At 34.4% G+C, this 57,671-nt stretch carries 65 protein-coding genes (1 of these 65 running past the window's edge); 58 read left to right on the forward strand and 7 right to left on the reverse strand.

From position 1 onward, the window contains the following. Positions 1 to 926 precede the first annotated feature (926 nt). The 7 genes from GH741_RS11055 to uidA all read left to right on the forward strand — a co-directional run bounded on the left by GH741_RS11055 (position 927) and on the right by uidA (position 11,319). Positions 927 to 2,399 (forward strand): MFS transporter, encoded by a 1,473-nt coding sequence (locus tag GH741_RS11055; protein ID WP_153736856.1) that lies wholly within the window; start codon positions 927 to 929, stop codon positions 2,397 to 2,399. A 302-nt stretch (positions 2,400 to 2,701) separates the two neighbouring features. Further along, a complete protein-coding gene (gene larB / locus GH741_RS11060; RefSeq protein ID WP_338079391.1) occupies positions 2,702 to 3,454 on the forward strand; it encodes a nickel pincer cofactor biosynthesis protein LarB in 753 nt (250 codons plus the stop codon). Between the two features lie 36 nt (positions 3,455 to 3,490). Then, positions 3,491 to 3,973, forward strand: coding sequence for a nickel pincer cofactor biosynthesis protein LarC2 (larC2, locus tag GH741_RS11065; protein WP_153736858.1), 483 nt, complete (start codon positions 3,491 to 3,493; stop codon positions 3,971 to 3,973). A 333-nt stretch (positions 3,974 to 4,306) separates the two neighbouring features. After that, a complete protein-coding gene (locus GH741_RS11070; RefSeq protein ID WP_153736978.1) occupies positions 4,307 to 5,809 on the forward strand; it encodes an MFS transporter in 1,503 nt (500 codons plus the stop codon). A 197-nt stretch (positions 5,810 to 6,006) separates the two neighbouring features. After that, the gene (locus tag GH741_RS11075; protein WP_153736859.1) at positions 6,007 to 8,304 is read left to right on the forward strand and encodes a glycoside hydrolase family 2 protein; all 2,298 of its coding nucleotides are present in this window, start codon (positions 6,007 to 6,009) and stop codon (positions 8,302 to 8,304) included. A 134-nt stretch (positions 8,305 to 8,438) separates the two neighbouring features. After that, positions 8,439 to 9,272: an ATP-dependent sacrificial sulfur transferase LarE gene (gene larE / locus GH741_RS11080; protein ID WP_153736860.1), complete on the forward strand. Its 834-nt coding sequence runs from the start codon at positions 8,439 to 8,441 to the stop codon at positions 9,270 to 9,272. Between the two features lie 244 nt (positions 9,273 to 9,516). Beyond that, a complete protein-coding gene (gene uidA, locus GH741_RS11085) occupies positions 9,517 to 11,319 on the forward strand; it encodes a beta-glucuronidase (RefSeq protein ID WP_153736861.1) in 1,803 nt (600 codons plus the stop codon). A 51-nt stretch (positions 11,320 to 11,370) separates the two neighbouring features. On the opposite strand, the gene GH741_RS11090 is transcribed toward uidA, so the two are convergent. Next, complete coding sequence (locus GH741_RS11090) at positions 11,371 to 12,000, reverse strand: YesL family protein (RefSeq protein ID WP_153736862.1); 630 nt, start codon at positions 11,998 to 12,000, stop codon at positions 11,371 to 11,373. A 218-nt stretch (positions 12,001 to 12,218) separates the two neighbouring features. Here GH741_RS11090 and GH741_RS11095 point away from each other — a divergent pair, with 218 nt between their 5' ends. From GH741_RS11095 to GH741_RS11115, 5 genes are all read left to right on the forward strand, one after another. Beyond that, on the forward strand, positions 12,219 to 13,166 hold the full coding sequence (locus GH741_RS11095) for a carbohydrate ABC transporter permease (protein WP_153736863.1): 948 nt from the start codon (positions 12,219 to 12,221) through the stop codon (positions 13,164 to 13,166). Between the two features lie 52 nt (positions 13,167 to 13,218). Continuing rightward, positions 13,219 to 14,019, forward strand: a complete 801-nt coding sequence (locus GH741_RS11100; RefSeq protein WP_153736979.1) for a carbohydrate ABC transporter permease — start codon at positions 13,219 to 13,221, stop codon at positions 14,017 to 14,019. Between the two features lie 115 nt (positions 14,020 to 14,134). Further along, positions 14,135 to 15,487: an ABC transporter substrate-binding protein gene (locus tag GH741_RS11105; RefSeq protein WP_153736864.1), complete on the forward strand. Its 1,353-nt coding sequence runs from the start codon at positions 14,135 to 14,137 to the stop codon at positions 15,485 to 15,487. Positions 15,488 to 15,710: 223 nt separating this feature from the next. Beyond that, complete coding sequence (locus tag GH741_RS11110; protein ID WP_153736865.1) at positions 15,711 to 17,510, forward strand: cache domain-containing sensor histidine kinase; 1,800 nt, start codon at positions 15,711 to 15,713, stop codon at positions 17,508 to 17,510. A gap of 4 nt (positions 17,511 to 17,514) precedes the next feature. Then, positions 17,515 to 19,155, forward strand: a complete 1,641-nt coding sequence (locus tag GH741_RS11115; RefSeq protein WP_153736866.1) for a helix-turn-helix domain-containing protein — start codon at positions 17,515 to 17,517, stop codon at positions 19,153 to 19,155. A gap of 185 nt (positions 19,156 to 19,340) precedes the next feature. On the opposite strand, the gene GH741_RS11120 is transcribed toward GH741_RS11115, so the two are convergent. Continuing rightward, a complete protein-coding gene (locus GH741_RS11120) occupies positions 19,341 to 20,543 on the reverse strand; it encodes an AraC family transcriptional regulator (protein WP_153736867.1) in 1,203 nt (400 codons plus the stop codon). A gap of 147 nt (positions 20,544 to 20,690) precedes the next feature. On the opposite strand from GH741_RS11120, the gene GH741_RS11125 reads away from it, so the two are divergent. Beyond that, positions 20,691 to 22,061, forward strand: a complete 1,371-nt coding sequence (locus tag GH741_RS11125) for a glycoside-pentoside-hexuronide (GPH):cation symporter (RefSeq protein ID WP_153736868.1) — start codon at positions 20,691 to 20,693, stop codon at positions 22,059 to 22,061. Between the two features lie 578 nt (positions 22,062 to 22,639). On the opposite strand, the gene GH741_RS11130 is transcribed toward GH741_RS11125, so the two are convergent. Then, the gene (locus GH741_RS11130; RefSeq protein ID WP_153736869.1) at positions 22,640 to 23,473 is read right to left on the reverse strand and encodes an alpha/beta fold hydrolase; all 834 of its coding nucleotides are present in this window, start codon (positions 23,471 to 23,473) and stop codon (positions 22,640 to 22,642) included. 246 nt (positions 23,474 to 23,719) lie between these two features. On the opposite strand from GH741_RS11130, the gene GH741_RS11135 reads away from it, so the two are divergent. The 8 genes from GH741_RS11135 to GH741_RS11170 all read left to right on the forward strand — a co-directional run bounded on the left by GH741_RS11135 (position 23,720) and on the right by GH741_RS11170 (position 31,404). Next, positions 23,720 to 24,340 (forward strand): LysE/ArgO family amino acid transporter, encoded by a 621-nt coding sequence (locus tag GH741_RS11135; RefSeq protein WP_338079379.1) that lies wholly within the window; start codon positions 23,720 to 23,722, stop codon positions 24,338 to 24,340. A gap of 334 nt (positions 24,341 to 24,674) precedes the next feature. Then, positions 24,675 to 25,379 carry a response regulator transcription factor gene (locus GH741_RS11140; RefSeq protein WP_153736870.1) on the forward strand — a complete coding sequence of 235 codons (705 nt, stop codon included), beginning with the start codon at positions 24,675 to 24,677 and terminating at the stop codon, positions 25,377 to 25,379. Further along, complete coding sequence (locus tag GH741_RS11145) at positions 25,376 to 26,377, forward strand: sensor histidine kinase (protein ID WP_153736871.1); 1,002 nt, start codon at positions 25,376 to 25,378, stop codon at positions 26,375 to 26,377. Before GH741_RS11140 ends, GH741_RS11145 begins: the two co-directional genes overlap by 4 nt. Positions 26,378 to 26,462: 85 nt before the next feature. Further along, positions 26,463 to 27,227 (forward strand): ABC transporter ATP-binding protein, encoded by a 765-nt coding sequence (locus GH741_RS11150; protein WP_153736872.1) that lies wholly within the window; start codon positions 26,463 to 26,465, stop codon positions 27,225 to 27,227. Beyond that, positions 27,202 to 29,091: an ABC transporter permease gene (locus GH741_RS11155; protein WP_153736873.1), complete on the forward strand. Its 1,890-nt coding sequence runs from the start codon at positions 27,202 to 27,204 to the stop codon at positions 29,089 to 29,091. Before GH741_RS11150 ends, GH741_RS11155 begins: the two co-directional genes overlap by 26 nt. A 229-nt stretch (positions 29,092 to 29,320) precedes the next feature. Then, complete coding sequence (locus GH741_RS11160; protein WP_153736874.1) at positions 29,321 to 29,977, forward strand: spore coat protein; 657 nt, start codon at positions 29,321 to 29,323, stop codon at positions 29,975 to 29,977. 224 nt (positions 29,978 to 30,201) lie between these two features. Beyond that, complete coding sequence (gene uvsE, locus GH741_RS11165; protein ID WP_153736875.1) at positions 30,202 to 31,155, forward strand: UV DNA damage repair endonuclease UvsE; 954 nt, start codon at positions 30,202 to 30,204, stop codon at positions 31,153 to 31,155. Between the two features lie 57 nt (positions 31,156 to 31,212). Then, positions 31,213 to 31,404 (forward strand): YbxH family protein, encoded by a 192-nt coding sequence (locus tag GH741_RS11170; RefSeq protein WP_338079381.1) that lies wholly within the window; start codon positions 31,213 to 31,215, stop codon positions 31,402 to 31,404. A 126-nt stretch (positions 31,405 to 31,530) separates the two neighbouring features. Here the strand turns inward: GH741_RS11170 and GH741_RS11175 are convergent, their stop codons facing one another. Beyond that, on the reverse strand, positions 31,531 to 32,085 hold the full coding sequence (locus GH741_RS11175) for a CBO0543 family protein (RefSeq protein WP_153736876.1): 555 nt from the start codon (positions 32,083 to 32,085) through the stop codon (positions 31,531 to 31,533). Between the two features lie 254 nt (positions 32,086 to 32,339). On the opposite strand from GH741_RS11175, the gene GH741_RS11180 reads away from it, so the two are divergent. The 36 genes from GH741_RS11180 (at position 32,340) to GH741_RS11350 (ending at position 54,898) form a co-directional block, all read left to right on the forward strand. Next, on the forward strand, positions 32,340 to 33,263 hold the full coding sequence (locus GH741_RS11180) for a hypothetical protein (protein WP_153736877.1): 924 nt from the start codon (positions 32,340 to 32,342) through the stop codon (positions 33,261 to 33,263). A gap of 141 nt (positions 33,264 to 33,404) precedes the next feature. After that, positions 33,405 to 33,617 carry a hypothetical protein gene (locus GH741_RS11185; RefSeq protein ID WP_240795482.1) on the forward strand — a complete coding sequence of 71 codons (213 nt, stop codon included), beginning with the start codon at positions 33,405 to 33,407 and terminating at the stop codon, positions 33,615 to 33,617. A gap of 352 nt (positions 33,618 to 33,969) precedes the next feature. Continuing rightward, a complete protein-coding gene (locus GH741_RS11190) occupies positions 33,970 to 34,200 on the forward strand; it encodes a hypothetical protein (RefSeq protein WP_153736879.1) in 231 nt (76 codons plus the stop codon). 105 nt (positions 34,201 to 34,305) lie between these two features. Then, the gene (locus tag GH741_RS11195; protein WP_153736880.1) at positions 34,306 to 34,845 is read left to right on the forward strand and encodes a GNAT family N-acetyltransferase; all 540 of its coding nucleotides are present in this window, start codon (positions 34,306 to 34,308) and stop codon (positions 34,843 to 34,845) included. A 108-nt stretch (positions 34,846 to 34,953) separates the two neighbouring features. Then, a complete protein-coding gene (locus GH741_RS11200) occupies positions 34,954 to 35,352 on the forward strand; it encodes a hypothetical protein (protein ID WP_153736881.1) in 399 nt (132 codons plus the stop codon). Between the two features lie 97 nt (positions 35,353 to 35,449). Then, positions 35,450 to 35,611 carry a DUF2711 family protein gene (locus GH741_RS11205; protein ID WP_153736882.1) on the forward strand — a complete coding sequence of 54 codons (162 nt, stop codon included), beginning with the start codon at positions 35,450 to 35,452 and terminating at the stop codon, positions 35,609 to 35,611. Between the two features lie 17 nt (positions 35,612 to 35,628). After that, a complete protein-coding gene (locus GH741_RS11210) occupies positions 35,629 to 35,826 on the forward strand; it encodes a hypothetical protein (RefSeq protein WP_153736883.1) in 198 nt (65 codons plus the stop codon). Positions 35,827 to 36,147: 321 nt separating this feature from the next. Beyond that, the gene (locus GH741_RS11215; protein WP_153736884.1) at positions 36,148 to 37,176 is read left to right on the forward strand and encodes a 3-deoxy-7-phosphoheptulonate synthase; all 1,029 of its coding nucleotides are present in this window, start codon (positions 36,148 to 36,150) and stop codon (positions 37,174 to 37,176) included. A 293-nt stretch (positions 37,177 to 37,469) separates the two neighbouring features. Next, entirely contained in the window at positions 37,470 to 38,006 is a 537-nt protein-coding gene (locus tag GH741_RS11220) for a hypothetical protein (protein WP_153736885.1), read from the forward strand. 112 nt (positions 38,007 to 38,118) lie between these two features. Beyond that, complete coding sequence (locus tag GH741_RS11225) at positions 38,119 to 38,922, forward strand: pepsin/retropepsin-like aspartic protease family protein (RefSeq protein WP_153736886.1); 804 nt, start codon at positions 38,119 to 38,121, stop codon at positions 38,920 to 38,922. Between the two features lie 368 nt (positions 38,923 to 39,290). Next, entirely contained in the window at positions 39,291 to 39,983 is a 693-nt protein-coding gene (locus GH741_RS11230; RefSeq protein ID WP_153736887.1) for a hypothetical protein, read from the forward strand. A 407-nt stretch (positions 39,984 to 40,390) separates the two neighbouring features. Continuing rightward, entirely contained in the window at positions 40,391 to 40,858 is a 468-nt protein-coding gene (locus tag GH741_RS11235) for a hypothetical protein (protein ID WP_153736888.1), read from the forward strand. 312 nt (positions 40,859 to 41,170) lie between these two features. Continuing rightward, positions 41,171 to 41,743, forward strand: a complete 573-nt coding sequence (locus tag GH741_RS11240; protein WP_153736889.1) for a hypothetical protein — start codon at positions 41,171 to 41,173, stop codon at positions 41,741 to 41,743. A gap of 272 nt (positions 41,744 to 42,015) precedes the next feature. Then, positions 42,016 to 42,576 carry a hypothetical protein gene (locus GH741_RS11245; RefSeq protein WP_153736890.1) on the forward strand — a complete coding sequence of 187 codons (561 nt, stop codon included), beginning with the start codon at positions 42,016 to 42,018 and terminating at the stop codon, positions 42,574 to 42,576. 153 nt (positions 42,577 to 42,729) lie between these two features. Then, entirely contained in the window at positions 42,730 to 42,921 is a 192-nt protein-coding gene (locus GH741_RS11250; protein WP_153736891.1) for a hypothetical protein, read from the forward strand. Positions 42,922 to 43,101: 180 nt separating this feature from the next. Continuing rightward, positions 43,102 to 43,272, forward strand: coding sequence for a hypothetical protein (locus GH741_RS11255; protein WP_153736892.1), 171 nt, complete (start codon positions 43,102 to 43,104; stop codon positions 43,270 to 43,272). Positions 43,273 to 43,490: 218 nt separating this feature from the next. Then, positions 43,491 to 43,613 (forward strand): hypothetical protein, encoded by a 123-nt coding sequence (locus GH741_RS22120; protein ID WP_276608227.1) that lies wholly within the window; start codon positions 43,491 to 43,493, stop codon positions 43,611 to 43,613. Positions 43,614 to 43,840: 227 nt separating this feature from the next. After that, positions 43,841 to 44,026: a hypothetical protein gene (locus tag GH741_RS11260; protein WP_153736893.1), complete on the forward strand. Its 186-nt coding sequence runs from the start codon at positions 43,841 to 43,843 to the stop codon at positions 44,024 to 44,026. Between the two features lie 70 nt (positions 44,027 to 44,096). Next, positions 44,097 to 44,297: a DUF4083 family protein gene (locus tag GH741_RS11265; RefSeq protein WP_153736894.1), complete on the forward strand. Its 201-nt coding sequence runs from the start codon at positions 44,097 to 44,099 to the stop codon at positions 44,295 to 44,297. A 207-nt stretch (positions 44,298 to 44,504) separates the two neighbouring features. Continuing rightward, positions 44,505 to 45,221 carry a dihydropteridine reductase gene (locus GH741_RS11270; protein WP_153736895.1) on the forward strand — a complete coding sequence of 239 codons (717 nt, stop codon included), beginning with the start codon at positions 44,505 to 44,507 and terminating at the stop codon, positions 45,219 to 45,221. A 215-nt stretch (positions 45,222 to 45,436) separates the two neighbouring features. Next, entirely contained in the window at positions 45,437 to 45,940 is a 504-nt protein-coding gene (locus tag GH741_RS11275; RefSeq protein ID WP_153736896.1) for an arsenate reductase/protein-tyrosine-phosphatase family protein, read from the forward strand. A 15-nt stretch (positions 45,941 to 45,955) separates the two neighbouring features. After that, complete coding sequence (locus GH741_RS11280) at positions 45,956 to 46,147, forward strand: PspC domain-containing protein (protein WP_153736897.1); 192 nt, start codon at positions 45,956 to 45,958, stop codon at positions 46,145 to 46,147. Positions 46,148 to 46,380: 233 nt separating this feature from the next. After that, positions 46,381 to 46,878 (forward strand): P-loop nucleotide/nucleoside kinase family protein, encoded by a 498-nt coding sequence (locus GH741_RS11285; RefSeq protein ID WP_153736898.1) that lies wholly within the window; start codon positions 46,381 to 46,383, stop codon positions 46,876 to 46,878. Positions 46,879 to 47,251: 373 nt separating this feature from the next. Then, positions 47,252 to 47,539 carry a hypothetical protein gene (locus tag GH741_RS11290; protein WP_153736899.1) on the forward strand — a complete coding sequence of 96 codons (288 nt, stop codon included), beginning with the start codon at positions 47,252 to 47,254 and terminating at the stop codon, positions 47,537 to 47,539. Positions 47,540 to 47,620: 81 nt separating this feature from the next. Then, the gene (locus GH741_RS11295; RefSeq protein WP_153736900.1) at positions 47,621 to 48,034 is read left to right on the forward strand and encodes a hypothetical protein; all 414 of its coding nucleotides are present in this window, start codon (positions 47,621 to 47,623) and stop codon (positions 48,032 to 48,034) included. 11 nt (positions 48,035 to 48,045) lie between these two features. Further along, positions 48,046 to 48,432, forward strand: a complete 387-nt coding sequence (locus tag GH741_RS11300; protein ID WP_240795476.1) for a hypothetical protein — start codon at positions 48,046 to 48,048, stop codon at positions 48,430 to 48,432. A gap of 275 nt (positions 48,433 to 48,707) precedes the next feature. Beyond that, complete coding sequence (locus GH741_RS11305) at positions 48,708 to 49,286, forward strand: hypothetical protein (protein WP_153736901.1); 579 nt, start codon at positions 48,708 to 48,710, stop codon at positions 49,284 to 49,286. A 259-nt stretch (positions 49,287 to 49,545) separates the two neighbouring features. Further along, the gene (locus GH741_RS11310; protein ID WP_153736902.1) at positions 49,546 to 49,740 is read left to right on the forward strand and encodes a hypothetical protein; all 195 of its coding nucleotides are present in this window, start codon (positions 49,546 to 49,548) and stop codon (positions 49,738 to 49,740) included. Positions 49,741 to 49,856: 116 nt separating this feature from the next. Next, positions 49,857 to 50,126: a hypothetical protein gene (locus tag GH741_RS11315; protein WP_153736903.1), complete on the forward strand. Its 270-nt coding sequence runs from the start codon at positions 49,857 to 49,859 to the stop codon at positions 50,124 to 50,126. A 94-nt stretch (positions 50,127 to 50,220) separates the two neighbouring features. Next, the gene (locus GH741_RS11320) at positions 50,221 to 50,988 is read left to right on the forward strand and encodes an alpha/beta fold hydrolase (RefSeq protein WP_153736904.1); all 768 of its coding nucleotides are present in this window, start codon (positions 50,221 to 50,223) and stop codon (positions 50,986 to 50,988) included. Positions 50,989 to 51,068: 80 nt separating this feature from the next. Next, positions 51,069 to 51,497: a hypothetical protein gene (locus GH741_RS11325; RefSeq protein WP_153736905.1), complete on the forward strand. Its 429-nt coding sequence runs from the start codon at positions 51,069 to 51,071 to the stop codon at positions 51,495 to 51,497. A 127-nt stretch (positions 51,498 to 51,624) separates the two neighbouring features. Beyond that, positions 51,625 to 52,098, forward strand: coding sequence for a hypothetical protein (locus tag GH741_RS11330; protein ID WP_153736906.1), 474 nt, complete (start codon positions 51,625 to 51,627; stop codon positions 52,096 to 52,098). 319 nt (positions 52,099 to 52,417) lie between these two features. Further along, positions 52,418 to 52,831 carry a hypothetical protein gene (locus GH741_RS11335; RefSeq protein WP_153736907.1) on the forward strand — a complete coding sequence of 138 codons (414 nt, stop codon included), beginning with the start codon at positions 52,418 to 52,420 and terminating at the stop codon, positions 52,829 to 52,831. Between the two features lie 163 nt (positions 52,832 to 52,994). Continuing rightward, positions 52,995 to 53,492 (forward strand): GNAT family N-acetyltransferase, encoded by a 498-nt coding sequence (locus tag GH741_RS11340; protein ID WP_153736908.1) that lies wholly within the window; start codon positions 52,995 to 52,997, stop codon positions 53,490 to 53,492. Positions 53,493 to 53,685: 193 nt separating this feature from the next. Further along, positions 53,686 to 53,973, forward strand: coding sequence for a hypothetical protein (locus GH741_RS11345; protein WP_153736909.1), 288 nt, complete (start codon positions 53,686 to 53,688; stop codon positions 53,971 to 53,973). A gap of 529 nt (positions 53,974 to 54,502) precedes the next feature. Beyond that, entirely contained in the window at positions 54,503 to 54,898 is a 396-nt protein-coding gene (locus GH741_RS11350) for a hypothetical protein (RefSeq protein ID WP_153736910.1), read from the forward strand. Positions 54,899 to 54,972: 74 nt separating this feature from the next. Here GH741_RS11350 and GH741_RS11355 read toward each other — a convergent pair whose 3' ends face one another. The 3 genes from GH741_RS11355 to GH741_RS11365 form a co-directional block, all read right to left on the reverse strand. Next, positions 54,973 to 55,227 (reverse strand): hypothetical protein, encoded by a 255-nt coding sequence (locus GH741_RS11355; protein WP_205677326.1) that lies wholly within the window; start codon positions 55,225 to 55,227, stop codon positions 54,973 to 54,975. A 196-nt stretch (positions 55,228 to 55,423) separates the two neighbouring features. Further along, entirely contained in the window at positions 55,424 to 55,876 is a 453-nt protein-coding gene (locus GH741_RS11360) for an NUDIX hydrolase (RefSeq protein ID WP_338079386.1), read from the reverse strand. Between the two features lie 170 nt (positions 55,877 to 56,046). Beyond that, positions 56,047 to 56,820 (reverse strand): Cof-type HAD-IIB family hydrolase, encoded by a 774-nt coding sequence (locus tag GH741_RS11365; protein ID WP_153736911.1) that lies wholly within the window; start codon positions 56,818 to 56,820, stop codon positions 56,047 to 56,049. Positions 56,821 to 57,407: 587 nt separating this feature from the next. Between GH741_RS11365 and GH741_RS11370 the strand changes: the two genes are divergently transcribed. Next, positions 57,408 to 57,671, forward strand: the 5' portion of a protein-coding gene (locus GH741_RS11370; RefSeq protein ID WP_153736912.1) for a hypothetical protein. Its footprint extends 144 nt past the window's final position; 264 of the gene's 408 nt are visible here — the first part of the coding sequence; its start codon is at positions 57,408 to 57,410; its stop codon lies beyond the right edge, outside the window.

A 57,671-nucleotide genomic window follows, 5' to 3' on the forward strand; every position in this document is an offset into this window, starting at 1 on the left:
AGAAGACTATAACTCAAGGACCGGGCATCCTATTGCCTTTTTTAAAACACTTTCTAGCAGGTGGTGATAATATTTATGACATCTTTGATCAAACAAAATAAAATGGTATTTATTGGCTATATACCTTGATGACATTGGGCCTCAGCCTCCTCAGAATCAAGAAGCGATTCTTCCGGGGTCTTCGGACACGCGCTGTTCCCATAGGACAAGGAGTGCTTCATAGCAATACATCGCACGAAGAAAATCGAACTGTATTTTCGAGGAGTCTACGTATTCTGACTACACTGGTAGTGATGTTCTGATTAACGAGGGAAAAGTCCGTGATTGTATGTTGAGGTAATTTCCCACTCTTCAAATCACAGCTATTTAAAATTTGTTGAACTAAACTACGCTAATTTTAATCTTATCTATCTCCCTTTACTTATTTTTGCAAAAAGATGGTGATTGGAGCGCAGGGCAGTCGACTCCTCGAAAATAAAAACCAATTTTCATCGTGCGATGTAACGCTGCCGAAGCCTTCCTTGTCCTGCGGGAAAAGCGACGGCTGAAAATCCCGCAGGAAGTGGTTTTCTTCCGAGGAAGTTGAAGCGTTGCCCGCGGAAAGCGACTGCCCGGAGCGGAAATTCACATAGCAGTTACTTCGTATTTTACATCAACTGCGAAGGTTAGAAAGCAACAAGACTTACGAAAAGAGCGCAAGAAATTATTTAAAATCTAGCTCATCAGTTATCTGATGTGTTAGATTTTTTTAGTTTATTTATTTTTTCACTAAAAAAATGCTAGTAATGCAAAAACAGTGCTAGTTGAAATAAAACGCTTACAATATACTGGATTTAATAGTTAATTTACCCGCCAAACAAATGGGTAATAAAGGAATAAATGATAACTATTAAGATGGAAGCGTTTAATTATTAGGGGGTAATAAAATGTCAAGCACAACAATGAAAAGCGGTCATGAGTACAACACAGCAAAGTTATGGCAAATTGGTTTTTTTGCATTAAATAATACTGCAACAAATTTTTATATGTTTCTCCTAATGTTTGTGACTTACTATGCAACAGGTGTAGCTGGACTTTCAGTTGTGGTAGTCAGTACGATTCTGACAGCAATGCGCGTATTTGATGGTTTAACCGATCCGATTATTGGCTTTATCATTGATAAAACAGAATCAAAATTTGGTAAGTTTAGACCGTTGATGATCATAGGGAATGTTATCTTAGCAACCTCAGTGTTGCTAATGTACAATGTAACGCATCAACTACCGCAATCCTTTCAATTTATTTTCTTTATTTTAATGTATGCGCTTTATATTATTGGCTATACATTTCAAACAGCCTGTACAAAAGCTGCGCAAACAGTCTTAACAAATAGTCCAAAACAACGACCATTGTTCGCAGTATTTGATGGTGTTTACAACACGTTACTTTTTTCGTTGGGTCAGGTATTCGTAGCTTCCTATCTAGTTGTAAAACACGGTGGCTTTACAATGCCTTTATTTACTGAATTAAATATGTATGGAATTATTATTGCCGGTATTTTTACAGCTTTAGCTGTTACGGGTATTTGGGCAAAGGATCGGAAACAATTTTTCGGATTAGCCAATTTGAATGTAAAAACAAGATTTCGTGATTATTGGCCAATTCTAAAAGGAAATAGACCAATGCAAATGCTAGTTATTGCTGCTGCTACAGATAAGTTAACACTATCTGTTCTTAGACACTCTGTTGTAATGGTAATGCTCTTTGGAATTTTGCTAGCGGATTACGAGTTAAGTGGTACTGTTTCACTAATAATTATTGCTCCAACACTGCTTATAACTTTCTTAGGTGTTGCGTATGCTAGAAAAACCGGTCTGAAGAAATCTTTTGTAGCATCAACATGGCTGGGCATGATATCTTTCGCTGTTCTAATAGTATTTTTATTCACGATTGATCCTACTACAATATCTTTAAGTAATATGGGCATTGCTACAATCGGATTTTTAATACTATATACGTTGGGTATGGGCTTCGGTAGTCTCCCATCGGCTATTGTTATTCCGATGATCGCAGACGTATCCGATTATGAAACATACAAATCTGGACGCTATATACCTGGTATGATGGGAACAATTTTCTCATTTGTTGATAAGTTAATCTCATCTTTAGCGCCAGCGTTAGTTGGATTTGCTGTCGCTTTGATTGGTTATAAAGATGAGTTCCCGCAAATAGGGGAAGCACTAACACCGGCTTTATATGGTATGACGATATTCCTTGCATTTGGAATTCCGATACTGGGCTGGATTGCATCATTAATTGCAATGAAATTTTACACATTGGATGGCAAAATAATGATAGAAATTCAAGATTCTATTGCCGAAGTTAAAGAAAAAGCAAAAATGGATCCACCTGCAGTGTAAGAATTAATTATCTAAATAAGTTAGAATGGAGGGAAGTCCCAATACTAATTGGGGTTTCCTTTCTTATTTGTATATATAAGCTTTTAATTTATAATGCTATTAGAGGTTGCTTTAAAGATAAAAAGTCACCAAGTGATAAGTGGCATTCTTGTCGTTCTAGACTCACCGGTCCTTATGGAGGAGAAACCTACATAATTTATTCACAATATAGTGTTCTTGTAAATTAGGAATCGTGAATCTACAACATAAGATTCTAAAGTAATTTAGATGGCTTTAAATATAATAGAAATTAAGGTGAGGTAATCATGGAAGATATTTTAAAGCAAGTTCAAGCAGGGACATTAAGTGTTTCAGAAGCAAAAGAAATGTTAGCAACATATGAGAACTTAGGATTTGCTAAAGTTGACCACCACCGAAAAAAACGTCAAGGGTTTCCGGAAATAATTTATGGAGAGGGGAAATCTACCGATCAAATTATATCCATTATTCAGGCATTGAAAGCAAAAAAAAGTGATGTATTGGTAACACGGATTTCAAAAGATAAAGCGGAAGTAGCCTTAGAGCAATTTCCAGAGTTTACTTATAATGAAATAGCAGAAATTCTATTCTGGAAGCAGGAAGCAATAGATCAGGAAATCTCTACAAAATATATCGCTATTGTTTGTGCAGGAACATCTGACATGAGAGTAGCAGAAGAAGCGGCTGTAACAGCAGAAGCTTTAGGTTGTGAAGTGAGAAGATTTTACGATGTCGGTGTTGCTGGGATCCATCGTTTATTCGATAATATCGAAGAAATACAGAATGCCACCGTTTCTGTTGTCGTTGCCGGAATGGAAGGTGCGCTACCGAGTGTTATAGGTGGACTTGTTGCCCATCCAGTGATTGCTGTACCAACTAGTATTGGGTATGGTGCCAATTTCCATGGTTTATCTGCTTTATTAACAATGTTAAATTCATGTGCGTCTGGAATTAGCGTAGTAAATATTGATAATGGTTTTGGTGGAGCTTATAATGCTGCATTGATTCATCGGATAGCGCAGAAAAATGACAAATAGTACGAAAAATACTACGGTATGGAAGGGGTTTTGTCTTTGAATTCATATCCGCCTCCAAATCATGAACATATTGATGAACAGATGGTTAAAATGGAAGTAAACCTTGATGATATTCCGGGCGAGTGGTTGGGGTACGTAATGGAAATTTTGTTCGAAGCAGGGGCAAATGATGTTTTTTATACACCTATCTATATGAAAAAGAATAGGCCTGGAGTTCTGCTGCAGTTACTATGTTCAAAAAATGATATCGATCAAATGAAAGAAATCTTACTTAAAGAAACGACAACACTAGGTATTCGCTATTACCCTTTAACTGTACATCGTATGGAGCGGAAGTTTATAAAAGTACAAACAGAATGGGGTGCAGTTACAGTTAAGCAAGGGTTAAATAATGAAGAAGTCTTCCAAAGCTCACCGGAATATGAAGAGTGTAAAGCAATAGCCAAGCGCCAGAATGTTCCATTGAAAAAGGTATATGGGCAAGTTTGGCAAGCATTAGCCAAGGAAAAACGACTTTGATTTAATTAAAGATTAACTGGTCAAAATTATAGTATAAATAAAAAGAAACAGAATTATAATATTGCTAAAGAAGGGGAGTTCCGATTAGGGACTCCCTATTTGCTTTTAACTCAAAAAATAACATCACACGAGATTGATGATTATATCCTGTAATTGCAATATTTATCCTTATTATTTTTAAGTTTACCGCTTACAATATACTTATGTAAACACTTTCAATAAGTATTAAACCCTGTTAGGGTTTGGTTTAATTAAAATCTTCTTTCTAAAGTGAAAAAAGAAATTTTCACAAATAGTAGAGGAGACAAGGCAATTTACGGAAGAGGTCTAATTATGGAGACAGTGAATAACGCAACGAATGAATTTAAGAATAGGGCTAAGCTTTGGCAAATAGGATTTTTTGCATTAAATAATACTGCAACTAATTTATACATGTTTATCATTGGGTTTGTGTCTTATTATGCAACTGGTGTCGCTGGATTAACTGTTGTCATTGTTAGCACGGTTTTAATGGCGATGAGGGTATTTGACGGAATCACTGACCCACTTATCGGATATATCATTGACAAGACCAACTCGAAGATAGGAAAGTTCAGGCCATATATGATTGTTGGAAATATTATTCTAGCAGGATCAGTGCTGATTATGTTTAATGTAACTCACCGCCTTCCAGAGGAATTTCAACTGCTGTTTTTTATTTTGATTTATGGTGTACACATCATTGGTTATACGTGCCAAACAGCCTGTACTAGAGCGGCGCAAACGGTTTTAACCAATGATCCGAAACAAAGACCACTCTTTTCTGCCTTCGATGCATCATACAATCTTGTAGTATTTATTGGCGGACAGGTGTTGGTTGCTTCTTATCTTGTCCCAAAGTATGGCGGTTTCAACAATGGGCTTTTCGTGGAGTTGAACACCTATGCAGTAATTCTATCCGCTATTTTCACCGTTTTAGCAGTAATTGCTATTTGGTCAAAGGATCAAACAAAATTCTTTGGCTTTGCTGAAAAAACAGTTAAAACAAAATTTAGCGATTATTGGCCAGTTATAAAAAGAAATAGACCTTTGCAAATGTTAGTTATTGCAGCAAGTACAGATAAATTTGCATTCCAGATTCTAAGGCAACCAGCAGTTCCAATTATGTTTTTTGGTATTTTACTTGGTGATTATGCCTTAAGTGGTACCATGTCTCTTGTTACAGTGGTTCCAACGCTAATCATTACCTATGTAGGAATTGCTTTTGCTAGAAAAACAGGTTTAAAAAAGGTTTTTGTACTTGGAACTTGGGGCGCATTAGTATTCTTTGCCCTGACATTAGGTTATTTGTTAATGATTGACACAACAACAATCTCATTCTCTAACCTAACCTTTACAACGATACTATTCTTCACCCTTTATACCGTGGGCTATTCTTTTTCTGGATTCACAGGAAATGCTGTTATTCCGATGATTGCGGATACATCGGATTTTGAAACTCACGTGACTGGAAGGTATGTACCAGGAATGATTTCAACCATTTTTTCATTCATAGATAAGGCAGTATCGTCTCTAGCAATTGCAGCTGTGGGTTTTCTTCTGGCGCTAATCGGTTTCCGGGATGAATTTCCGCAAATAGATGAACCATTAACAGACTCACTTTTTACGATGACACTATTCCTTTACTTTGGTATCCCAATACTTGGTTGGATAATTTCATTAATTGCAATGAAGTTCTATGTACTTGATGGAGAAAAAATGAAGCAAATTCAACAGGAAATTGCTGAAGTTAAACAACATTATGTTGAAAAGGATGCCATACCTTCCCTATCAGATGAAGGCGATAAGAAGGAATAACCTAAGCTATGATTCTAGATTGGTTTTGACGCAAGACTAATAGATTGTGACGTAACCTTTTTCCCGTAGGACAAGAAACAGCTTCGTCAGTGTTTCATCGCACGAGGAAGCTCAGCAGCCACCCGCGGAAAGCGTTATATTGCGTCTGCAACTTTATATCAACTGAGAAAGTTAACAAAAACTAAGGGGGAATACCGATGAGAAAATTAATTAACTTTAACGAAGACTGGAAATTCATAAAGCAAGATGAAGAAAAAGCCATGGAAAAAACGTATAACGACGAACAATGGCTAGAAGTTAATGTACCACACACATGGAATGCAATTGATGGAGCGAATGGGTTTGATTTTTATAAAGGTGCATGTTGGTACCGCAAAGAATTTGCAGTTGATACTTTAGAGCAAGATAATCGAGTATTTATTGAATTCAACGGTTCAAATAGCATTACAGATGTGTATGTGAATGGACATCATATGGGACAGCACAAAGGTGGATATTCCATCTTTAGATTTGATATTACAGATGTAATCGAGTTTGGGCAGAAGAATACGATGGCTGTAAAAGTGGACAACACAGTTGTTGATGATGTGTACCCGCAAATGGCAGATTTTACTTTCTACGGTGGAATCTATCGTGATGTAAATCTAGTAATTACCAACCAAGTGCACTTTGATTTATTGGATTACGGCTCTAAAGGTATTTACGTCGTTCAAGATGATGTTTCAAGTGAAAAAGCTAAATTAATAATCAAATCAAGATTAGTAAATAACAAGGAACAAGAGGAAAAAGTTAGACTTTGGGCAGATCTTTTAGACGCGGAAGGTAACAAGGTAGCATATGGTGTACAAGAAGTGGTTTTAGCAGCAGGGGAAACAAAAGTGGTAGAGGTTCCGGCGGTCATTGAAGAGCCAACGTTATGGAATGGTACAAAGAACGCTTATATGTATCAAGCAAACGTGACGATGCAAAGTTTTAACGATACGATCGATGAACTTAAGATACCGTTTGGTGTCAGATACTTTGAAGTTGATCCAGCTAAAGGATTTATCTTAAATGGAGAGCCTGTTAATTTGAATGGTGTTTCCAGGCACCAAGATAGAAAAGATATGGGCTGGGCTATCACGAAAAAAGAACATAAACAAGATATGGAGCTAATTAAAGAAGTAGGCGCAACGTCAATTAGACTAGCACACTATCAGCACGATCAATATTTTTATGATCTTTGTGATCAAGAAGGAATGGTTGTCTGGGCTGAGATCCCATTTATTACGATTATGTCAAAAACAGAACTAGAAGGAATTAACGCAAAACAACAGATGATTGAATTGGTTCGTCAAAACTTTAACCATCCATCCATTATGTTCTGGGGAATTCAAAATGAAATTCAAATTAGTGGGGAAAGACCAGAACTAAGAAAACTTGTTAAAGAATTAGATAGCTTAACAAAACAAGAAGATCCTACACGTTTAACAACAATGGCAAACGTAATGTTTGTGAAGGATAAAGATGAATATAACTATATGACTGACACGATTGGGTATAACAAATATTATGGTTGGTACAACGGAGAAGCGGAAGATTTCGCTGGATGGATCGATGGATTCCATGAAACAAACCCTAATGTAAGCATGGGAATCTCTGAATATGGTGCTGAGGGAATTTTGCAGTTCCATACTAATGATCCAAAAGTAAAAGACTACACAGAAGAATATCATGCACTATATCATGAAAAGGTTTGGAAAATATTCTCGGAACGTCCTTTCCTATGGTCAACATACGTATGGAATATGTTTGACTTCGGTGCCAACATTAGAGACGAAGGTGGCGTGAAGGGAAGAAATAATAAAGGATTAATCACGTACGATAGAAAGGTTAAAAAAGATGCTTTCTATATGTACAAAGCACATTGGTCGGATGAGAAATTTGTTCACATTACAAGCAAACGGTTTGTTGATCGTGCAGATAATACCATCACCGTGAAAGTTTATTCCAACTGTGAAGAAGTAACACTTTATGCTAATGGTGCGAAGTTAGCTACCAAAACAGGTCCGGAACGTATCTTCATCTTTGATGATGTTTCGATTAAGGATGGCCTCAACGAAGTTAAAGCAGTAGCTAAACAGGATAATAAAGTATTTCAGGATATGGCTAGCTTTAATAAAGTGAAGGAGCCAAATCCAAGTTACGTATCTCCAGATGAAGGTGGCGGACCAGTAGCTAACTGGTTCGAGATGCCAGACCTAGATGATGTTGAAATTAAAGAACTAACTATAACCGATGATGTGTACTCAACAAGTAACACATTTAGAGAATTATTAGACAATACTGAAACGAAAGCTGTTGTTGATAAATACCTGCCTGGGATTGAAGACCATTCTATGTTTGGAATGCTAGAAGGCTTTGTGGTCGAAGATTTAGCCCAAGTAGCACCAGAACAATTTAGTGATAAGATGTTGTACACACTTAATAAAGAATTAACCAAAGTTAAAAAATAATCAAAGAGTGAGGTTGTGTAATTCGCAGCCTCTTTTAGTTTTGATTGACAGTACTTGAAAGTCCCTTTAGTCTTAAATTAGATTTGGTTTAGGAGAATGCAATTAACAAAAATATACAAAGTGAGGCGATTGACATGAATGAAGCAATCATTACGAAGAATCAACGTCTTGGAGAAATATTATCAGATATGGATCGTGTGATAGTGGCTTTTTCTGGAGGAGTTGATAGTACGTTGCTACTTAAGAGAGCGCAACAAGAGTTAGGTGAGAATGTCTTAGCTGTGGTCGTATCTTCTGAGTTGTTTAGAAATGAAGAGTTTGAAGCTGCTGTTCAATTAGCAGAGCGTATCGGTGTTAAAGTCCATCAAACTAAAATAAAGGAATTAGAAAATCCAGATATTACGGCCAACAATCCAGATAGCTGGTATCATAGCAAGAAAATGCTTTATAATCATTTAACACAACTTGCTCAAGAACTTGGCTATCAATATGTGTTGGATGGAATGATCATGGATGATATCGATGATTTCAGGCCTGGTCTAAAAGCAAGAACAGAAGCGGGAGTTCGTAGTGTGCTGCAAGAAGCGAGCCTATTCAAGGATGAAGTTCGAGCGCTTTCTAAACAGCTTGACTTACCTGTATGGAATAAGCCTGCATCATGTAGTCTAGCATCTAGAATTCCATATGGTACAACGATTGATAAATACAAAATTAATCAAGTTAACCAAGCAGAATTGTTTTTAGGCAGGTTGGGATTTGACTTGGTCCGTGTCCGTTATCACGGTAAGGTTGCACGGATTGAAGTTCCGTCCAAGGACATTACCGAATTATCAAAATACCAAGATGAAATATACAACAAATTTCAATCACTCGGATTCTCTTACGTATCGGTAGATATACAAGGTTACCGTACTGGAAGTATGAATGAAGTATTACCAGAGGATTCAGAAAAAACAGAAGCAAGTTAGAGGGATTATCTTAATATGTTTTAGCCAAAAGACGTAACTAACTAAATGTTGGTTGCGTCTTTTTTAGTTTAGCTAATGTTTATGATTCGAATTGTCCACCTGCCCAAATATCTCGTCAATCGTATAAAACCAACAGGTGAAATTAATCCTGTTTTTGCATTTTAAATCCTAACAACTTTAAACTAACTCCATTATAATTAGTAATGTAAACACTTTCATAAAATTTAATTGAAGGAGTGCTACTATGTTATATCCGATAAATACAGAAACCCGTGGGGTCATAGATTTAAGTGGAATTTGGAGTTTTAAATTAGACAAAGGTAATGGACTTAATGAAAAATGGTATGAATCTAAACTAACAGATACAATGAATATGGCTGTACCATCATCCTATAATGATATTGGTGTAATTGGAGAAATAAAAAACCATGTTGGTTGGGTTTGGTATGAGCGTAATTTTACTGTTCCGGCCTATTTGAAAAGTGAACGAGTTGTACTTCGTTTTGGGTCTGCAACACATACAGCAAAAGTATATGTGAATGGAAAATTAGTTGTTGAACATAAAGGTGGTTTCTTACCATTTGAAGCGGAAATTAACGACTTCTTAACAGAAGGAAAAAATAGAGTAACTGTTGCCGTTAACAACATAGTAGATGAAACCACATTACCGGTTGGTAACTATAGTGAAGAAATGGTAGAGGGGATTGGTAAAGTTGTTCGAAACTCTCCAAACTTTGACTTTTTCAATTATGCTGGTTTACATCGCCCGGTAAAAATATACACAACCCCTTCAACTTATGTGAACGACGTTACGGTTGTAACAGATTTTAAAGATACAACTGGGATAGTCAATTACAAAGTGGACGTTGTTGGGAAAGGAATGACGGTTAAGGCAAGTGTAGTCGATGAATCAGATGTTGTTATAGCGACGACAGAAGGTGCGAATGAGACAATCAGTATTCCTAATGTGAAATTATGGGAACCGTTAAATGCCTATTTGTACACATTGAAAGTTGAATTGGTTGAAAATGGCCAAACCGTTGATGCTTATGAACAGCCGTTTGGAGTTAGAACAGTAGAAGTCAAGGATAGTAAATTTCTAATCAATAATAACCCCTTTTATTTCAAAGGCTTTGGTAAGCATGAGGATTCATCGATTAATGGTAGAGGTATGAATGAGGCTGTCAACGTAATGGACTTTAATCTTATGAAGTGGATCGGTGCCAACTCATTCCGTACTGCTCATTATCCATATTCTGAAGACTTAATGCGCCTTGCTGACCGCGAAGGATTAGTAGTTATCGATGAAACACCAGCTGTTGGTGTTCATTTGAACTTCGCTGCGACATTAATGGGTGGCGGTAAAAAACGAAATACATGGCAAGAAATCAAAACATATGATCATCACCGAGATGTGATTAAGGAACTAGTAGCTCGTGATAAGAATCACCCATCTGTTGTAATGTGGTCTGTCGCAAATGAACCAGCTTCAGAAGAAGAGGGAGCATATGAATATTTCAAACCGTTAGTTGAGTTAACGAGAGAATGTGACCCACAAAAACGTCCAGTAACCATTGTTACTCATTTAATGTCAACGCCAGAAACCGATAAAATAGCTGAATTGCTCGATGTTCTAGCATTAAATCGTTACTACGGTTGGTATGTACAAGGCGGAGATTTGGAAGTTGCAAAAGTGAAATTGCGCCAAGAATTTGAAGGTTGGAGCAAACGCTGTCCAGGCAAGCCGATTATGATGACCGAATATGGTGCAGATACCGTAGCTGGTTTACATGATGTCGATCCAGTGATGTTTACCGAGGAATACCAAGTAGAATATCTACGAGCTAACCATCAAGTATTTGATGAGTTTGAAAACTTTATTGGTGAACAAGTTTGGAACTTCGCAGATTTTGGTACAAGCCAAGGTATTTTACGTGTACAGGGTAATAAAAAGGGGATCTTTACACGAGATCGCAAACCAAAAATGGCTGCCCACGAATTCCGTAGCCGTTGGACTAAGATTCCAGACTTTGGTTACAAAGGTTAATACTAATAAAAATGCTAGCTTCGATGTTGAAGCTAGCATTTTGTGTAGTATTTATATTTCGATATGTTTTTGTTTGCGTTCAACTTTGTTAAATGCAAATGTCGCTGACGATAGGATGACAAGTGCGATTAGACTACCACTATAAAAGAAACTGATACCAGGGATAAAAACCATTGCATAATAAACAGCTGCAGAACCAAAAATTATAAACAGGTTTGGTAACGGATTATAAAACATAATTAATACAGCATTTTTAAATAAAATACCTATGTTTTGGTTGAAATGTACGTAGCAAGCAAATAAATAACAGACTGACAGTACAAATAGCAAGCTAAGCATGATCATTGGATAATAAAGCAGTTGTAATACCCTTATGTCAACGGTTTGAAGGAAAGTAATATTAAGATAGAAAAGGAAAGATATTATCACAAGAACAAGCCCTAGTTTATTTGAAAATACAAATTCTTTCTTATAATAGTCCCAAAAAGTTTTGCAGACTGGTGAATTACTTTTATTTAGAAATTGTCGTAATGTTGCAAACATGGCAATCGTTGCTGGAAAGAAACCAAATATAAACAATCCAACAATTGTAAAAAATATCCAAAGTAGGTTAATGTAAGCAAGTCTAGCAAACCAAGTGCAAAATTGATAAATTATTCCAGAAAAGGCATCTAACTGCATGTTCTAATCCTCCCTAATAAATTATCCTCTGAAAAAGAAAAAACGACTCCTTGATTCTTTAATAGCTTGTCAGATTTAATATACCATGATTTTTTCATGCAGTTTAAGTTCTTGAGTAAGTAGTAAAAATATTCTCGATTTAGTAAAGATAGTACATTGTTGAAAGCGTTTTCCTTTTCTATAATGGGAACAACAATTAAGAAAAAGAGGTGAACAACATGCAGACAGGGATAAAAACGCAACCAATTTCCACTCGAAAGAAAAGAAAAAAAAGAAATGGTGATCCATTTAGTGGGTGGAAAGAAAATTTGGCTGGTTATATTTTTATAGCACCTATGTTTCTCGGAACTTCCTTATTAGTCCTGTTTCCAATTATATCCTCACTTGTATTAAGTTTTACAGATTGGAATTTTGTTTCGGGGTATCGCAATGCAAGTTTCGTTGGCTTTGACAACTTTCAAAAGTTGTTTACAAATCCACTTTTCCTGAAATCCTTAACAAATAATTTTATTATTTTACTAGCGATACCTGTCACACTATTTATTTCTTTATCACTGGCAGTAATTATTAATAAGTATGTTTACTTCAAAGACCTTTTTAAAGTCATTTATTTTATGCCATTTATTTCTAGTATCGTTGCAGTAGCAGTCGTATTTCAAGTGTTGTTTCATCCAACAAATGGTCCTATTAATCAATTTTTAAGGGCAATTGGAGTCGAAAATCCTCCAGGTTGGATTGCTAGTGTTGCTTTTTCATTGCCCTCCGTTATGCTCATAATGATTTGGACAAGTATTGGTTTTAACTTAATTATTTACCTTGCAGGTTTACAAAGTATTCCAAAGGAACTTTATGAAGCAGCGCAGATCGACGGTGCTTCGGCTTGGTATCAATTCTTAAAGATTACAATTCCGTTAGTATCGCCAACGACTTTTCTACTATTAGTAACTGGAACAATTTCTAGTTTTAAAATTTTCGACTTAATTATTGTACTAACCAATGGTGGTCCAGCCAATTCGACTATTACACCAGTTGTGTATCTGTATCAGCAGGCATTTTTAGAATTGAAAACGGGCTATGCCTCGTCAGTTGCGCTTGTACTGTTTATTATTGTGTTAATTATTACGTATTTTCAGTTTCTTGGTCAGAAAAAATGGGTGAATTACTAAGTTGAGAGGAGGAATTACTGTGATTGATCGATTAGACACTAGAAAACTTATTATGACAATAATCATGTTATTTCTTGGCTTAGTCTTTTTAATGCCGTTTATTTGGATGATTTCCGCATCACTAAAAATTGAAGAAGAAGTACTAACCTTTCCAATTCAATGGATACCTGAATCATGGAATGCTGTAGCAAACTACAAAGAAGTTTGGACAGGATCGATGCCTTTTTTACTATTGTACTGGAATTCGATAAAAGTAACTTTGTTAACAACACTTACATCAGTGACAATATCTGGTTTAGCTGCATATGGTTTTGCAAAAATTAATTTTAAAGGTAGAGAGTTACTATTCATAATTGTACTTGCAACATTCATGATTCCACCACAAACTTTGTTAGTCACGCAGTTTTTACTTTATAGATGGATTGGTCTATATGATACACATACCGGACTAATTTTGCTAAATAGCTTTAGTGTGTTTGGAACCTTTATGCTACGTCAGTTTTATTTAGGTATTAGTAATGAGATCATTGAGTCCGCTCGAATGGATGGGGCAGGACATTTTACAATTTTCTTCCGAATTGCATTACCACTAGTTCGTCCTGCAATTGCAACATATGCAATATTACGGTTCATTTGGACGTGGAACGACTTTCAGTATCCATTAATCTTCTTAAGAACTGAGTCATTATATACGATACAGTTAGGTGTACAAAGCTTTGCCGATGAACATGGTAGCATTTACTCACTAATGATGGCAGCATCTGTGTCTGCAATCATACCATTACTCATTATCTTTATTATTGGCCAAAAGCACGTGATTGAAGGGATTCAACTTGGTGGAGTAAAAGGTTAATAACTAATGAATAGTGTTTAGATTTAGGCTGAGAATTAAGGGGATAACTTGGCTTTACTTAAAAGGGTGAAGTTGAATTTACCATAAAATTAATTTTTATAAGGAGGAATAAGTAATGGTGAAAAAATGGAGCTTAGTATGGTTACTTGTATTGATAACTGCCTTTAGTCTAGTGGCCTGTTCTGGTAGCGATGAAACATCTAGTGATTCAGATAGTACATCAACGGATGATTCTTCAAGTGATAGTAGTGGTGATGAAGTAGTTACATTAAATTTTGTTCATTGGATCAATGAAGATAATGGTAAATGGGAACCTGTTATTGAAAAGTATGAAGCAGAAAATCCAGGAGTGAAAATTGAATCTATGCCATTAGTGGACAACATGAATTCACTGGATTATTTTAAGCAACTTGACTTGCTTGCATCAGCTGGGGAAGATATGGATGTTATTATGTTTAGTAATGTAAATGATCTAGTAAAACGGATTGATGCCGGATTATTGTCCCCTATCGACTCATTTATGGAAGAAGAAGGAATCAATATAAATGAGGTTTATAATAACTCTTATGGACCAGTGGATGGGAAATACTATGGTTTACCAATGAAAAACGTTAGTAACTTAGTCATGCTAAATAAAGCCCATTTAGATGAAGCTGGATTAGAAATTCCAACAGATTGGACTTGGGCAGACTATCGTGAATACGCTGAAAAGATGACAACAGATGAACATTACGGCTCTTATTTTCACATATGGCATAACTTTCAGTCATCTGTAAAATTGTTAGGGAATGCAGAGGGTAGTACCGTTATTTTAAATGAAGACGGAACGTCTAATGCTGATAATCCTTTACTAAGAGAATCGTTAGAATTACGTTATCAGTTAGAACAAGAGGATCAATCATCCGTTCCATATGCTGAAATATTATCCCAAAAATTAGATTATCGTCAGCAATTTTTTACCGGGGAAGCGAGTATGATTCCTATTGCAAGTTTTATGATTACAGAGTGGGGAAGCTTTTCACCTGATTTTGAAATCGCATGGGCTCCATGGCCGAAAAATGAACCAGACAATGAAGTTTACACAGTAATGGGTGGCGATTTAATTGGCATTGCAGAGTCTTCTGAGCACAAGCAAGAAGCTTATGACTTCATGCGTTGGTTGACAACAGAAGGGATATCTGAACAAGGAATATGGGTGCCATCCTGGAAGGAGGCTGAGCTTTCAAGTATTTTGGAAACTTTGGCTAGTGGCACGACAAATCCTGAGGCAATTCATATGGAATCACTGCAGCACACATTAGAGGTTTCGAATCCGACTAAAACGTTTGCACCAGAAAGTTATATTACAGAAGTTTTAACGGAATTTGATGCCGAAGTAGAGATGTATTTATTAGATGAACAAGACATTGATACAACAATGGAAAATATTGAAAACAGAGCGCAAGCAGTGATTGATGCGAATCAATAATATCTAACAAAAGTTAAGGGTGATATAATGTAGGGAGAAGTAGTCATTCTCCTTACATTATTTTCTATTAGTATACTAGGCTGTGAATCTCTTCGCTGGCTTAGCTATGTATGCTACTTATCTATTAAAAGGATACGTAGTTAAGCCGCCCGAGGACCTGCTTTCTTCTAATCCGACACCTTTTTGAACACGCACTATAAAAAAATAGTAGGTGACTAATAATATGATTAACTACATTAAACGGTTAAATGGTATCTCGTTACGTTATCGTTTAATAATTGCTGTTGTTTTATGTATTTTATTACCTTGGGCAATGACGTATGTTGTATCGAATTATTTCACTAAAGATGTATTGGAAAAAAGAGCAGTAAAGCAATCAGAAGATTCTTTACGAATGATAGAAATGAGTTTAAAAAAGTCGTTGGATGAATTAATGTATATATCGAATTTTGTTCAATTTGATACAGAATTTAATAAATTATTAAAATCATATCGATTAATTGATCAAGGTTCCCCAAACGTAAGCCAAAAGATAGCTTTGCATAATATTAAGATTACCAACTATTTAGAAGGTATTACAGATTTGCTTGGCCCCTCCTATATTACTATTCTACTAAATGACGAATTATATTATATGAACTATCCTGCATCAGAATATGACCCATTATCCTTTTATAATGAACCATGGTTCGATGAACTAAATGAATTGACCTTTTATGAGACATATTGGATAGGTACACATCCCACATACATTGAATCAGATGTAAACAACGAGCCTTATCTATCTAGTATTGGACGTTTAATTAAACAATCAAATCAAGTACAAGCAAATGTGATTGTTAGTTTTCATGAATCAGATATTAGTAATATTTTTCGTAATTTTTCAAGCGAAAGGGAGCAAAAATTTTACTTAACAGATAAAGAAGGTGTCATTTTTTCAAGTGTTGTTACCGATGAAATAGGAGAAGTACTCACTTATGATTTATCAAAAGATAGCGCATATCAAATTGTGCAATATAACGATAAAGATCATTTATTGGTAACGTATCCTGTAGCTTATAATGATTGGAAGTTAGTTAGTCTCGTACCATATAAAAAAACAATTGGAAATATCAATCTAGTAACTAGAACGACAATCATTATCCAGGGTATATTCCTACTTTTGTTCTTAATAGCTTTGATTGTATTAATAAGAGAAACAACAAAGCCACTAACGAGATTAAGCCATGTAACGAAAGAAGTGGAAGAAGGGAATTTGGAGGTTAGAGCAGGTGTAATTGGTAATAACGATGTCGCAAAGCTCGGCCAGTCATTTGATACTATGTTAGATACAATAGAAAATAAAATTGAACAGATTAAAGTACAAGAAGAGGCTAAACGTTCTGCAGAACTAGAAATGTTACAAGCGCAAATAAATCCACATTTCTTATTTAATGTGTTAAACGCAATTCGATTGAATATTTCAATGAATGGCGACAAAGATAGCGCAAAATTAATTCAGTCTCTATCCTCCTTACTACGCATGACGATAAACAGAAATAATGCGTTTATTTCATTACAAGAAGAAATAGATATTATTCAACACTATGTAAGGTTGATGAACTTTAGACACGGTCATTATGTGGTACTGGAATTAGAAATTGAACCGGATGCAGGCAAAGAAGAAGTGCCAAGATTCTTCTTACAACCAGTTATTGAAAACGCTATTACTCATGGATATAATGAAATAAAGGGGAAGGTAACAATCTCAGCTGTTTTGGACAAAGTTAACAATTTAACGATAAAAGTAAGCGATAACGGGCCTGGTATGGATCAAGAAATAATGCAGGAAATGGAAACAAGTTTCTTTGAATCTACACCGGATAGATTAAAAAGTCATCACTCTTTTAATGGGATTGGCTTGAAAAATGTTTATCAGCGTATGCGAATCATTTATGGAGAAGCATTTCAAATGAAGCTCTCTAGTCAGATAGGAAAAGGAACAGTATATACTTTTCATATCCCTAGGAAGTGGGAGGAATGATATAGTGTACAAGGTGGCATTGGTAGATGATGATGTACTCGTACTTGAGTTTATGGAGAAAATGATACCATGGAATCAATATGGTTTTGATGTTTTAGGGGTATTTAAAGATAGTGTTGTGGCATATGAACACTTGAAGCAACATCCTTACGATGTATTGATAACAGATATCGGGATGCCACGTTTAAATGGCATTGAATTAATTTCGTTATTAAGAAAAAAAGATGTGGATATGTTTAAAATAGTTTTGTCATGTCATGACGAATTTTATTATGCTCAGCAAGCGCTGAAATTGGAAGTATTCGATTACATTTTAAAAGAATCAATGGAACAAGAAAATATTATTGATCTACTCAAACGACTAAAAGTGACTATTGATAAAAAGCGACAAACTGTAAATAAAACGAACAAAATTGAATACTTTTTAAAACAAAATAATATGAAGCTAAAAACTCAATTTATCGAAAAATTAATGGAAGACAGATATGCAAATGACGATGTATGGTTGCAAGAACAAGGGGAACTACTTGGTATGAACTTTTCCAGTGAGCACTATACACCCATTTTATGTTTCATTGACAAACATGCAGATGCAATAACTAAATTTGAGAAAGAACCATTACTCCAATTTAGTATCGATAATATTATTAGTGAAACATTAATGAAAATCCAGAAAGATGTACAGATATTTTATTTAAAGCAAAAGTTTTTCGTTATTTTTCCACAGGATAACCAGAAGATTAATGAGTTGGATCCGATGATTGAACGGGCTCTGCGTGAAATCCATCTCAAGTTAGAGAATTACTTAAAAATAACTATTACTTCCGTTATTGGTAAAAGAAGTCCATTGCGCAAAGAACTACCTGAATCAATGCGAGAGTTACTGCACAATGAAGTACAGCGTTTTTATTACCCTCATTGCTCCATTCAGTACTTGAAAACAGCGAAGTTTTCTGATCAAACAGCATGTCAAAACCATATGGAAATTGTCCAAGAAACTACTAAATTAATGATCCAAGAAGATGAACAACAAGTTGAAGACTATCTAAAAGAGCAATTAACAAAATTAAAGCAAAGAGGGCATCAGCCACCAATTGTACAAGACTTGGCTATAAAATTTATTTTAGATATAAAACTTAACATACAAACACTCGCAAACTTTGAAGAAAAAAACTTTCTTACAATAACAGATAAAATAGTCGATCAATTGGATACCTTTGAGCAACTAGAAGAGATGATCTTAAATACTTGTAAACTTTTAATGTCACATCTAGAAAGTATTCATAAACTCCCCCACAATAGTGAGGTGGTAAAAGCTCAAAAGTTCGTCTTAACTCGTATTAATCAAAAAATATCATTAAGTGATGTTGCTATTTTCTTACACTTAAATCCTAGCTATTTTAGCCGGCTCTTTAAAAAGGAAACTGGAGAGAGTTTTGTTGAATATGTAACAAGAGTTAAAATGGAACGCGCTAAAGAAATGTTAGATATCACATCGAAAACCATAGAACAGATTTCATTAGACTTAGGTTTTGATAGCAAAAGCTATTTTTTGAAGGTTTTTAAGAAGTTTTATGGTATTCCACCTAAAGCTTATAAATATAAGGAGGAAGTAAAGGTCAAAAATAGTATTACTCAACCATAATTTTATTTGTTTGCCAAACAAATAAAAGTGTAGTGGGAAGGACACTAAGATTTTTAATCGTACTTTATCATGATAGAACTAATAAATGGCTGCGTAGCCGTTGGACTAAGATTCCAGACTTTGGTTACAAAGGTTAATACTAATAAAAATGCTAGCTTCGATGTTGAAGCTAGCATTTTTATTGGTTAATTGTTTTCTATATATTGTGATGGCGTACAACCAGTTTCTTTTTTAAATACTCTTGCAAAGTAGGATGAATCTTCATAGCCAATTAACCAAGCAATTTCTTCAACAGAAACATTTTCGTTCTTAAGTAAATATTTAGCTTCTTCGATTCGAAGCATTTGTTGATAGGCTGTAATCGTCATACTTGTTTCCTGTTTGAATTTTCGAGAAAGATGACTTGGGTGCGTGAAGCAGAGTTCAGCAAGCTCATTTTTGTCGATTTTTTTATCATAAAAGATCATTAGATATTCGATTACTTTTTGGGTGAGTTTAGAATACTTGTTCAGTGAATTTGAAATGATCAGATCACTATATTCCTCAATCATCGCATCCTGTATACTCTGCAATTTTGATACCTGATTTGCATTTTCAATTTGGTGTGCATATTTTTCAGATGTTCGGTGTATTAGGATGGTGGGTACGTTTCTTCGACCAGCTGCAGATCTTAGTAGAGTACCTAAGACAATACTTATATTTTTCAAGCGACGTAATGGTTGGTTCGGTAAACGTTCAGAAAAGGAAAAGATAGCTTCATGAGCATATAACGTATTTAGAGCCTTTGATTTATTTCCTTGTTCAACGGCATGAATAAAATCAGCTTCAACCTTATATCTAATCTTAATTAGTTCCCCGTCTTCAACCAGAGAAGGGCTTGTCCGATTATCTTGAGCAGTTTCACCTTCTTTGACTGTTTCTATCCTTATCGGCTTGTTGTCAACTTCGATAATCTGTTCGAAAGCTTGAAGGATACTAGAGATACTATTTATTTTGTCAGGGTTTAACACTTGTATTTGATTACAGAACCTTCTCAATTCATTGCTTTGATTGTTACTTAAATTATATTTTCTACTCAGCTGGTATAAATCAGGTGTTAGTTCCATGTAAGGCCCGATAATAACAAAATATTTTTCATAATCGTTAAAAGTACAAGCCAAATAATGCAACCCCCACTCATTTGTGTAAGCATATAATTGTTTGTCTAAGAAAGAGATCTGTTGGTAGAAATAAAGGATGTCCTTCTCATTAGCACCGGGCATGAACTCTGGTATAGATTCTTTTTCATTATGAAAAACGAAGTCATCTTCATTTTTTATGATATACGTGTTTAAGTTCGTAATATGGTGTAGTTTCAGAGCGCCAGATACGATGTTGGATTGTTCCATTATAAAGTTACCCCCATACCTAATTTATATAAAGCGCTTAAAGGAAACGCTATATTTATCCTTTAAATATCAAAAAAATCCTTATGATATTGATTCTTTTCTATTATAATTTCATCTGAAACCGATTGCAACCAGAGGAGGTCAATAATGGAACAATTAAATGAAAAGTTAAGAAGTGAAGAAATAAATAGTAGGTTAAACTTTAAAGAAAAAATATCATACGGACTGGGCGATGCCGCAAATAATTTAACATTTTCCATGGTAACCACCTATCTATTAGTATTTTATACAGATGTTTTTGGCATAACAGCAGCTGCTGTAGGTATCTTGTTTTTAGTTGCTAGAATTTGGGATGCAATCAATGATCCAATAATGGGCACTCTAGTTGACCGTGTTAACACGGGTAACCCTAAAGGGAAATTCAGACCATATCTAAAGTGGGCGGGGATTCCGTTAGTGGTAATAGCAGTAGTTATGTTTATAACGCCTGATTTATCAGAGTCTGGTAAGCTAGTCTATGCTTATGTTACCTATATATTATTTGGTATGGCATACACCTTTATAAATATTCCTTATGGTTCATTGGCATCTGTAATGACGAGAGATCCAGTAGAGAGGTCATCACTAGCATCTTTTCGTGGCTTAGGATCGATGATTGGGATATTTGTAGTAGGATCGTTAGTCATTCCGGCTGTTAATCTTTTCCCGACACAGAAAATTGGATTTCCGGCAGTGATGGCAATCATTGGTGTCCTTGCGATTGTTTTTTACTATATAGCATATAGAAATACAAGGGAAAGAATTAGACCAACTCGACATAAAAATCCAGAAAAAATCTCATTTAATATGGTTACTAGAACCTTGAAAAATGGCCCATTTTTAGCATTATCATTCATGTCTTTTTTTACATTATTGTCAATGCTCCTTAACCAGTCTGTCGGCTTATACTTCTTTAAATATAATTTAGACAACGAAGGAATGTTTGCTGTATATAATTTAGTAAACATGTCCTTAATGATTATTTTAATTTTATTTATTCCAAAATTGACAGCAAAGATTGGTAAAAAGGCCCTAACATTAATTGGCTTTACAATCAGTGTCATTTTCTATGCCATACTGTTCTTCATACCATTAACTACCTTTACGTTTATACTGTTTGCTTGTTTGGGGATGCTAGGAATCGTTATCCCTAACACGCTGGTATGGGCATTTGTTTCTGATGTTATCGATTATGGAGAATGGAAAACAGGTGTTAGACAAGAAGGTACGACTTATTCTATGTACAGTTTTATGCGTAAATTATCTCAAGCTGTAGCGGGTTGGGGAGCTGGAATGGGGTTAACCTTAATTGGCTATGTTCCAAATGTCATGCAAACACCTGATACTCTCATCGGGATAAAAGCGATGATGGTACTTATACCAGCTATCTCGGGGATTATATGTTTTGTCATATTTAAATTCGGTTACAAATTAGATGATAATACGTTTAAGCAAATTTCAGAAGACCTTGCAAAATAATCACTAGAACGGTTTACTTTTTTGAAAGCGGTGTAAGGTGTCGGATCCTATTACGTGATAAAATCCTGCAGAATATACTGAAGGGGTAGAAATATATTGATCATTTCCTTGGTTACAATAAAGTTCTTGAATTAAAGAAGGGGAAAAAGTTTCGTGGTCAGACCCTCTGCATTAGTCCGTGTAGAGGGACTGACACGTTTCGTTATATTAAAACAGGTTAAGGTAAGACCCAGGAATACGCAGAAATAATAATAGTTTTTCATGGAATTAACTTGACTATAAGGATCGAGATGATCATTAGGATAAAGAGCACCTATGAAGCTACTAGGTCTTTTTTTACTTCTTCAACAAACGACCTCCGTCTAGTTTAATAAGTAACTAGCTTCCTTACAACTGAAAATAGTAAAAGAATGATTTCTGTGACACCTCACACTGAAAGTGTAAAAAAACTAATTAAAAAATTCCTTAAGATAGAGTTATGACCTATGGTTAGATTGTAGGATTAAAGAAAAGTTCATGTTCTTCTCACCAAGTTGTTCGTATTTTAAATTCAATGTGTAGTAACATAATTAACGTAATCACCCATTATCACTGGCATTTAAAAATTTAATGATATGACCTAATACGACAGCGGGAGCTTCCTCCTGTATCAAATGACCTGCAGATGGAATAGACTTAAACTGGGATCCAATTATCTTTTCGTGCAAGGCATATCCCTTTTCTATTGGTACCCACTCATCATTTTCTCCCCATAAGATCAAAGTTGGGGTACTGATTTTACTGTAAAGATTTTCAACTTCATCTGTGTAGGTTTGATTTGCTTGGGCAATTTGTCTATAAAATGCATGTTGACCATATTCTCCTAACCAGTATTGTATGATCCCCTCTTTTGTCTCCTCACTCATTTTACTATATTGTGCTCCTTCAATATAAGCAGATATTATCGATTTATGTATAAAAGAAGGAACTCCTTTAAATGCCTCTTCGTGTTTATTAACATGCGAAAAGAAGGAAGAACCCCATGGTCCAAGAGCAACCGGATCCATCAATATCATTTTGTTAAAATCAACTTTATTTAATAAATGTGTTCTCAGAGCAGTCGTCCCACCAAAGTCATGTCCGATAATAATTGGTGAATCTAGCTCCCAATATTGAAGTAGTTCCGTTAGAATTTCATTTTGAATACCTAACGAAACATTCTGATTCTCTTTTTTTTCTGATTGACCATATCCTAAAAGGTCATAATAATAAACCGTGTACCACTCACTCAATGCAGGAACAATATGTCTCCAGTTGAATGATGACCATGGTGTTCCATGTACTAATACCAATGGGGGTCCTTGCCCAAGCACTTCAAAACGAACTGCACCATAAGAAGAATCAAACTGTTTTGTTAGTTCCCATTTTTTCATATTGTTACCTCCTAAGATAAATTAATATCCTTAAATTATTTACTAGGTGTTAATCGTTTATTCAAGGTTTATCCTTCTTTCATATAGTAATATATTTGCTGAAGTAAAGGAACCGTTGAGTTTGTTTGTGGTTTCCACTCCATTTCAGATAGGCTATCTCCACTTAATTTTTCTTACTTATATCCAATTGGTTGGAGACAAATAGCTAATCCTTCGTTATTCTAATAAGAATAGGGGGAAATCACAGTGGAACCATTGATTCATGGAATGATACTAGCATTTGGTTTAATCTTACCTTTGGGAGTTCAAAATGTATTTGTCTTTAATCAAGGTGCGATACATAAAAAATTCACCAATGCTTTACCTGCAATTATCACAGCCGGTGTATGTGATACAATACTGATTTATTTGGCCGTTGCCGGAGTATCGATTATTGTTTTTAGTTTTGAATGGTTAAAGATCTTGTTATTTTCAGTAGGCTTCTTATTCTTAGCATATATGGGATGGGTTATGTGGAAAAATACACCAGAAGCAAGTGCTAATCAGGTGAAAAACCGATTCTCAGCGCGACGCCAGGTTGCATTCGCTGCTTCTGTGTCATTACTTAATCCTCATGCTATTATGGATACTATTGGAGTTATTGGAACAAGTTCATTGGCTTATACAGGATATGAAAAATGGGTGTTCACTTTGGCTTGTATAGTGGTATCTTGGATTTGGTTCTTTGCCTTAGCGATCTCAGGCAGGAAGATTGGTCAAATTGATGAAAATGGTAAGCTATTAAAACGTATGAACCAAGTTTCAGCAATTATTATATGGTTGATGGCTATTTATATGGGATATCACCTGTACTCATTTTTAAACTAACTGAACTTTGGATTGATTTTCCATAGAAAATAAGAAGAATCGTATCGAGGTAGAGCAAAAAGAATCACTCTACCTATTTGACCTGAAGCTACTTCTCTTAATTTTGAAGTAGCTTTTTTGTGTGTTTTCTAACTTTACGTTCAAACTCCACGACCACCTTCATCAGTGCATGTGTAAAACCGAAGTCAGATCCCCCATTATAATACAAAGATTGATTTGGAAATCTGGTGTAAATCACTATTTTTACGGATTTACCTTCACTCAAAGTAGGATTTGCAGGTATTCTTATGTAGAATTAAACTTAACTAAACTAGTAAGCTAGGAGGAACTAACCATGGAAAAAATTATGATCATTGAAGATGACATAAAAATAGCGGAATACTTATGTTCCTATATAGAAAAATACGATTATGAAGCGGTCATTGCAACCGATTTTGAAGACATAATGACTACGTTTCGTGAAGTTCAACCTAAGCTTTTATTACTAGATATAAATCTTCCTAGTTATGATGGGTATTATTGGTGTAGGCAAATTCGAAAAGAATCTACTTGTCCGGTAATTTTTATTTCCGCTCGAATCGGTGAGATGGATCAAGTAATGGCTCTAGAAAATGGTGGCGATGATTTTATTATGAAGCCATTTCATCCAGATATCGTCATGGCAAAAATCCGCAGTCAGCTGCGCCGTGCATATGGGGAATATGCAACTAAGCATGAGGAAAGAGTACTTAGCCAAGGGGACCTCAGCTTATATCCAGAACGATTTGAACTACGATTTAAAAATGAAGCGATGCAACTAACAAAAAAAGAAAGCGATATTATCGAAAGTTTGCTGGAGCGTTATCCTCGTGTTGCTGGAAGGCAGGATTTGTTGGCGAAGCTTTGGGATGATCAAGTTTATGTCGATGAAAATACGTTAAATGTTAATATAGCTCGTGTTCGGAACAAGTTTCAAGAGTTAGGGATAGAAAATGCTGTGGAGACGATTCGAGGGGCAGGATATCGTTTACGCATTACATGGAAAGAGGGGGAAACATGAGATTATTCCTTCGTGAGCATTTGTTACTCATTGTGCTCCAACTCAGCCAATGTGTAATGGTTCCTATCCTATTTTGGTTAGATGGCTATCGAGGTGTAGGTGTAAGTATTTACGCAATCTTTTTATCTATGGTATTACTAACAGCATTTCTTATCTATCGATACAATAGTAGAAAAAAATTTTATCAACGATTGCAAAGTCCAATGGAAACACTGGACGGATCACTTGAGATTACCGAACAGACACCAATATCAGAAGCGCTCAATCATTTACTTTTATCACAGTATAGGTTATATCAAGAGGAACTTCTAAAAGCAGAAGACAGACAGGATGAGCACTTATTATTTATGGACCGCTGGGTACATCAAATGAAGACACCACTCTCTGTTATTGAATTAACTGCACAAACACTTGACGAGCCAGAATCTTCTAGTATTCGTGAGGAAACCGACAGGATGCAAAAAGGACTAAATACTGTCCTCTATATGGCAAGACTCCGTACCATTACAGAAGATTTTCAAATTAAGCCAATCACACTTTCCAAGCTGATACGTGATGTGAACCAGGATAACAAGCGCTTTTACATACGTAATGAAGTGTATCCACAATTGAAGGAAGAGAAGTCAGGAATAATAGTAGAGACCGATGAGAAATGGCTTTTCTTCCTAGTAACACAACTCGTACATAATGCTGTTAACTATTCTACTGGAAGAACAAAGCGGCTTGAGATATCTATTTATGAAAAGGCAGGAGAAGCGGTACTCGAAATTAAGGACTTTGGAATTGGCATCCCGGTTGTCGACCAAAAGCGAGTATTTAACAAATTTTATACTGGAGAAAATGGACGGAGATACCGGGAATCGACAGGTATGGGACTTTATTTGGTAAAAGAGGTCGCTGAAAGGCTGGAGCACCGCCTTGAACTGGAATCAATAGTCGGGGAAGGTACAACTATCCGGATCATTTTTTCCAACACACAAAACCTTACATCAATGTAAGATTCGTGAAAGCATAATCGATAGTTTGCCATTAGAGCTTAGGCTATACTTCTGCTATAAGTTATAAGAAAAAGGAGAACTAATTATGCTAAAACTTACAAAAGTTAGTAAAGTGTATGAAGGAAAAGTAGCTTTCCGCGCCCTTACTGATATCGATTTAGAAATAGAAAAAGGCGAATTTGTCACCATTATGGGACCCTCTGGAAGTGGGAAAACGACCCTGCTAAATATAATTTCCACGAATGATGCACCTACTACAGGTAAGGTAGAAATCGAAGGGGAAAATCCACATAAATTGAAGAAAAATGATCTAGCTAAATTTCGTAGAAACGAACTAGGATTCATCTTTCAGGATTTCAATTTAATGCATACATTGACTGTCGAAGAAAATATTGTATTACCACTTACATTAGATGGTGCGCGTGTCAAAGAAATGAAGGAAAAGGCGCATACTATTGCAGAGAGTCTTGGCATCTTGTCCATTATGAATAACCGCACGTATGAAATATCCGGAGGTCAGGCACAGCGGGTAGCAATTGCTAGAGCTATGATTCATGATCCAAAATTGTTGTTGGCCGATGAGCCAACTGGCAACTTAGATTCGAAAGCGTCAAAGGATGTCATGAAAATGCTTGTGTCCATCAATGAGAAGGAAAAAACAAGCTTGTTAATGGTAACACATGACCCACAGGCAGCGAGCTATTCAGACCGAGTCGTTTTTATCCGGGATGGTAAGCTTCACTCGGAAATTCACCGCGGGGAGAGTAGACAAGCATTTTTTCAAAAAATAATTGATATGCTTTCGTTGATGGGAGGCGATGGCAATGACTTTTCGTCAATTCGCGTTTAATAACGTCCTGCGCAATAAACGACTGTACATTGCCTACTTCTTTAGCAGCATGTTCACGGTAATGGTTTTCTTCACCTTCGCAATCTTTGCATTCCATCCAGCGTTTTCAGATGGTGCTATTAATCAGAACGTACTATTTGGTATGGCAGTTGCTGGCGGAATTATCTATGTGTTTTCCTTCTTTTTTGTCTTATATTCGATGAGTTCTTTCTTACAGTCGAGAAAGAAAGAGTTTGGCTTGTTAATGATGTTCGGTGCCTCCAACAGGCAAATTCGCATGATGGTATTTTTGGAAAATATCTTGATTGGCTTTTTCGCTACAATCGGCGGAATCCTGATTGGGTTGGTGTTCGCAAAAGGCATTCTCTTAGTTGCGGAGAATGTATTAATTATTAGTGAATCACTGGATTTTTACTTTCCTCTACTGGCTATTGCTGTGACATTTATTAGCTTTATCGTTCTATTTTTCTGTATATCGGTTTTTGTTTCGTTTATTCTTCGTACAAAAAAACTGATTGATTTAATTAAAGGGGATAAAAAGTCAAAAGGAGAGCCAAAAGCTTCTGTTATTCTATCCATTCTAGCAACAATACTAATCATCGCAGGATACGGCACTGCTCTCTATGTTAAGGGCATGCAGGTTGTTTTTGCAATGGTGCCGGTTATTGTCGTTGTGACACTTGGAACCTACCTAATATTCACTCAATTGAGCGTGTATATCATACGCCGTTTGAAAAGTAATAAATCGTTTTTCTGGATGAAAACAAATATGCTTTTGCTATCTGACCTATCGTTTCGAATGAAGGATAATGCGAGGACATTTTTCATGGTGGCAATCATTTCAACGGTTGCTTTTACTGCAATTGGAGCATTATATGGGTTTCAATCTTACCTAACAAAGGGTATAAAGGAGTCTGAACCATATACCTATCAATATATTCCCTGGCTGAATGATAGTGAAGAAGTAATGAAGGAAGATGTTAGTAAAATTAACTCCATCTTGCAGGAGGAAAATGTAGAAGCGAAAATGGAAGCGATGGAGCTTAATTATTTTGAGACATCTACTAGTGAGGAGTTAATTGTGAGAGCCTCTGATTACAATCGCTTTGTGGCTTTTACAAAAGATAGGGAACTTCATCCGGGCGAAAATGAAGCAATTGTAGTACAACCGGTTGAAGATGCACTATCGGGGGTATCCAGATCCGGAGAATTTTTGATGGAGTCTAGCTTCAACCTAGAGAATGGAACAGAAATTCAACCTAGTTATATAGTGGAATCCTCAGTATTAGCGTCTAATGGTTATTATGTTGTGAATGACAAGACTTATGAGCAACTTGGCTCACCGGTAAGAAATGATTGGAGTGTCGTATGGAAAGCAAAAGAAGGACAAACGGATCAGCAGCTAATAGAAGCGGGAAGAAAATTAACTGAGCAAGTAGAGCATAAAGCGTATTCCGTTGACTACCAACTTTTTGAAATCAATAAAGCGTTTGGACCAATATTATTTATCGGCTTGTTTATCGGAATTGTGTTTTTTGTTTCTGCTGGTAGCTTCCTTTATTTCCGATTATTTACGGATTTAGATGAAGAAAAGCGCAAGTTCCGATCCATTGCAAAAATTGGATTGACACAGTCTGAATTGAATAAAGTAGTGAATCAACAAATTGCCATTTTATTTTTCTCGCCGATTGTGGTCGCGCTAATTCATGGATCTGTTGCGCTTACTGCTTTATCTCACATGTTTAATTATGATTTAACGATTGAGTCTGCCTTTGTATTAGGAAGTTTCGCTCTGATTCAAATTATTTACTTCTTAATTGTACGATTTTTCTATGTGAAACAGGTAAAAAGAATGGTCTTTTAGTGGCCCACCGTTATTTTTTAACGTTGACAAAAGTGATGACTTCTCTTAATTGAGAGGTCGCATTTTTGTGTGTTTTCGTACTTCTTTATTGACTGAATCCCACGTTCACCCTTATCAACGCATGCGAGGATATTCGATTCCGAAAATACTAAAAATCTTACTACGTAACAGAAAAACAAATTTTCTACATAAATGACACCTCCGAGGAAAGTATAAAAGTGATTCTAAAATGAAGGAGGTCTTCAATTTGCCTAATCAGAACCAAAACCAAAACCAAATGCAAGGTGGTACGCAAATGCCACAAAATATGGCTAACCAAGCAATCAATTATAATCATGGTGCTCACGAGATTCTTGACTCACATGAATTAATTGGTGGCTTAATCGGTGTATTGGAGCACTATCAGTTGTACGATCAACAGATCCAGGATCAGGAACTAAAGGGTATTCTACAACGTCAATCTTCATTTATGACGCAAATGTATAATACTATCGTAGAAAGCTTCAGTACTGGTCAAGATCCAACGGTGCCAACACAGCAATATGAGATGAACCAAAGCAACGAGGTTATATTTGGAGTGAAAGCCGGACAACCGAAAAAACCGAAACAGTCTGTCAGCGAGTTTACCGATGAATGTTATTCTTCATTCATGTTAGGTCAAACTAAAGCGACCTGTTCCACGTTTACAATGGCAGCAGCCGAGATGAACAATCCAGTCTTACGTCGTGTCCTATCAGATAGTGTACCGAACCTAATTGAAATGAGCTATGAGCTATTCTTGTATCAAAACAAAAAAGGTTATTATCAAGTTCCACAACTAAAAGAGCAGGATATGAACATAATGCTACAGGCTTATACAAAAGCCCCACAACAAGGAATGCATTAAGTAACGCAGATAGGTATAGGGGGTTTTCCCTTATACCTATCTTTTTTTTGGTAGGAAAATGCCACTACTAAGGGATGAATGAGTTAACCAAGTACACAAAAATTTTCTAATATTACCTTTCATATCCCATAATCAAGTGCTCTATCGATTGTTATAGAAGTGTATGAAGTCCCCATAAATCACAAACACTACATCCATCTACAATTAAAAGCTGGAGTGAAACGATGATACTCAGATTCGGTTACGTCTCAACTGCGCTTTCTTTATGGGAAGCATCTCCTTCTCGAACATTAACGTTTACCAATTGGAAGAAGCAAGATGAAGATACTAGACTAGAGAAGCTACACCATCTTACAGAGCAAAATCTAAAAGCTACGATTCGAATGCTTCACTACAATATTGCACATGGGATTGACGTGTACCGAATGTCATCTTCACTTGTACCGCTTGCCACACATCCAGAAGTGAGGTGGGATTATCTAACCTCTTTTAAATATCTCTTTGAAGAGATTGGAGTATTAGTAAAAAAATATAACCTACGTGTCAGCTTCCACCCGAATCAATTCACACTGTTCACGAGTTCACGGGATCATGTAACCGATAATGCGATTATTGATATGACTTATCATTATCAAATGTTGGAAGCGATGGGATTAGAAAAAAGGGCAACTATCAACATTCATGTTGGTGGGGCTTATGGCAATAAACAAGAAGCACTTGCTAGATTTAACACAAATTTTGTGAAATTAGACGAGATTATTCGCATGCAAACTACACTTGAGAATGATGATAAGACCTACACAGCAGAAGAAACGCTACAAGTTTGTGAGGAACAAAGGATCCCATTTGTTTTTGATTATCATCATCACTGGGTAAATCCTGGGGATCAAGCATTCGAGGATTTACTACCTAGAATTTTTGCCACTTGGGAAGCTAATGGAAAGCCACCTAAGTTTCACTTATCCTCCCCTAAGTCAGAAAAGTTAAAACGAGCACATGCCGATTATGTGGACATCGAATTTGCGACTGTCTTTATAAAAGCACTAAAGGACTATGGCAAATCAGCAGATATCATGATCGAAGCAAAAGCGAAAGATAAAGCAGCATTAAACCTTGTGGAAGAGGTAGCTAAATTACGAGGGTTTAAGCGGATTAATGGTGGAGCAATAGAGATATAGGATTAGAATTTAATTTTGTTGTTTGAATAAATATAAACGAAAAAGAGGGTGATCGTAGTGGGGGCAATTGAAAGAAATGAATTCAGATTCGAACCGGAATATAGTGTGATTAATCAAAATGGTGCTGTTCATGTTTACCATCAAGGTGATTTTAAAGAAGAACTTAAGTTTAACTTTTCTGGTAAGTACCCGGAAGCTAGTCAAATAGATGAAATAGTTGAAGCATATTGTCAACAACACAATATATAGTTGGAATGACTCCTCCTGCTGTCAGGTCCATATGTTGCATAGGCCTTGCCAGTTATCATCAGAAACATAATAAGCATAAAGTGCCAGGTATGACGTATGGAGCTCGTCCTGGCACTCTATCCTAAGCTATTCCCTTCGAAGTTTTAGGAAAAAAGCTGTGAACCAATAAGCTAAAATAGCCATAACCACATCAAGTAGGAAAATATGAAAGAAGTTCATACCTTTATAAAGTTCCAATAAATCTAACATCTTCCAGATCCAGGCTACCAAAGAGATAAAGAGTGATGAAACAAGAGTGACCAAATAAAAATTTTTATGATGGTTTAGTGAATATTGGTATGTGAGCATAAATAATACTGGAACAAGAGTAGCATCAACAGGTATACTAACCGGTATATACGGAATCATGTGGTACGGATGGGACCAGTAGTTGAATCTGGTAAAGAAGACATCTAAGTAGACAATCATAACGTGAAAGGTATAACCGTAGAATGCAATTTGAAAAATTCTTTTTTTATCAATATAAATAAGCACGATAATCAATGGAATTATAAAAAAGGCTATATTAGTCCAGAATTGCCAGGTACCAAGATTTCCAAATCTAATCCAGTGTTCTAGAATTAGATCCATTAATGAATCATCTAATTTCTCAATTTCTTTTAAAAGTTGTTCACGTGACATTCCTATAATTCACCTCAATACAATTCCAGATATTTTAGGATGAACTATTTCTTGATAAACTATTCGCCATTATCGTTTGCATATTAATACCTTGCCCTATATTAAATTGATTTAATAATGCCTTTTAATAGTACTTTAAAATTCTATGTTAATATCTATATAAGAAATATATGGTATAAGAACTTCGACATTTTATATAGATAGGATTGATAGTTAATTTTAGTAGAATTGATATAGAAATGGGGAGTAATAGGATGCGTACACGATACACAGTATTGGCAGCGTTGTTATTTATCTTATTTTTATTGGTTTATTTCACAATAAATCAAATGGAAGCCCCAGATAAAAAGCAAAGTTATAGTTCAAACAGCCCTACTATTATAAGTCTAAGCCATGTTGAAGCAGCTATAACGGTACAAGGGTTTAATTTAGAAAAAGCAGATCTGCCAAGAGAAAATGTTTTTATTCAAAAATTAAACGGTGTGTCACCAAAAGCGTATTTTATAGATGGAAGGACATTATCTATCTATGAATTTCCAACAGAAGATGCACGGAAAAAGGGAATGGATGATTTTGAAGAACAAACTACAACAATAGATTTAGAAGCTTATAAAACCTATCCGATTAAAAATCTATTAGTCTTTTATGTAGAGGGAACTATGGCAATAAACGATAAATTAAATACTACATTAACAAGTTTAGCAACGGAAAGAACACTCATCCCCTTAGAAGAAAAAAATGGTGTGGATTTTTTAGCTAGCGAGAAGAAGACATTACCAAACAATTTTCATGAGAGGGCTTTAACAAGAGAATATCCACCTCACTTTAGCTATTTGGTATATAAAGTTGAAAAACAACAAGATTATGAAGAAGTTTCAAGGCTGTATCAGCTTGAAACTTCACTTCAGGAAGTAAATTTTGCTGAGAATGATGTGTTTTTCATAGGGCTAAATGAATCAGGGAGTTGTCCATATGATTTAAAATGGGTAGAAAACAAGGCGGCATTATCTTCTATATCTTTTGAACTAACACTACCCCCAGAAACAGAAGAGTGTACAAGTGATGCAACTCCCAGAACATTTGTAGTTCAAGTTTCCAATGAAATTTCAAATCACCAGGAAAATTTACTTATGATAGAAAGTGATTCCAATACAGTAGTTCCTATTTTGGCTAGGTAGTACCAAACAAACCCATATATAATATCTAGTGATTGTCAGCATTTATCATGGAAATTACCGGAAAAGGGGATAATCACCCAAGAACATTCACCCAATCGCTCATATGCTTTAGTGTAGATCACTTTAGCAAGGAGGATGAAAGTGAATAATAATGAACTAGGTTATAGAGTCTATGATCATAATGATGAAAGAATATTCCCACGTCCTGGATTCGGCTTTGGAGCTCCATTTTTGACAGGTCTAGCGGCAGGTGCGTTATTACCCCCTCCATACGGATATCCATACCCGCCGTATCCGCCGCCATATCCACCTTATCCACCGTACCCTTACCCACCATATCCTTATTATAAATAGTAAAAATAAAAGAACTTTACCTTTTGAGGTTTAGTTCTTTTTGGTGTGAAGTGGAACAAGTCCAATTTGGAAGTCCCTATTGAACGTGACAGTCTAGTTGATTAATCACATTTAGATACATAGAATTCAAGAGTAATCATACATGTATAAATCAAGCATGTTTTGAATGAATTTTTCAATATGCTCATCCTAATCTGAGGATCTAAATTCAATTGTTATTTAAGTTTTTGGCTATTTGAGGTTAATTCAAGGACAATGTTATTTTCCATTTTATGCTAAAATAAAGTTGGAGATTTTGAATATTAAGTACTTAAAATAACATAGCAGAATGTGTCAAAGAGGTGGTTGATTCGTGGGGGAAACTTTATGGTTTCCACTATTATCATCAGTCGGGACAATGGCTTTACTATATATTGTTGGAAATATATTTGATTTATCATTACTAAGGTTTTCATTTGTTCTAAACGAGCCGTTAAACAAAGGTTTGATTTTTAGTGCAAATATTTCACTTCTTCCTTTTGTCTTCGGCTTAATAGTTGGATTTATAGTAGAAAGATCTATAAAGGTGAAAATGAAAAGTTAGATTATTATTTTTGAACATATATTTTCTGAAAGAAGTGAAGAAGGTATTGCTGCATGTTTGAAAGTAAATTAAGGTAATTAGAAATATTTTTTAGGAGATAGAGAGATGAAAGCAAACAAAATACCGATAGTTCGATTGAGAGAATTAACTCTTGAAGACGTGGAGGACCGTTATCAATGGTGTTTAGATAAAGGATTAACAAAACATTTAAATATGCCGGAGAAATATCCACCTTTTAGCAGGGAAGAAACTCAAAATTGGATTAAGATGTGCATAAACAAGACAAACGGATATGAACAAAAAGCTATTCTAACAGAAGAGGGAAAACATATTGGGTGGGTTGATTTAAAGAACATAGATAAATTAAATAAACATGCTGAATTAGGTATTGCAATTGGCGATAAAAGCTATTGGGGCAAAGGTTTTGGACTTGCAGCAATGGAAGAAATGCTATTATGGGGATTTAATGAATTAGAACTAAATAAGATTTGGCTAAGAGTTGAAGTGGATAATGAAAAAGCCATTAAATCTTATAAACGTGCTGGCTATGTAGAAGAAGGGATTTTAAGACAAGACCGACTAAGAAATGGTGAGTTTATTGACCGTTTAAGAATGAGTATTCTAAAAAGAGATTTCTTTAAGTAACGGATGCTAGAGTAAACAAAGAGGCGTCGATAACGACGGTCCTCTCTTAATATAAAGAATTATTGGAATCAAATGTTAAAACTTTAGGTGAACAACTGGGGGGATTTCATGAGAGTAACACTCTTTTCTTTATTGCTTTGTATATCTATTTTAATTGTTGGATGCAACAGTAAAACATTTGAAAACTCAGATGGGAGTGACAAAGGAAATCCTGTTGCTAAAGAGATATTGTCAGAAAATAAGGATGCCGATATTTTTGCGACAATAAATGTGGTGTATAGAAAGGCAGAGAGTGTTAGCTGGGTTGAAGATTTAGAATTAAGTTTAGGCGACGAATATTTTGAGATTACGAAACAAAGCACAAACCCAAAAGAGTTCGAGAGTGGAACTGCATCAAAGCTACCCATAGGAACAAAAGTATATAGCCCTGTTGAAAAACATGGACGGATTTTAATCGCTGTGGTTGACGGAGAGCAAATACGGTATTTAGGTTTAGTAGAAGGCTAGACAAATACTCATTTCACTAAAGGGTGCGATAGTCTGTCATTGTTGAACTAACGCAGCAGTAATGTTGAATTACAGTGAATCGTAAGGAGGAAAAGCCTTGGATTTTTTTTATCCTATTGGAAATGATCCTGAAAATGAACCATTGTTAGAACTGTTACCTGCTGGGTATAAGTTTGCTGCAAAGATTTTCTATCCCTTTATTAAAATGCCAAAGCTTTGGAACTCCAACAATATGGTGGTTTTTTATAAAGAAATATAAAATGGAGGTTGTTCTTAATGGAAAAAAAGAAAGTTATAAATGTTCCTGAATCTATTTTATTAGTTAGCTCCTTGTTTATGTTTATGTTTATTTCTGAATATTTGGTATTTATACCTGAGTTCAAATACTTTTTTGAAAGAGATTCCTTATGGTTTGCTTTCCCCCTTATTACACTTATAATAGGAATTTATTCTTTTCTGAATAGAAAGATTTAAGGAGAATTTAGAATAGCTTCAAAAATCATAAAACCAAAAAACGGTGAATATTTAGAAAGTACTAAAGAAAATAAATAACATCTTATTAAACTACCATGAAATAACGAGAAAAAGGCAAAACTAAAGAGGACGCAGAACAAAGTGGATCGTCATATTTTATTGGTGGTCTACTTCTTTTTGAATAATTTCAAAAATTATTAGAATTATATGATAAAATAAATTCTGAACATTGTTCGTAAAGTATTTTTCAGGTGTCTATTATCAAGTTAAATATAAAATGAACTTTTTGAGGCGTATTAATAAGAAGGAGGTATTAACATTATGACATTTAAAGAAATAAGCCCTAAAATCAATATTAAAGAAATTAAAGAGCTTGGCAAATTATCAGAAAAAGTGTTAAAACATAAAGAAAAACGTGATCATGAATTAAATGCAATTATTAAAGGTGAAGATGATCGCTTGCTTTTGATAATCGGCCCTTGTTCGTCTGATAATGAAGAAGCTGTTCTTGAATATGCTCGTCGCTTAGCAAAATTACAAGAGGAAGTTAAGGATAAGATTTTTATTGTAATGAGGGTATATACGGCTAAACCTCGTACCAATGGTGATGGATATAAAGGCTTAATTCATCAGCCAGATTCAAAAGGTAATCCTAGCTTGATTAACGGTATTAAGGCTGTTCGTGAATTACATTATAAAGTAATTACGGAGACCGGTTTGACAACAGCAGATGAAATGCTTTATCCCGAAAATCTTCCTTTGATTGATGACCTTGTTAGCTACCACGCGATTGGGGCTCGAAGTGTGGAAGATCAACAACATCGATTTGTTGCAAGTGGTATTGATGTCCCAACAGGAATGAAAAATCCAACTTCTGGTAACTTGAACGTAATGTTTAATGGTATTTACGCTGCTCAAAATGCACAAAATTTTCTATTTAATTACGCTGAAGTAGAAACTGAAGGTAATCCACTTGCTCATGCAGTTTTACGTGGAGGGCTAAATGAATACGGAAAAAATATACCAAATTACCATACAGAAAATATACTAGACGCAATCAAATTTTATGAAAAAATGCAGCTTAAAAATCCATTTATCATAATTGATACGAATCATGATAACTCTGGTAAACAATATTTAGAACAAATTCGTATCGTTCGTCAAATATTGATTAATCGTTTATGGAATGAAAAAATTAAGAAATATGTTCGCGGATTTATGATTGAATCTTATCTTGAAGATGGGCGGCAAGACGAACCAACAGTATTTGGTAAATCAATTACAGATCCTTGTCTTGGATGGGAAAGGACAAAAGAACTTATTTATGAAATTTATAAAACAGAGGTTTAATAAAGAATAATTTCATATAAATTTCACAATAACAAATGGGCATAAAAATAGGACGAAGTAAGTAATTTGATAAAACAATGTTAATTTTTTGGGATTCCTAATTAAATTAACGGGTGTAATAGTTAAAGAAGGGTCATCGGTTACGATGACCCTTTGTTTGTGTTTGAAAAATTATTGGAATATTATGTTAATATTAAATGTGAACAGTTGTGCTTAAATAAACGTGGCAGGATAGTCAAAGAAGAGTATCTGTTAATTCTTAAAATAAATCAACTTTTATTAGGATTTATTGAGTGGGTGGTGGGAGAATTATCGTAACTTTAATAAATTTTACTATCTGGATATTGTTCTTATTGGCTACGATTTTCTTAGTCTATTTAATCTATTTTTTAGTAAATAAAAGAAAAAGAAAGCTATTTCGAACTGGAATGTTACTTTTAATAGTAGTTATTTTCTTGGGTATCTTTTATGCCCCAACCCAGACTCATATTGATACATCTAAAAATTATTCGATAACTTTTTATACTGGTAATACATCTTTTGCGATTACAGATAAGAAACAAGTAAGTAGAGTTATAAGCTTAGTTAATAGTCAGACTCTAATAAGGAATACGGAGAAAACCATTTTTGGAGTGACTAGACTTCCTTCAGATGACACGATAACAATACGAATCGTAGGGATTAATGTTCCATATCATGATCTCTTTGTTGTAAGAAAAGATGATTATAAACAATCTTTTGCAAATATAAATGAACAATATTACTCAATACTTTCAGCAAAATCATTTGTTAAAGAAGTGGTTAATCTTGTTTCTGATTATGCTCAATAGATACCGAAAAATCTGTGTACTTAATTACCGAAACAGAAGTGTTGAATAAGGGATACAAATGGTAATTGTAATTAGCCATATTTTAAAGCAGAAGGTATAGGGAGGTTAGTGTGTGGAGGAGCTACTATTTAATTTAGAGATAGATGAAGAGGACGGAAGTGCGGAAATTCTTGTGGAAGGAATCATAGGTGAGAAAAATTATTGTTTTCTTTTAGATACTGGTGCAGCTAAAACATCTGTTAAAACAGATGATTATATAGCAAAATATCATAGTATAGGAGAAAGTCATAGTAACGGTGTCTTTTCATCTCTTAGTGAGCAAAAGATAGTTATTCCGAATATTGAAGTCGGTCCTCTAATAAAAGAAAATTTCACAATATGTCGTACTAACGAAAATCTAGATCATAAAAAAAATCTTATCGGAATGGACTTTTTAAAAGAATATTCTTACTGTTTTTATTTTGATGAAAACAAAATCATGGTAAATCAAAATACCGAATTACTAAAAATGACACTTGAAGATTTAGTTCTTGATCGCAAGGGTTACCAGCCTTATATAAATGTTCATTACGGGGAAACAATGGCTAGTGCTGTTTGGGACACAGGAGCAGGAATAACAGTAGTTGATGTAAATTTCATTAAGAATAACCCTAGCTACTTTGAAGAGATTGGAACTTCAATGGGGACCGACTCGACAGGAACTTCCATTAATACTCCAGAGTTTTTGATGAGTTCAACAATCATAGGTAAACATAGATTCCCTTTTCATAGAGTTGTAGGTGTTGATTTATCACGTGTTAATTCGACAGCTAAAATAAGAATGGATTTAATATTGGGTTATAGCACTCTTAGTAAAGCAAATTGGTTTTTTGATTTTCCTCGTGAAAAGTGGGCCATTTTAAGTATGTTAGAATAACTATTTATTTTCATGAACGGGTCATTTGAAACAGTGTACCATAGGCTTGCTAGTCTTCGAAATGAATGCCGCACATTATATTGTTGTTTTTCTTATCGAAGTAATCTTTGCATAAATCTACATACATTTCGTGGTTAATATAAAGTGCGCTACAGATCAGGGGAGGGAGATAGATGATAAAAAGAAAAGTGATAACAACATTATTGGCAACGCCTTTATCCTTGTTAGTGGTCTTTGGATTATTCTTTGGAGAATGGGAACGACCTTTGAAGAAAGGTTAGACTTCTTTATTTGGATGTGAAATAGTTTTATGGATTTTAGTCAAATTTATTTTTATTAGTTTTGACTAAAATATGAGGAGGGATTTAGTGAAACCTTATGCTGGAACCATTATGGTTATAGGCTTACTGCTAACGGGTTGTACAAATAATGAGACAGTTTCTATTGAAGGGGAAATATTCGCGATAAATCCTGAAGACAAAACATTTGTTGTTTACGTAGGGGATACATTGACAGAACATCAAAGAGAAGCACAGGATTTTGACGAAAACGAAAAAAACATTGAAGCGTTTCTGTCGCAAACAGAGGAAGATACAGTGGTGAAAGGTGAAGTAGATTCGTTTAATGATTTAAAAATAGAACAAAAGGTATCCATCGAGATTAACGGGAATTATGATAAAGAACTGGTTACGATTGGAACGATTTTTGAAAACCACGAAAAACTACCCGCCTATGATATAGAAAAGGTGGAGGTTATTCCTTATTCAAAAGAAGAAATTGTTGCGGAAATGACAGTGGACAAAGGAAAATATGGGCTTTATATTTACAATCCGAAGCCTGACGAAAACGGGGGATTCAGTCCTCCAGATTTGACTAACACTATTCAACTTCAAACATTGGTAATGAGACAAGTTAATAATGATAAAAATACGCAAGAATTGTTAGGGTTATATGACGATTCTCCAACGTATATCATTACAGATGATAAAGGTATTATATTTAAATCGAACAAGGAAAAGGAACTAGATGCATTTGTAAAAAAGTTAGGGGAAAAAAAATAAACTAAAAAACTTGACTGTGCAAACACGAAAATGCTTGTTCAATGAACGGGTACGTTAGTGAAACAAACTGTCGCTGCCATTGTTGAACGAACGACGCAGAAGAGTTTAACAAGAACTTTAAAAATGGGGTAGGGAATATAATGAGTAAAGAAAATAAAGCAGACAAAGTAGTAAAACGATTTGTATTATATGCGGTAGCAGTAGGTATTGTAGTTTTTGTTGGGTTGATGATTATGGGGATTGTAGGCGTAGTCTTCTAACTAATTATTCTTCAACAAACGGTTCCAATAGTTTAACAAAGGATCATCAATTATGATGATCTTTTTTTGTGTTTGAAGAATTATTGGAATATTATGTTAAAATTAATATGTGGGGACAGTTGTACTTAAATTAACGGAGCAGTTTAATTGAGGAAGAAAAAGAGTGAAATTAGAAGGGAATTTGTTAATGTGAAATTTGAGGAACTTCTTGAGAAAAAGGATTTGTTTGTTTCATTGGAGCGTATTACAGTTCCGAGAAGAATATTAGGAGAAGGTACATTATCAATAGTAATAAATATTAGTGATGATTTTGGTGCTTTATTTTTACAAGAGAATAAACATCTAATAACTACATTGCAAATAGATTTTGCTCACAATGTAATGTTTTCGATTATTCCTGATGATTTTACTGAATATGACCACTCTGAAAGATTTAGTGGAAATACATTTAAAGTGTACACGAAGTCCCGACAATTAGAATTTGCCGAAAAAATGACACCTCATTCGAGAGATGTCTTTTCAAACAAAAAGTTACTACATTATTCAATAGTTTGTTTTGAGGATAATGTTGATGTATTTTCTTATGTGGAACCAACCATTATAGTAGTCAGGTAAATAATAATAACTTTTAAAGTTAGTTCCATATCAGTTTAATAGTAGCTTGTTTGTTATTGTAGCTAAAGTGGATGTTGAATAAAGCAGACTGGATGTGTTCTTTCGCTCTTCAATTAAAGTACAAATTTTGTCGGTTTAATCAACAAGGAAACCTTTTGCCTGTAAGTAAGAAATCCTTCATAAAATGGAAAAAAATGTTTAAATAGTAATATAAATTGGAAATGTCAACACACCATTTAATGATGTTTTATATTTAAACACAAATAGGAGTGGTTCATTATTAAACAACTTATCGTTTTTGTTGTAGGTGCTTTGCTTTTAGTAGCTGGGTGTTCTTCAACAACAGATGAAGAGAGTGCTGACGCAAGGGAGAAGTATAACGATACGGAACAAGAGCTAAGCGAAAAACTAGGAGCTGGTATTAGGATTTTGGAACCAAATGGGTATTCTCTGCTCAGCGCCTCTCTTCTCCCAAATGAGGAAGGTGAATATCGCGAGGTAGGATTGGGATACGGAGTTATGGAAGATGGAAAGGAAGCTGTAGAAATATCGGATAAACAATCGGAAAAGCTGTCTAAAACAGAATATGTATATGGACCTTATAAAGGTAATGCCAATTTTAGAGTAGCCATTCAACCTATAAAAGATGAGTTTGATATTGAATCGTTCGCTATCGAGGCAGGCGGGGAAGTAACAGAAATAGAAGGACAGAACGTAGCTTATGCGGAAATAGATACGATGCCTCGTCAGTTAAGGGCTTTTGTGCCTTTTAATGATGTTTTATATTCATTGGTTATCCCTTTAGAGGGAGAAGGTACGGGATTATCAAAAGAAGATGCTTTTGACTATATCAAAAAAATTGTCAATGAATATAAAAACAATTAAAACGTATATCATTTAACAAATCATATTGATTGAGCAATAAAAAAATGAGAGTTCTCTAAAATAGTTTATTTAAATAGCTTAACCATCCAAACTACTGACACTTCTACTAGTTTGAATGGTTAAGTTATTTAATGAGTTTATTTATGTTGAAATTAATATGTGAACACCTGTACTTAAAGTAACGACGTAGGTTAGTTGAAGAAAGGATATTTGCATAAGTGAAACGAAATCCAATTTTATTCGTAGATATGAGTTAAAAGGAGAGTGTAGAAATGGTATATATTGCTCTTGGTATTGCTTCTCTTGCAATTTTGTTAGTCTTACTGTTTGCTGATAAATTCACTCCTTTTTCAGCTATGATGAGTAGTTTTAAGGAAGGAACATTTAAGAAAGGAATCGTGTCATTATCCATTGTTACAATCGCATTCACCTCTTACGGTGTTTATTATGAACTAACTTATCAACCATCTTATTTAGATATACAAGTCGAAGGTGAACACTACACCGTATTCGGAGACGTTGGAGAATTTGGTTATTATTCGGACACTTTAATAAAAAAAGATGCAGAAACGGAAATGCACCTTGTATCTTGGGGAGAATTAGGTTTAGAAAAAGCAGAGATAATTGTTCAGTATCCTTCAGGAAAAGAAGACATATGGGAAGCCGAACTATCCCGATTAAAACAATCATCAATATCCCCTTTAACAGAGAACTATCAAATTCAAGACATCCACAAGGCTTCGCTTTATACATTTAAGGAAAAAGGAAACGTTGAACTTAGTATAACCGACGGAGAAAAAGAGTTAAGTAGTTTAAAAATAGAAGTTAAATGATAGAAAATCTGTTAGCCCGTTATTTGTTGAAGGAACGGGTAGCTTTACTTCAAGAAGTAATATCCTCTTGTTCAACTAACGGAGCAGGTTAGTGCAACAAGAAAAGTATAAAGTAATCACTATTGTTAAATAAACTCGTAAGGGGAAAATAAATTGAGAAAAAATAAAATTATGCAATGGGTTGGATTTGCTATAGTGATGATTTCTATAATGTTAGATGGACTTGTAAAACATAGAGGTGAAGAAAATCTAATATTCGGAGTATCTTATTACTTTATTATTGGTAATGTCATCGGTTTTTTGGTTCTTATTATTTTTACCATTAAACAAAGATATAAAAAGTGATTTTAATACCCTTAGATGGGAGATTAAAGGTACGGAACAAAGCTAATCAGTTTATTGCCAGCTTCTCTTTATATTGTGAAGGAATGTACTTACACTAACGGGTGCTTATCATTAACAAGCAATAACCCTATTTTGTGGTGATATCCGTAGGGTATATAAAAGTTTTAAGGGGGATATAAGGTGACGATTCAGGATTTTTTTACGGGATTACCATTAGCAATTGGAATTGTGTTTTTCTTAATTGGATTGTTCCTTCTTTTTATTATTATATCTATAGCTGTGAGGGTTGGGATAGATAATTCAAAAACAAGTAAGATGTTAAAAGAGCTGTTAGAGTTGCAACGGAAATAAAAACAATTGAACATCCTTCTTGTTGTATTAAAGGGTGCAAGAGTTTAACAAGGGATCGTCGAATAGGATGGTCCTATTTTTTGATTTAAATAATTTTTGGAATATTATGTTAAAATTAATATGTGAACAGCTGTACTTAAATTAACGTAGCAGGTTAGTGAAACAAGGATTAAAAATAAATATGTAATGCAAATAGACATAATAATGGGGGAATTTATATGTGGATTTTCACACTACTAATTGCTGTAGGTGTGGGGACAATTGTTGGGTTTATGAAAGAACAATCCAGTCAAAATAAAAGAATTATTGAATTACTTGAAGAGATAAAGCGAGATAAATAATGCTATTAAACAAATGGTGCGTTACTTCTTTTATTCCACTAACGCCGCAGTTTAGTAAAAAGTAAAATCTCTTAAAATGTAAATTTAGAAGCAGATGTGGGTTATTTTATGTATGGGTATGGTACTAAAGGGTGGCTTTTCTTGAAAAAGGAATTGCACTTCTTGTTCAAGTATAGAAGCAGAAGAGTGGCAGAAGGCTTACGAGTTTCTAAAAGGAGGTTTTTAATATGAAGAATGTAAAAACCAAAAGTTTTTTTATAGCATCTGCGATTACTTTTCTACTTCTTACAGTCGCCATTTTTTTGAACTACAACTCCCTTGAATACGCCAAGGAAGCCTGTGTTGATAACAATAAAACTCCAAAGATTGAACAAGATTTTCTTGCATTCAATTGGTCTGTTTCTTGCGACTGATTTAATCTTGCTTGTTCCATTAACGGGTGCTTATCTTAAAAAATGAGAACTTTCAAAAGGGGGTTAGAAGATGGATTTTGTACAAACTGTTTACTTAGTTATAGTTGTTGGACTGATTTTTTTATTCTTTATATCTTTCACTGTCTTTATTAGACGTTTGCTTACAAATTCTTCAATAAGAAGCAATGAGGCAAATGAGGTTGGTAAGAAGCTCGATACATTAATCGAACAAAACGACGTAATCATTTCACTATTAAAAGAGAAAAAGTGACTTTACTTGTTCAACTAAAGGGTTAAATAGTGAAAAGGGCGATCACAAATGATCGTTTTTTTTCTGTTCTAACGACTATTATTTAAGTAGGATAAAATAAATTTTGATAATAAATTTAAAATAATCAGTTTGTTTAATTGAGAATCGTTATCAATTGTTGTATATTGGTATAGTAACGATACATAAAATTGATGAGGAGAATATATAATGCAAATATATTGGACAAAAATAAATAAGATTATTGAAGAAACGAGTGAGGTTAAAACGTACCTGCTCGACTGTCCGGAAGATTTTATATGGGAAGAAGGTTCCCATACCCACTTCGCACTGGAAGGTTTTAATGCCGGAGAAAAACCAAATCGCAGTCTGATCCGCCACATGTCAATCTCCACTTTACCACACGAAAATTCTATCGGTATCACAACACGCATCAGAGAGCAGTGCTCTGAGTTTAAAACGATTTTAAGAAGTCTTGAAGTCGGGAATGAAGTTGCAATATTTAAAACTCATACGAATATACCGCTTAAAAGAGAAGACAAAAATGTTTACCTGCTATCATCAGGTGTCGGCCTAGCAACTTTCAGACCGCTTGTAATTGATTATTTCGAACGTGATGACAACGTCAATCAAATTCATTCCCTTAACATTGATTCATCGAAACATTTCTTGTTTACCAATATTTTTGAATCCGCACCTGACAAAAAATTCACATCACAGTACGTTGATAACCGTAAAGAATACTATGAAGAAGTGAAGAATCTTGCTGCAGACAAGGATGGACTCTTCTATGTTGTAGGCAGTGATGAATTCCTCGTGCAGAACATTGAAGTACTACTTGAACAAGGCATCAAGCCAGAACAGATTATGCTCGACAAGCATGAACATATGCTACCTGAGTTTTTATCTTTTGATTTGTCAATTTAAGCGATACTAAATATTTACTTAAAAGTACTGAATAGATGGGTTGCAATAGCTTAACTACGGATCGCCGATAACGGCGGTCTTTTTCTTCAGACACTAAAAGATAAATTGGAATTTTATGTTAAAATAGAATGTGAAAAGGGCGGGTTAGCCTAAGAGGGTAATTGAAAAACGGGGCGAATTATTAATAAATGGATACTCTATAGGGGGGATGCACAATGAAGATTCTATTTGTTTGTACTGATAATTTCACTCGTAGTGTGATTGCAGAATTTTGTATGAAAAAGTATCTGAAAATTACTAACAATAATTCAGTAAGAGTTGCATCAAGCGGTATAAGAGCTAATAGCGATATTAGCAAATACTCAAGTATTCATTTTGAAATTATGGAAGAATTAGATATAGATACTTCTGACTTTAAAAGAACACAATTTGATGAGACTTTTTTCGAGGAGTTCAATGTAATTATTGGGATGAGTGAATTACATAAAGACTATATTAAACAACACTATAACCGTGATATATTTTTATTTAACGAAGTATTAGACGGACAAAAAACACCTGTAAATATTAGTTCTCCTGATAGTGATGATTTCTTAGAACAAATGAATCAATTGGTGAGATATATAGAAAATTCTGTACCAAATTTATTAAAAAATTTAGAGAAAGTCGAATATAGTCTTTCAACTAAAACAGTCAATAGAAGCTCATCACTTAAATAGAAAGGAAGAATTGCTTTGAAGAATCAATTAAGAAAATCATCAACAGATAAATCCATATCTGGAGTTTGTGGAGGCATCGCCGAGTTTTTCGGTATATCCTCTTTTGCAGTAAGACTAATCTTTATTGTCTTACCTGCTAATCTGCTTATATATATAATTCTGGTTAATGCAATTCCTGATAGCCCTCCATCATTGAAAATTTATTAAAGCAATGGGAGTTTTTAATTGATTATTGGTCTTATTTATTCGGCTTATTATAGTTATAGTTTTTAAAAATAAGTAAGGATTTATTTCCATGTAAGCTCAAGGCCTCGATTGTAAGTGAAAACTATCCTTCTATGAGGGTTCTAGAAAAAGCAGGGTTCAAACGAATTGGCATTGAGGACAACGAAATCTATTGGGCGATTAACAATACTTTAATTAACGAGGGGTAGAGTGATATGAAACAATTGGGGACGCTATACTTTTTCTGTGGAAAAATGGGCGCAGGAAAATCAACTAAATCAAAACAATTGGCGATAGATAAACATGCTGTACTGTTGTCTGAAGATGAATGGCTTTCCGCTCTTTATCCCAATCAGATCGCATCATTCGATGACTATCTGAAATTTTCAGCGCAGCTCAAGCCGTTGATGAAAAAGCATGTTCAAAACATATTAGGTGTTGGTACAGATGTAGTGATGGATTTTCCAGCTAACACTAAAAATCTGCGAAAGTGGTTTTTGGATATGGCGTTAGAGGTCAATGCAAGCCATCAACTAATTTTCCTTAATCTAAATAACGAGCAATGCTTACGTCAAATTGCACAAAGACGTAACGAACAACCCGAAAGAGCAGCCTTTGACACGGAAGCGGTGTTTATTCATGTTACTAAGTTTTTTGAAGCACCAGAAGCATCCGAGGGTTTAAATATTTTAGAGTTTAGTGGAAAAGAATAAAAGGAGTTCAACATAGTGTTATAGAATCAGAATACAATTTTGTGAAGTAGTACACTTCAACTAATAGATGATAGATTAAACAAGGGATCGTCGACTACGGCGATCTTTTTTTTGATTTGAAGAGTTATTGGAATATTATGTTAAAATTAATATATGAACCTATGTACTTAAAGTAACTTAGCAGGTGTTTAACTTTGGACGGTAACCGTTTCTTTTTCGTTGAAATAGAAACAGATGAACTTTTTCCAATGCATTATATAGAAATAGCTAAAGATGGTTCGGTAATTTCCGAAGAGAGTTGATAGTAGTTCAACATAATGTTCGAATAGTTAATAAGGGGAAAATGCAACCTTGTTTCACTAACGACTTAGTTATGTCTAATAAGGGATTTAACTCTTATTCTAAAATCATTACAGGGGGGGGAATAAAAATGAGTTTAATAGTAACTATACCTGTTCTTATATTAGCAGTTTATTTGGTTTTTCTATTGGTCAAAAAAAGCAACGCATCAGGAACAAAATGTATGTTGTTAGGTTTAAGCATTCTTTTATTTGGTGGAGTTATTGCGATTGATGGGAATTCTGATTTAGGAGGATTTGAATACTTAATTCTTTTTATAGGTTTAATAATTTCAATTGTAGGTTTTGCAAAAGACAAATAAACTTCTTCAACGATGGGTACTTGAATAAGGAATTACTTGTTCAAGTATGGAAGCAAGTTACTTTAATTAGGAGGAGAAAAAATGAAATCTATAATAAGTTATTTTTTATATGCTCTTCTACTGTTTGGGACATTACTTTTGGTGTCATACATTGATTTCAGATTAGAAATAATTGCAAAACAAGACTATCGTGTGTGGAAATGGGTAACGATCAAGCAGTTTTTGTATATTCCAGTTGGGTTTGCGCTTGCCTTCCCTTACGTAGTCAAAAATTTTAAAAAAGATGGAAATTGGAAATTTGATTATAAAAAAATAATATTTTTTGGTATTCCTGCTTTATGTCTAACTTTTTCTTACACCCTTTACTATCATAGCGTTTTGGGCATTGTTGAAATTCCTTGGTGGATCCAAATGGATGGAGCTGTAATTGAATTAGGAGGTGCTCTTTTAGGATATATAATCTTCTCTAGTTTCTTTAAAACCGAGAAGGATTAGGATAAAGTTATATGATTATCGAAGTAACTGGAGCTTTCATTAAACAAAAGCGGGAAATGGAGGTGAAATATTTGCCATTAGAACAGGAAGTAATGGGTTTGTTAATTGGTGGGTTTTCTATTGTTATGGCGATTTCAATGTTAGTTACTGTGTTCCTTTGGGTGAAAAATAAAAATAATAGTTTGGGATATATCTGGACATTACTGCATTTGCTATTAGTTTCTGTTGCGATATATTTTGCATTAAAAGGTATAGCCTTTGACTACAATCATCCAATGGCTTCAGAAGAGATTTCGCTCCAGATGGGTATTTCTGGAGTTGTTTGGGCATTGAGTATGATTTGTTTAGTAATAGCATTATTTAATTTTTCGAAAGAGAGAAACCATAGTTCTTCTTAAACTGTGGGTTTTCAATAAGATAGTTGTTGAACTAAAGGGTAGAAGTATCTGAGATTTATAAGCTAAGCTTACATATCCATTGAAATATTCTTAAATAATGGTGATGACTATTTCAATGCAAATATCGTCCATATAATTTTTAAAAAGCTTTCAAAAAATGAATTTTCTTATTGGGTTATCGGGTTAAAGAGTTGAATAATGGAGTTGTCAATTTGGTAACTGCTACTAGACTAAATGGTCGAATGTTCAATAAGAAGAAGAATGGGGGTAATAACTTGAGATTTTGTTCTATTTTTATCAGTCTATTTATGGTTTTAGTCTTTTTCTCAGCCTGTTCAGCAGAATCCTCTTTGGAACTAGTAGATGCAAATGTTGATATTGTTAAAGATAAAAATTTACTTGGTTCAATTGGAATAACTCAAGGGGAGAGAAAGGGAGAGGAAATGGTACCGACAGCTTTATTTTATGAATTCACGATTAAAAATACTGGTCATAAAACAGTAGGTATTCCAGGGATTGATAAAGGAATCGAACTTAAAATTGAACCTAAAGAAGAATTGAAATTAGCGTCAGAGGATGTAATAGGCTTCAATATTTATAATCCTGACGATTATTATGATAGTGGCGTTGGATTTGGTCAATCTTTTGTATCAGTACTTAAATCTGATCAAAAGGGTCAGTATATTCTCAACTACGATTTAGGTGTGAGTGAAGAAAATTCCCAAGTTCCACTCCTTGTACCTTCAAAAGAAAAGCTAGATGAACTTAAGAAACATTCTTTTAACGCCTTTCTGATTGTAATAATCGATAATCAAGAAATAGAAAGATTTGATTTGGAAGAATTTAAAGACTAGCCATCAAACTTTTTGAATTTAAAAGGGTGTTTATTGGTCGCTGTTATTATTTACTATTTATCTAAGGGTATAGGTGCAAATGAAAAGGTTGATAAAGGTTTTAAACTAGCATACTTTGAATTATCATATAGGCGAAAAATGATTAGAACTTTATAAGTACTTAAAGTAACGTGGCAGGATTATTAAATAAGGGAATTAAAGTAAACGGAACTTTACAGGGATTCTTTCCGTAGCAAAATAAAAAAGAAGGGGTAAATGGATGTTAATTAATCAATTATTACCTTTAATATTATCAGTGTTCATCTTCTTAGCAGTGGTTGCTGTGATAGTAAGTGTGGTATTAATCATTAACAGGAATCGGTCTAAAATAGTAAATAAAGAAGAAGTAAATACTGATTTAAAAAGACGGATTGAAAGATTAGAAAAGGAAATAGAGAACATTAATAATAAATGAAAACAACATAGTAGACGATGCGAAATTCCAGCTAAAGGGAGCATTGCTGAATAAGCAGGAGTCGCTAATTTATCATCGAATAAGATAGTGTTAGTAGATTTAGGAGGAGGGGTTTTATGACAGAGGAAAATTTTCATCGATTTGTAACTGTAGGGTCTACATTAACTGTAATAGGATTTATACTTTTGTTCTTTAGCACTCATTTTGGAACATCCATGGCTGACAGTTGGCTTATGAATCAGGGTGGAGCGGATACTTCTATCTATCAGATTAGGGTAGAAAGCTATATAAATAACTTTTTAGTTTCTGGAGGGATACTTTTCGGTATAGGACTTTTCACTCTTATCCTAACTTATTTTATAAAGATGAATTTCACGAAAGAGTAGTAAACTCTGTTTATGAAAAAACAAGAGATTAGGATTGTTCAACTAGAATAGGTTGTTTTTCTATACATAATAAATGAGAAGTGAGGTGAGCTGGTTGCAGATACAGAAAAATATAGAGGAAACTTCAGCAGGGAAAATACAATATAGTATAAGTGGTAGTGGTAAACCCAGCATTGTTTTAATTAACGGCGGATCGGGACCGATAGAAGGTTGGATGAAAGTTTTACCAGAAGTATCAAAATCATCAGCTGTATTTTCCTATAATCGTCTTGGTGTTGCTGGTAGTGACAAGCCAAAGACAGCACAAGATGGGATTACTATCGTCGAAAATTTACGTGAGGCATTAAAATTAGTTGGATTTGAACCCCCTTATTTACTTGTAGGGCACTCTTTGGGAGGTTTATATGCAAATTTGTTCACTCGACTTTATCCAAATGAAGTAGCAGGTGTTATCTTTCTAGAATCTAGTCATCCAAATGATACAGGCCTCGATAAATATCAAGGGAAAATTGCAAAAACAATTAACAAGTTGTTCTCAATAGTTGATTCCATATCATCAAAAAAACAATTTAGCGAAGTAAATTTTGTTAAGCAAACTGTAAGTCAAATTCAACAGATAAATTCTTTTCCAGAAATACCTGTATACGTTGTTACAGGCGGGAAAGAAAATCGTATGATGCCAAAGGAAGCTCGCCAAGAAAGACAGGAGAACCAATTAGAATTACTTTCCTTATCAGAAAACAGTAAACACATTGTGGCAATGAACAGTGGACATTTTCCACAGTTATCAGAGCCAAAAGTTGTAATTGATGCAATTAAGGATGCCGTTCATTACATAAAAGAACAATCAAGAACTTCTTAATCTATAGGGTGCGATAGTGGATCAAACTGTAATTGCTTTTATGTCGTTGCCGGGGATTTGGGATCTCGAGGAGGTATAGCATGAAAAAACCTAAAATTCTGTATATTATCGTTGTTTTCTTATTAATTGTGATTTTCAGTAATAGGTCGTATAACGTTGGGGAACCTAGTTTTTTTGTCCCAGTTATTATTGTTTCGTTAGTTATTGGGGTTATTGGAGTATATTTGTTCGGAAAAGATATGAGGCTATACAAAAATTTATACTTCCTAAGTTATGTCATTACAATAGGTGCTGCTTTTGTACCCATTATAGGCGTCAATATGGAAGAGAGTAATCTTTCTTATGGATTTCCTGCACAATGGTTCGATTATTATCATTTGAGTGGTTCTGTTTCTTTTCATTTATTTGGATTTTTATTTAATTTTTTCATATTTTATTTTGTACTACGATTCTCAAGTAAAACTTTTTTGAGGTTTTCTAAGAGTGAGACCAACTGGAATAACGTATAGATAGCGTGGTTTCACTAATATTTAACGAACTGAAGCGATTGTTCAATAAGGACAGTCGTTTTTTAATTAACACAGCAATAATGTGGAATAACACTGTAAACTTTAGAAAAGTGATTGGGGTGAAGTAATGACAAAAAAGAATAGTTTTATAGCTTTTTTCTTGTTAATTATCTTCAGTTTATTTGGTTGCAATTCAGCGGAAAATCCAGAAAAAGATGAAATAGGAAGTTCTTCGACTGTTAGTACCTCATTTCATAACTATGATTCCAAGATGGTACCAAAAGCATTAGAAGGACACTCCGATTTCCCCGAAATGAATGCTGATGAATCAAAAACAGAAACAGTCATTATAGGAGAAAAAACAGTTACAGTAACGTATTCCGTAACTACAGAGATAAGTTCGCACGGTTCCACAGCAACTGATACAGATAAAGGGAAAAGGTGGAAAGAAGCAACAACAGCAGATTTTTTCGTAATTTTAAGTAAAGAATGGGAAACTAAGGATGGTAATCTAGAAAGCTACTGGAAGTATAAGTACAACCCTCAAACCGATCAAGTAAAACTGATTGATAGTAACGATAACGACAATAACATTAAATAATTCTTGTTAAACAATAGGGTACAACAGTTAAAAGATCGTCGATAGAGCGATCTTTTTCTGATTTATAAAAAGGTCGAGTGGAATTTTATGCTAAAATTTGATTGAAAGCGATTGTATCTATAACTATAAAATGTGGCATGAGAAGTGATTATATTTATGTTAGTCTAACTGCCTAATAGTAGCTTGCTGTTATTACGTTAAACGGTCCAAGAGTTTAAGCTCCAGGAATTGTCCCGGCAGTTCCTTTTTTACTAGCTATCAGGCAGGAAGAGTCTAAGTAGCTGTTTGTACTCAAATTTTTATACTATGGGGAGGAATTATGAAGAATTTATTAATGTATTTATGTTGGTCAATTGTGTTAATTGTACTTCTATATTCAGGTGGTTTGGTTCAAATCAATTTACTAGAACATCAAAACACAACACATAACATATTACCTAATTTTACTTTTAGTTTTTTATTCCCTTTGTTTTTAGGCATGAGTATTCGTTTTTCTTACTTTTTTTCTGACAGAGAAAGGGATAAGAAATGGACTTTTAACTGGAAAAAGCTTCTCGGTATTGGCTTCCCATTACTCTTAATAGCAATGGGACCATTTATTTTTTTCATCATAGGGTTACCAACAATTGATAGTTTATTACCTGGATTTTATTTATCCAACTTTTCATCAGAAAGCATTGCAGGATTGATTTGCGGATTTGTAGTTGTAGATAGCTTAAGGGAATCCAAATAAAGGTTAATTTCGTTTAAAAGAAATCCTTCTTCCACTGAATGGCGTTTATATACAGTATATTGAATAAGATAGTTGTCGATACGGTAACTCCTACTGTCTTTAAGCATCGGGTTAGTTGGATTTGATAGGATATACTGATGAAAAATCAAATGGGGGGATTCCATTGTTAATCAGAGAAATAAAATTTGATGATGCTGAAAACTTAGTAAAATTAATTAAGCTAGTTGAAATTGAGTCACAATATATGCTTTTTGAACCAGGGGAACGAAACACTGGTCCTGAACAACAAAGAAAAAGAATAGAGGTCATGAAAGAAGAAGGTTCTTCAACTATTTTTGTAGCAGAAGAAAATAATGAATTAGTTGGCTACCTAATTGCTATGGGTGGCAATGCTAAAAGAAACAAGCATTCCGTATATCTTGTTATTGGGATTTTAAGTGAATATAGAGGGTTGGGGTTAGGGGAAAAACTATTTAAACAATTACAGGTGTGGGCAATGGAACATGATATTCATCGATTAGAATTATCCGTTGTAAATCGTAATGAAGCAGCATTGAAGTTATATAAAAAAATGGGATTTGATATTGAAGGTACAAAAAGAGATTCGCTTTACATTGACGGCGAATTTGTTGATGAATATTATATGTCAAAACTTTTATAGTGTTAGCTAACGGGCTCTTTACACACTAACTCACCAGTATTGTTGACCAATTTTAGTGGAGTAATGTTTACAATTGTAGCGAAAAAAGGTGGAACATCAATAGAAACTAAAAGGTTAAAAGGAGTAAAATGTATGAAAAAAATAATTCCCTTCGTGTTTTTTTTCATAATTCTGATTGGTTGTTCTTCTGGAGATGGGCCTAATAAAAACTGAGAAATTCATCGGTGAAATAAATGCGATAAATGATAATGTGTTTACTATAGATTGCTCTGATGAAGTTAATAAAACGGATGATCTCTGGGGTTTTGAATGTTCAGTACAGGTCATTGATGAGACACTATTGAAAGACAAGAATGGAAAAAAACTAAAATTTGAAGATTTTAAAGAAGGATTAGAAGTTGAGGTTATATTAAATTCTCCCACAGACCTTATGAATGATACGGAACCATTAATAGCAGATAAAATTACGAAATTGAGTTAAAATGAGTGAAAAATTTTGTTGTTGAAGTAATTGATATTTTTCTACAATAAACGATTTTGTTCATTGTAACCAAAAAGTGTTAAGGGAGGAGACTTATGGAGTGGATTATTAACATATTATTAGGTATTGGAATTGTATATTTTATTTTTTTTACCTTTGTAGTGTTCATAAGTAAAAAACGAAAATAACATGGTTCTTAAACAAACAGGTTCTAATCTTCAGGGAGGATAAGTACCTTTCTTTATTGATTGTATGTCAGCATCAATATAATGGCCACCTTTGGTATCATATTGTCTCTTTAACGTAGAAAAAGGACATTCTGCTGTTATATAAGTAGTTCAATTTTGGAGTACAAAGCATTAAAATGTACTCCAAATTGAACTTCTTTTTTATTGCTATTTAAAAATAATTGGTAACAAAAACATTCAGTTTTTGGAGTTAACAATGAAAAATTGTAAGAAAATTGGTAATTTTATGTCATAATGGTAGAATAATATAATCTAAAAAGATTAAGGGGAGTGTTTTCGATTTGAAGAAATTCCTTCTTTTTGTCAGTACTTTGTTGCTACTACCACTTATAACTTCCTGCGTAGATAAAAAACTTGAATTCGTAGGAACAAGCGAAAATTGGGATGTTGTTTATGAAGTTACAATTCACGCTGAAGATAGTGAATCAAACGGTTTGTTGGTTAAATATATTGGGGAAGACCCTCCACCACAGGAGATAGATTATCAACTTAGTAGCGGTGAAGATGGTGAAAACACTATCGCTAGCGGTAACCGAATTTCATTAATACGAAGCGGTGTAGCGGAAGTGGCTAATTCTAGTTGTAGTGGTTGCTCTATTACATTCGATTTCCAAAAGTTCAATGCAACAATAGAGTGGAATGGTAATTCGGAAAGTATGGTATTGAGTAATGAATAATTTAAGATTAAATTAAGTGTTACTGGGATATGAGAAAAATATCATATTGCTTTGCTATTCCCTATTATAAATAATTATGTTTTATATATTTTTGTTTTTATTAATCTAAAGGATTTTTGAAAAAATTCTTTTAGATCTATTTGTCCTTTTACGAGCTCATATTCGGTCTCAAATTGATCTCTATCACAAAGGTATTGTTCTCCGTTCTTATCTGTGATTAGATAATCTCCTGGCAACCCCTTCATTGTACCATCGGATGTTTCAATTGTAATAGATTTTGAAAGCTTCAATGCTTCAACAACAATGGGTTTTTTTCTGTACTTAGGCATGGATATCAACCTCCTTTTCCGTACAATACTAGACTATTCAAAAAGCGGGTTTAATGTGTATAGGCTATAGCTGTCTAATTTAGCATTGCATGCCTTCAAAGAAGTGACGAGCAACTAATAATCTTCGTTATTTTAATAAGCAAAAGGAGCTGCCACATCGACAACTCCTTTAACTCTAACATCCCTTACTTTAAGTTCACTTTGTTTTGCAATCTGTGTATTGTTCAATAAAACCTCTATACTCATCTGTTAATCCATGTGGCAAATTGCTAGTAGGGAAATACTGCATCTTTTTTGACTCGCTATAATCAATCTTCATATCACCACTTACATCTTTGGTATAATAAACAGCTGTTACGGAATATAATTCATCACCGTTTGCAACCTTAAGGTAATATTCTGAACCAGAGAAGACATTAAGCAATTTTAAGTTTTTAACTACTAATCCTGACTCTTCAAAAACCTCTCTTTTTGCAACTTCTTCAAAACTTTCCCCTAAATCCATTAATCCACCTGGCAATCCCCAATTCCCATCCTGTCTTTTTTGCAATAACACTTCGTTTTGTTCATTTAAAATGATTACAACAGAACCTGGTAAAATAACTGGTCTATGTCCAACATATTGCCTAAGATATTTATAGTATTCCACTTTTTACTCCCCTTAGTGTCTGATTTCCAATCAGTAAATTAGTTGCACCTTTTTTAAACTCTACTATCATTTAATACAAGAAGCGACTATTCCTATTGAACAATCGCTACCCTTGTTAAATCTATAAAAAAGGTAGCGCTGAACCTTCTTTATTCAAAGACTAATCATTATTAAAACAAGTATTTTTCTAAGGCATGGTGTACTCCGTCTTCATTATTTGAAGAGGTAACCGCGTTAGCTTTCTCTTTAAAGTCATCTGGTGCATTTCCCATGGCAATTCCTAAACCAGCGAATTCGATCATCTCTAGATCATTATAGAAATCTCCAATTGCTATAATCTCTGACTTATCAATACTTAACTTTTTTAACACTTGTTCCAAAGCACTGGCCTTATGTGCTTGAGGATGGATGATGTCTTGAAAAAAACCATCACTAGTTTTACGCAAGTTATTAAGTTTTACATTTCTCCACCCATCAATTCTTTCTTGGTCGTCTACGGTAAATTTCATAACTTTATCGGTAAGTTTTAGTACATCTTCATGGATGGTATGAACCAGATTATATTTTTTAAATAACTCAGTTTGATAGTCATCCATTCTTTCAACATATAAATCTAGTGCTGTACATACATAAAAATGAATGTCATGTTCTCGGCAATAATTTATTAACTCCGCTACGTCACGAATGTCATACGAAAATTCATGAAGTATCTCTTTTGTATCAGTCCTTAATGTAGTCGCTCCATTATGAGAAACCAATATTCCTTCAATGCCTAATTTATCTAGGATAGGACGTGTTTGAGTGAGACATCTACCAGTTGAAATAACTACTTGAACCCCAGCATTTTCGGCTTTTTTTACTGCCTCTATTGTTTTTGTTGTGATGACACCATCATCAGTTAACAATGTTCCATCGACATCTAGAGCTAACAATTTATATTTCATTCTATCACCACTTTAATTTTTTTGACCCTAATTTTACCAAGTGTAATGGAGCGACTGTTACACTTATACCGATTCGTTATTTCACGAAAACTTTTTCATAATCTCTATATTTATTTTAACATAAATTTCCATATCCCCTTTAAATATAGAAAGTTAAGCTGATGTACGATTTACTAATTTATATCCTATACGCTGTTTATTTATTCTCTGCGATTTGTGGTGCAGTTTAAACGAAATATACACAAATGGGTTTACATCAACAGGAGAAAACAGTAAATAATAACCTAATTGGGGACACAATTCACATATGAATTGGTGCCTCCTTTTTTGTTTCTATATCAATGCTTCACCCGATTTAATTTATTAACTAGCACATCAATACACACACAAATTGGAAACACCGCATAATTATGCGGTGTTGTTAAAACCAGTGCTACAATAGTTTTGAATTGGATATGCTGAATGTTTTTTAAAAAGGAAAAATGGAAAATTTATGGTAAAATAATTTATAGATTGTGAATAGTTGTACTTAAACTAACGAGCAGAAGAGTTGAATAACAGTATCGAAGAAGAAAGGAGGAAGAATATTGGAGTTTACAGAGTTTGTTAAAGAGTTAGGTTATAATATTTCCTTTGAGGCTATATCCGAGCCAAGAACGAAAGGTGTAGTGTTAAGAGTTATCGTGAATAGAAGTAAGGATGCATCTGATTTACTCATTACCCATCCTGATAGTAAGATAACAACCTTTCAAATTGATTTTCCAAATTATATTACATATTCTGTAGTATATGATGATTATACTGTTTGGAACGATGATCAAATATTTGAAGGTGAATCATTTCGTATTTAT

Source organism: Aquibacillus halophilus (genome assembly GCF_009649745.1).
GTDB classification, from domain to species: Bacteria; Bacillota; Bacilli; order Bacillales; family Amphibacillaceae; genus Aquibacillus; species Aquibacillus halophilus.

Excerpts from the sequence above, each read along its gene's own strand:
- GH741_RS11210 (WP_153736883.1), top strand. The coding sequence starts at position 35,629 with ATGGAAAAAAAGAAAGTTATAAATGTTCCTGAATCTATTTTATTAGTT.
- GH741_RS11150 (WP_153736872.1), top strand. The coding sequence starts at position 26,463 with ATGCTAAAACTTACAAAAGTTAGTAAAGTGTATGAAGGAAAAGTAGCT.
- GH741_RS11275 (WP_153736896.1), top strand. The coding sequence starts at position 45,437 with ATGAAGATTCTATTTGTTTGTACTGATAATTTCACTCGTAGTGTGATT.
- GH741_RS11125 (WP_153736868.1), top strand. The coding sequence starts at position 20,691 with ATGGAACAATTAAATGAAAAGTTAAGAAGTGAAGAAATAAATAGTAGG.
- GH741_RS11180 (WP_153736877.1), top strand. The coding sequence starts at position 32,340 with ATGCGTACACGATACACAGTATTGGCAGCGTTGTTATTTATCTTATTT.
- GH741_RS22120 (WP_276608227.1), top strand. The coding sequence starts at position 43,491 with ATGTGGATTTTCACACTACTAATTGCTGTAGGTGTGGGGACAATTGTT.
- larE (WP_153736860.1), top strand. The coding sequence starts at position 8,439 with ATGAATGAAGCAATCATTACGAAGAATCAACGTCTTGGAGAAATATTA.
- GH741_RS11160 (WP_153736874.1), top strand. The coding sequence starts at position 29,321 with ATGAAGGAGGTCTTCAATTTGCCTAATCAGAACCAAAACCAAAACCAA.
- GH741_RS11195 (WP_153736880.1), top strand. The coding sequence starts at position 34,306 with ATGAAAGCAAACAAAATACCGATAGTTCGATTGAGAGAATTAACTCTT.
- GH741_RS11265 (WP_153736894.1), top strand. The coding sequence starts at position 44,097 with ATGGATTTTGTACAAACTGTTTACTTAGTTATAGTTGTTGGACTGATT.
- GH741_RS11215 (WP_153736884.1), top strand. The coding sequence starts at position 36,148 with ATGACATTTAAAGAAATAAGCCCTAAAATCAATATTAAAGAAATTAAA.
- GH741_RS11200 (WP_153736881.1), top strand. The coding sequence starts at position 34,954 with ATGAGAGTAACACTCTTTTCTTTATTGCTTTGTATATCTATTTTAATT.
- GH741_RS11260 (WP_153736893.1), top strand. The coding sequence starts at position 43,841 with ATGAAGAATGTAAAAACCAAAAGTTTTTTTATAGCATCTGCGATTACT.
- GH741_RS11105 (WP_153736864.1), top strand. The coding sequence starts at position 14,135 with ATGGTGAAAAAATGGAGCTTAGTATGGTTACTTGTATTGATAACTGCC.
- GH741_RS11345 (WP_153736909.1), top strand. The coding sequence starts at position 53,686 with ATGGGCCTAATAAAAACTGAGAAATTCATCGGTGAAATAAATGCGATA.
- uidA (WP_153736861.1), top strand. The coding sequence starts at position 9,517 with ATGTTATATCCGATAAATACAGAAACCCGTGGGGTCATAGATTTAAGT.
- GH741_RS11290 (WP_153736899.1), top strand. The coding sequence starts at position 47,252 with ATGTCTAATAAGGGATTTAACTCTTATTCTAAAATCATTACAGGGGGG.
- GH741_RS11285 (WP_153736898.1), top strand. The coding sequence starts at position 46,381 with ATGAAACAATTGGGGACGCTATACTTTTTCTGTGGAAAAATGGGCGCA.
- GH741_RS11120 (WP_153736867.1), bottom strand. The coding sequence starts at position 20,543 with ATGGAACAATCCAACATCGTATCTGGCGCTCTGAAACTACACCATATT.
- GH741_RS11270 (WP_153736895.1), top strand. The coding sequence starts at position 44,505 with ATGCAAATATATTGGACAAAAATAAATAAGATTATTGAAGAAACGAGT.
- GH741_RS11355 (WP_205677326.1), bottom strand. The coding sequence starts at position 55,227 with ATGCCTAAGTACAGAAAAAAACCCATTGTTGTTGAAGCATTGAAGCTT.
- GH741_RS11100 (WP_153736979.1), top strand. The coding sequence starts at position 13,219 with ATGACAATAATCATGTTATTTCTTGGCTTAGTCTTTTTAATGCCGTTT.
- GH741_RS11365 (WP_153736911.1), bottom strand. The coding sequence starts at position 56,820 with ATGAAATATAAATTGTTAGCTCTAGATGTCGATGGAACATTGTTAACT.
- GH741_RS11315 (WP_153736903.1), top strand. The coding sequence starts at position 49,857 with ATGACAGAGGAAAATTTTCATCGATTTGTAACTGTAGGGTCTACATTA.
- GH741_RS11070 (WP_153736978.1), top strand. The coding sequence starts at position 4,307 with ATGGAGACAGTGAATAACGCAACGAATGAATTTAAGAATAGGGCTAAG.
- GH741_RS11295 (WP_153736900.1), top strand. The coding sequence starts at position 47,621 with ATGAAATCTATAATAAGTTATTTTTTATATGCTCTTCTACTGTTTGGG.
- GH741_RS11055 (WP_153736856.1), top strand. The coding sequence starts at position 927 with ATGTCAAGCACAACAATGAAAAGCGGTCATGAGTACAACACAGCAAAG.
- GH741_RS11090 (WP_153736862.1), bottom strand. The coding sequence starts at position 12,000 with ATGCAGTTAGATGCCTTTTCTGGAATAATTTATCAATTTTGCACTTGG.
- GH741_RS11075 (WP_153736859.1), top strand. The coding sequence starts at position 6,007 with ATGAGAAAATTAATTAACTTTAACGAAGACTGGAAATTCATAAAGCAA.
- GH741_RS11245 (WP_153736890.1), top strand. The coding sequence starts at position 42,016 with ATGGTATATATTGCTCTTGGTATTGCTTCTCTTGCAATTTTGTTAGTC.
- GH741_RS11335 (WP_153736907.1), top strand. The coding sequence starts at position 52,418 with ATGAAGAATTTATTAATGTATTTATGTTGGTCAATTGTGTTAATTGTA.
- GH741_RS11130 (WP_153736869.1), bottom strand. The coding sequence starts at position 23,473 with ATGAAAAAATGGGAACTAACAAAACAGTTTGATTCTTCTTATGGTGCA.
- uvsE (WP_153736875.1), top strand. The coding sequence starts at position 30,202 with ATGATACTCAGATTCGGTTACGTCTCAACTGCGCTTTCTTTATGGGAA.
- GH741_RS11330 (WP_153736906.1), top strand. The coding sequence starts at position 51,625 with ATGACAAAAAAGAATAGTTTTATAGCTTTTTTCTTGTTAATTATCTTC.
- GH741_RS11310 (WP_153736902.1), top strand. The coding sequence starts at position 49,546 with ATGTTAATTAATCAATTATTACCTTTAATATTATCAGTGTTCATCTTC.
- GH741_RS11155 (WP_153736873.1), top strand. The coding sequence starts at position 27,202 with ATGACTTTTCGTCAATTCGCGTTTAATAACGTCCTGCGCAATAAACGA.
- GH741_RS11145 (WP_153736871.1), top strand. The coding sequence starts at position 25,376 with ATGAGATTATTCCTTCGTGAGCATTTGTTACTCATTGTGCTCCAACTC.
- GH741_RS11325 (WP_153736905.1), top strand. The coding sequence starts at position 51,069 with ATGAAAAAACCTAAAATTCTGTATATTATCGTTGTTTTCTTATTAATT.
- GH741_RS11175 (WP_153736876.1), bottom strand. The coding sequence starts at position 32,085 with ATGTCACGTGAACAACTTTTAAAAGAAATTGAGAAATTAGATGATTCA.
- GH741_RS11300 (WP_240795476.1), top strand. The coding sequence starts at position 48,046 with ATGATTATCGAAGTAACTGGAGCTTTCATTAAACAAAAGCGGGAAATG.
- GH741_RS11110 (WP_153736865.1), top strand. The coding sequence starts at position 15,711 with ATGATTAACTACATTAAACGGTTAAATGGTATCTCGTTACGTTATCGT.
- GH741_RS11140 (WP_153736870.1), top strand. The coding sequence starts at position 24,675 with ATGGAAAAAATTATGATCATTGAAGATGACATAAAAATAGCGGAATAC.
- GH741_RS11095 (WP_153736863.1), top strand. The coding sequence starts at position 12,219 with ATGCAGACAGGGATAAAAACGCAACCAATTTCCACTCGAAAGAAAAGA.